We start from the raw sequence: 57671 nt of genomic DNA on the forward strand, positions 1-57671 counted from the left end.
TCATAGAATGAAACTTATTGACGAATATATATCAAGACATTATTGAGGATTATCCTGAATTTTGTCGACTAGGAAGTTTTTCAACTGGTTTCATCCTGAATTTTGTCGACTAGGCCGAATCATCGGGAAAAATACCGTTGAAAGGCTATGCGCTCGTCGCCATTGGCCAGGTAGATGATACCGCACCGGCTGAAGCCGTGCCGCACGAGCAACTCCTGCATCACCCTGTTGTCGCGATGGGTGTCGATGCGAATGTTATCGACATAGCCACGACACCAGGCCAGAGTAGCCGCAAAAATACCACCCACCTTGCCGGTCGAGGCAATGCGGTGTATCACGCCATAGGGTTTGTCGTTGAGCCATGCCCCGTCGTAGATGGTAGCGTAGGTAGGCTCTGGTGCCGAACCATAACGGAAACAAAAGATACCTACAATCATATCCTCATCGTCGAGACACACAAAGCTGCTGTTGTCGGCGATATCGGCCTCGAGAATTTCGCGCGAGGGATAACCGCCCGTCCACTGACGATAGTTCCCGTTCTGCCGCATGAAACGCTTGGCCTGCTCAAACACGGGCATCACCTGCTCGATATCGGCGGTTGTCGTTGCTCTTATCTTCATAAACCATTCTCTCCTGTTTATCGCGAAGCCAGGTCGTCATAGAGTTTCTGCAAATAGGCCTTTCCCCAGTTCAACTTCAACGCACTGCTGTCGTTCTGTTCAATGAGAACCGACTGGGCCGCACAGTCATAGACGGCTGCACCCTCCCGGTCGATATAACCAAAGCCGTCGGGGAAGGTATAGTAGGCAAAACGTTCCCGGGTGGGATCGGCCAAATTCTTGCTAAAGGCAAAGTCGTCGTAAGGGATATGCAACTGCGCCAGCAGCGTGGCCGCCAAGTCGATCTGCGACAAATAGTCGTCGATGACCCGCGGAGCCAACACGGCACCACCGGCCCACACGAGCGGAATGTGGTGATACTCGATATCGTGATTCTGCACGTTATAGGGGTAGCGGAAGGCATGATCGGCCACGAATACCAGCAATGTGTTTTCCCACGACGGAAGCTTCTTGAGCCGGGCCACAAAGTCACCCAGGCAACTGTCGGTATAGGCCACCGAGTTCAGGTATTTATCTTCGAGCCGGTGCATGGGCACATCGAACGGCTCGTGACTGCTGAGTGTGAGAAACATTTTCATGAAAGGCTTGTCGGCAGGCTGTTCAGCGATGAGCCGATAAACCTCGTCGAACGTCACATGGTCGGGTACGCCCCACTTGCTCAGCCGCTGACTCAACGGGAAATCACGGTCACACACGATATTGTCCATGCCCATCGAAATGAAGTAGGAACGCATATTGGTAAAATCGGCATCACCGCCATAGATAAACTGCGTGTCGTAACCTTTGTTGCGCAACGATTTGGAGATGGCCGGGAGCGATTGCGACTTGGCGGGATATTTCATAATCGAGGCCGTAGGCTGGGCTGGATATCCACTCAAGATAGAAGTAAGGCCCCGGTCGGTTCTGAAACTGTTGGCATAACAGTGGGTAAAGAGGATACCCTCCGAGGCAATCTGCTCGAGATTGGGCATCACCCCCGACAGACCGCCCAGGCTCTCCATGGCTGCCCCCGAAAAGCTCTCGAGAACCACCAGCACCACATTGGCACCGGGCTTCACCCATTGAGCCGAATCGGCGGGAAAGACCGACGGTCCTCCACCCCGCAGAGGCTCGAAAAGGGCATCGGCCTCGGCCGGCTCAAAAAAGCGGTATTGCGAAGAGAAATCCTCCGATTTGAAGAGCGACGACATCAGGCTGAACACCGGGTTGATAGCTGCATGATTCAACTCCATGCGATCACTGAAGTAGGCCTTGCCCACATTCATGGTAGAGACCGTGAAGCCACCCCGAATGGGAATGAACAACGACGCCGTGAGCAGCAACAATACAGCCAACGAGAGCAGCGGTTTGCGGGGCTTTTCCCACTTCGCCACCCTACCCGACCAACGCCACAGCGGCCACACGAGCAACACGGCATAAGCCACGATAAGGAGCAGAATCACCACCGTCTGCCATGCCGGGATACTGGCTACGGCATCGGCCGGTGAAGCCAGATAGAAAAGCGGCGTAGCGTCGATGCGGAATCCCCAGAAACTGTACAACACCGCATCGCTCAACGTAATGATCGACACCACCAGGGCAATCAACACGAAATAGGTGCGGAAGACTGGTTTCCACCACGTCCCCCGCAAATAGACGGTCACGGCCGTGAGCAGAGCCGGCAGAGCCGTAATATAGGCAGCCATCGAGCAGTCGAGGCCCCGTCCGTGCCACATCACCGCCAACCATTGCGACAAGGGAGTATTCCCGTACAAATCCCAATGATACAGCATAAAGAGGGGCTTTTGCACGACAAACATGATAAAAAACCAGCAATATATGGCCACCAGGAAATAGATGCGTTGTTTCATATTCGGCTAATTTTAGGACGTGTAAAAGTAATACAAAAAAGCCCTCGGGAATGAAATTAAATCTATGAAACGATTTGTTTAATATTTATTAAGGGTCGAAGATTAGTTAGAATGATTATAAATCGTGACCTTTGTTAAAATTACCATTTGTATCACCTAACACAGTAGTAATGAAAAAAATTTTATTATTATCAGCCTTAACTGTTTTTGCAATCATGGCACAAGCTGCTAACCCATTTTTCGGGCCCTATAAGACGCCCCACCAAACAGTTCCGTTCGACAAGATAAAACTGTCGCACTACGAACCGGCTTTCAAGAAAGCCATTGAAGAGAATCAAAAAGAGATTGACGCTATCGTAAACCAACGTTCGACTCCCACATTCGAAAACACCATCGAAGCTCTCGACCGCAGCGGCCGGATGCTCAACCGTGTGGCCAACGTATTCTTTGCCGTACTCAGTGCCGAGGGTAACGACGAGATGATGGAAATCTCGCAACGCGTACAACCCATGCTGTCGGAACACAGCAACAACATCAGCCTGAACGAAAAGCTCTTCGAGCGCATCAAATTCGTATATGACCGCCGCGACCAGCTCGATCTTACCCCCGAACAGCAAATGCTGCTCAAAGAGACCTACGAGTCGTTTGCCCTGAGCGGTGCCGAACTGAAGGGTGCCGACCGTGAGAAGTATCGCAAACTGTCGTCGGAGTTGAGCCAGCTCACCCTCGACTTCGGTCAAAACGTATTGAAAGAGACCAACCTCTTCTCGATGATGCTTACCGAGGATGAACTGGAGGGCCTGCCCCAAAGCGCTCGCGACGCTGCCGCCGCCCTGGCCAAGAGCAAAGGCAAAGAGGGTTACATGGTCAACCTCTCCTATCCCAGCTACAGCGCCTTCATGAAATACTCGTCGCGTCGCGACCTGCGCGAGAAACTCTATCGGGCCTACAACTCGCGCAACATCTCGGGCGAATACAACAACATCCCCATCCTGAAACGCATCGCCGAGGTTCGCCTCGAAATGGCCAAACTCTTTGGCAAACCCAACTATGCCGAGTATAACCTGCAAACCACCATGGCCGGCAACAGCGCCAACGTATATAACCTGCTGAACCAACTGCTCGACGCCTACAAACCCACGGCTCTGCAAGAGGTAAAGGAGATTCAGGGCTTCGCCATCGGTAAAGAAGGCAAAGACATGACACTCATGCCTTGGGACTTCAGCTACTACTCCGAACAACTCAAGCACATCAAATACGACCTCAACGACGAGATGTTGCGCCCCTACTTCGAGGTAAACAACACCATCAAGGGGGTATTCGGTCTGGCTACCCGTCTCTACGGTCTGCATTTCACCAAGAACCCCAAAATTCCCGTATATCACCCCGAGGTCGAGGCTTTCGAAGTAACCGACAACGATGGCAATTATGTGGGTGTAATTTACACCGACTTCTTCCCTCGCGACGGCAAACGTGCTGGTGCCTGGATGACCGAGTTCAAAGGACAATGGAAAGAGGAGGACGGAACCGACAGCCGTCCGCAAGTAACCATCGTGATGAACTTCTCGCGTCCCACGGCCGACGCTCCCGCCCTGCTCACCTACGACGAGGTAGAGACCTTCCTGCATGAGTTTGGCCACGCCCTGCACGGCTTGCTCTCCGACGTAACCTACTCGACCCTCTCGGGTACCAACGTATATCGCGATTTCGTGGAGCTGCCTTCGCAGTTCAACGAGAACTTCCTCTCCGAAAAAGAGTTCCTCGACAGCTTTGCCGTTCACTACAAGACCGGCGAAAAGATGCCCGTCGAACTGGTTGAGAAGATCAAGGCATCGAGCCAATATCTGGCCGCCTACCTGTGCGTGCGCCAACTCACCTTCGGCTTCCTCGACATGGCCTACCACACCATCGAGGCCCCGGTCGATGATGCCTTAGCCTTTGAAAAACAGGCTATCGCCAAAACCCTGGTATTACCCGATGTAGAGGGTACGCTCATCGCTCCTCAATTCGGACACATCTTCTCGGGTGGTTATGCAGCCGGATACTATGGTTACAAATGGTCCGAGGTGCTCGATGCCGATGCCTTCGCCGTATTCAAGGCCCACGGTATTTTCGACCCGGCCACGGCTGCTTCGTTCCGTGACAATATCTTGAAACGCGGCGGTACCGAGAATCCCATGACGCTCTACAAACGTTTCAAAGGCAGCGAGCCTACAATCGAAGCCCTCATGCGTCGTGACGGCATTATCAAGTAAGCCTCACGTCTCGCACAAAATACAAAACAACGGAGACCCGCACCCTGCGAGCTCCGTTGTTTTTTTATCTACTTGCATCATGCGGTTTACCCCCGGCAAGCCGATAGAGCTGTTCTATCGTGCGGAGAAAGGTGCAACCTCTCTACCCTCGAGACTGCACAGGTTCACTAAAAGACCCTAAACAGACTGTCGTCCCATAGTTGCAAAATAGCCAGATGTCCCCCCTAAAGATAATCGGACGAAAACTATTAAGGGCTGCCCCGATTCACGGGACAGCCCTTGCTTTATATAAGTAAGTTCGTCACCAGGCTTACTGACTTCCCCGCTTAGAACGAGAAGTGCAACGAAATGCGCACACCGCTCTTGCTTGCATTGGGATTGTCGCGATAGGTCAACCGCCACACATAATCGACCCGCAAGATGGTGAAGATGTTGTCGATACCTACCCCACACTCCATATAGGGCATCTTGTCCATCTCGGTACTACCTTTGGGGAATACGAAGAGATCCTGATTGTAGAGCGGGTTGTTCTTCTTGCTGAGCGAACCATACAGTCCGCGGAACGAGAATACCTCGCGCAGCTTCATGTACTTGAGCAGCGGGATACGGTTGAACAAGGCACCGTTGGCATTGTAGGTAAAGTCCCACGAGACGTACTGGTCGTTGATAAACTCAAGTGCGTTCATCAAGGCATACGACTCGGGTTGTATCGTATAGGAGAGGTTGGCATTGGGGAGCAGCAGCATGGGGAAAGGTACCTTGTCCCACACCTTACCGGCCTTGACAATACCGTCGAAATAACCGAAGGCCGAGAACCAGAACCGTTTCTGGATACCAAACTCGGTGCGGTTGTAGGAGTAGCGGCTACCCAGCACATCTTTGAAGGCAAAGGTATGCGAAAGCGTGAGCACCGGAGCATCGAGGTTGATGGGATAACGGTTGCTGCGGGTCTGGTAGAACTTCTCGTTGGGGGCAAACCGCAACTTCACGTCGAAGTAGGTCTGCATGTAATCTTTCACCTCCTTGCCATAGCCATCGATAAAGGCAATACGGTCGGTCGCCATCTGCTGTATCTCGTTGCGCACACCCAAGCCGAAAGAGAAACCGCCTTTGCGCTCTTGCAGGTATGACAACTCGGTTTTGCGCAGATAGGTGGCTTTGTTGTCCGATTTGCGCTTGAGCGACAAGAATACATTATCCTTGTTGGTGTACATGTACTGCTGCCCCAACTGATCGATATCGTAGGTGTGATTCAACTTGATCGAGTGGATGGGGAACTCCTTGGCATGGAATTTCTTCTTGTTGAACGAATACTCTACCTCGCCCGAATATTTGATTTTCTCATCCTTCGTACCATAGGCTACATAGCCTCGTGCAAACCAATGGGGATTGAGTTGTGCCGTAGTGACACCACCCACCCTGAAACGGGCACCCTCCACTTCGTTGGCACTGATGGTGGTATTCATGGGACCGAAATCGAATTTGCTATCCTCACTGGTCTCTATATAGCCACCAATGAGAATACCCAAGAACTTCTCGGTATAGTAGAAAGCCGGCACCTCACGCAACCGGGCCAACAGTTTATCGACAGCGCCCTCTTTCTTCTTCACCGGCACATGGCGATTATCGACCCAAAACTCCTCGGGCTTGGCCTGCGCATCGACCTCTACCCGCTCGCGTCCCTCGAAATCATAGACCGACAAATCGTCGGGTGGCGTAAACGAGAACTTGTCGTAGGTAGTCATGCGCCGGGCATACAGGCCCTGTGTCGAAGGCATTATCTTGAACTCGATGATGGCATCATCCTTGGTCTTGATGCGGGTCCCGTCGTCCAACTGTTTGTAATCCTGCTCGAGGTACATATTCTCGACATAGTTGAGATTGATGTCGCGGGGCACGTTCAACTTTACTTTCTTGATGAAATAGGTCGAGTCGCCCTCGGGCACATAGATATGCCCCGTGAAACCAAACGATTCGGAGTTGAACGGAACAAACCCCAGGTCGATACATCTCACCCCGTCCACCGCGATGGTATCGAGCAGATAGTATTTATAGAACGATGTACCGATGTTCGACAACGGGCTCACAAACCGGTTGTTCAACAAGGTAATGTCGTTTCCGAAGATATCGATTTCGCGGAACAAGTCGTCGCACAACATCTGCACACTCTCTTCGTTGAATATCTCGTCGATGCCGGCCCGCTTGATACCCGTCACAATCGACTTCTCGGTCTCGGGACTGCGGCGGTAATAGTTCTCGGCAATCTTCTCCTTGATCGAAACAGTCAAAATGGGCTTACCCGAGACCTCCGACGTATCTACATAGTCAAATATAAACTGGAATTTCTTGAACAACCACTTCTTCTTTTGCTCCTCCGAAAACTCATTGAGGGCAAAAGTCATCTTCTCATACTTCTCGTAGTTGAAAAAATCGTGATGTTTGGGATTTCCCACATCGCGGCGCTCGATGAGCTTCTTGACAAACTCAACCGCAGGGTTGTTCTTCTTACTATATTTCTCTTTCTTGGGTTTTACGACTACCTCCTGCAAGGTATAGTCCGAGGGTACCAAATCGATCTCCAGGTTATTCTCTGTTCCTTTTTTTACAAAAACCGTCTTTTCGCGATAACCCAGCGTAGAGATGCGCACATTCAAAAAATTGTCGCGCACCGACACGGCAAACTTACCCTCATCGTCGGTCATGACCCCTTTGTCACTCCCTACAAAAAAAACCGAAGCATAGGATATAGGTTCATGGGTTATAGAGTCCCTCACAATCCCCTTTACCACCGTTGCCGCTTGAGCCATAACCGAAACAGGGAGCCCCATGCACAACACACAAAGGGCCAATGCCACATATATTTTTTTTGCCATAAAAGTCTCAAAAACTGAACTTAGTAACCGGTACCACCATTCGACTCTCTCGAATCTTTCTGGCGACAAAAGTACAAAAAAACTACCGGCCTCGGGGCTTTTATCGGCAACAGTTCACCGGTTTAACAATGTTTAATAAAGACTGCGTTTTTATTCCGGTTCTTAAACCAAATAAATGTATTATATTCGGTCTCCTATTTATTTTTGTTAAATCATGAATGTAGAGATTGAGCGTAAATACCGGGTAACCGATACCTCCTACCGACAAGGCTCCACCCGTTGCACCTACTACAAGCAGGGATATATCTCGGTTGCCCCCTCGGGAACGGTGCGCATCCGCATCGCCGGCGACCAGGCTTTCATCACCATCAAAGGTACCACAACCGGCTGCTCCCGACAAGAGTTTGAATACCCCGTTCCCGTAACCGACGCCACCCAAATGCTCGACTCGCTGTGCCTGCCCGGGATCATTGAGAAAAAACGCTACCTCTACCCCTATGCCGGACACACATGGGAGATCGACGAGTTCATGGGCGACAACGACGGCTTGATCGTGGCCGAAGTCGAACTGCAATCCGAATCGGAATCAGTGGAACTCCCCCCCTTCATCGGACGCGAAGTGACTGGCGACAGCCGCTACTACAACTCCTGCCTGGCTCGAAAGCCTTACAAAACCTGGGACGAGGAAAAATAATCCGCCGGTTTTAGATTTTTTTACAATTAAAATGGCCGCGTGTCGAATCTTTTCCATACCTTTGCCCCCGTCAAAAACGACAGACCATTGGAAAGATGCCGGAGTGGTCGATCGGGACGGTCTCGAAAACCGTTGTACCCTTACGGGTACCGAGGGTTCGAATCCCTCTCTTTCCGCAGAAAAGAGCAAATCAGCCAACGCGATTTGCTCTTTTTTTGTTCCTCTTTCCAAGCTCCTCCGGCAAAAGGACAAGACAGCTCCCTTTGCGAGTATTCCCAGACTTCGCGACGTAAAATAATTCGAATCAATATTCTTTTGAAATTTCCCTAATATCGACAGGACGAAAGTCCCATCATCGCCCGATCTGCTTTCTTACTTCGGCAGGCTTACCCGCAGACGAAGAGCCGACGAAAGGGCTCCACACAGGGAGAGAATACCAGCCAGAAGCATGGCATCGTGAGGGGCGGTATCGCCATAAATATGGAAAAGCAAGGCAACGAGAGCAGCCCCGATGGTCTGCCCCGTAAGGCGGGCGGTAGCAAGCATGCCACTGGCGCTACCGGTGCGTTGCGGAGGTGCCGAGGTGAGCAGCATGTGATTGTTGGGCGACTGGAAAAACCCGAAGCCCATACCGCAAAGCATCAACCGCCACACCAGCCCGAAGTGGTTGGTATCGGTGGGTACGAACGAGAGGCTGAAACAGCCGATACTCATGATAATCAACCCTACCCCGCCCAAAATTCCGGGGTGTATCTTTCCGATGAGTATGCCCGCCAACGGCGCTACAAAGACAATGACCAGCGGCCACGAAGTCATCAGCAACCCGGTGCCTACGGCATCGTAGTGAAAGGTGTTGACCAACAGGAAGGGCATGGCAATCAAACTCATCATCTGAGCCGTAAAGGATAGAATACTCGTCATGACCGACATCGAGAAGATGGGTATCTTGAGCAAGTCGAAGGGAAGCATAGGATAGCGTTCACCGAGTTGCATGCGCCCACCACGGCCAACAGTACCACGCCACACAACACCCAACGCACCGGCACGTCGTGCGAATAGGCTTCGACACACCCGATGAAGAGTCCAAAGGTGGCAGCATTGAGCAGCGCCTCTTTCCAATTGAAGCGATGCCCCAAACGTCGCACGGCGTTATCGGGCAAATATTTGCGTCCCAGAATAAAAGTAGCGATACCTACCGGTACATTGATGGCAAAAAGCCAGGGCCACGAAGCCATCGACAGGATAGCAGCCGCCAGTGTAGGGCCGGTAACCGAAGCGATAGCCACCACCGTGGCATTGAGCCCTACCCCCTCGCCCAACCGACGTTTGGGATAGATGAGTTTGATAAGCGAGGTATTCACACTCATAATCATCGAAGCGCCAAATCCCTGGAATACCCGCGAGGCTACCAACAACGGCAGATTGTGCGACAAGGCACAGAGCAGCGACCCGATAGTAAAGACCACCACTCCCCGCAAATAGACCTGCTTGTACCCCCAACGCTCGCCCATCGACGAGAAGGGCAGCAAGGTCATCATGATAATCAGCTGAAAAGAGTTGACAATCCAAATGGAATCGGACGAAGAAACGTGTAACTCCTGGGCTATACTGGGCAACGCCACGTTGCAAATGGAACCGTCGAGGACCGACAGAAACAGCCCGCAAAAGGTCGTTGTCATGGCATAGTATATACGCGGGCGATGCAGACCGTCCCAATTCAAATCTCCTACAATCTTGTCTTCCTCTTCCTGTTTCATCTTTTTACCTTTCTTGAAACCATGCTCACGCATATCGGCTGCAAAGATACAAAAAGATATAGAAAGGTATAAGTGCGGAAACCGATGAAAGTGCAGCTTTCAATCCGGTATGATTCTCCACCCCCGCTTCTACGCGACAGAAAATAAAGAGTAGAAATAATAAAATTCAATTTCGCCTTCGTCTTATCCAACACAACAGAATCTATCTTTCTCTATTACGCCATCGGGTATAAAATCGCTTGCACCCCTTCACCACCATAGGGGCAAAAATTCCTCCCAATAGTCCTGGAATGAGTATGAAGAGCAAAATAAATTCCAGCGTAGCCATAGTTACAAAAGTTTAGATACCGATTAAAGTTACCAATGCAAAGAAGGGAAAAATAATTTTACCGAACAAAAGAAATGGGCTACATTTGTCTTGAATGTCAAAACAAGATGCCCCACATGAAAACACCACACATATCGATTCCAAGCTTTTGTCTCCCATACGCCATCGGACTGTTGTTGCTGTGCCTGGTCGCCATCCCGGCACGGGCCCAATGGAGCTTAGGCGGCAAAGCGGGAGTCAACTGGGCTACGGTAAGGTACCCCGAAAACATACTGAACGACAAGGCCGGTTTTGTCGTGGGCGGACAAGTGGGTGCCGTAGCGACCTATCAGTGCAATACCTATTTCGACTTGCAACTCGAATTACTCTACGCCACACACGGCTACAAAGACAAAACCCTTGTTTATAACGACGAACAAGGCAACACGATGTACAATGGGTATTCGTGCCACATCCACTACATAGATATTCCACTGCTGGTCAAGTTCTTCCCTGTGGCCGGGCTCAACATTCAGGCAGGGCCGCAGCTGGGTATCGGGTGTGCCCTTACCGATTCGTGGAAAGGAGTGGAGAAATTTCAGCAACCGGCAGGGGCCGAACTGGGCGTGGTCGTGGGGCTGGGATATGAATTCGACTCAGGACTCTTTGTCGATGCCCGCTACACCTGGGGCCTCACCCACTCCCTGCGCGACGTCGAAAGCGCCTACGAAGGGCGTAACGTGGGAATCTCTATGGGGTATCGATTCTATTTGTAGCACAACATACTCTCAATCGAGCATCAGACTCATGTAGGGACGCATGGACGGGAAGTCGATGAGCGAAGCCTGATGTGAATCGCCAAATATCACGAGGGCCAACTCGGCCACATCGACATCGAGGTCGCACGAGTCGGTTTCGACGCAACGACACTCACCATCGCCCAGTCGGTAAGCTCCATCGTTCCCCGGCAACAGCGGGTCGGTTACCCGCACAACAACCTGTAATCCGGGGTGATTCTGTGCCACAGCCGACAGCATGGCCGGTACATCGACAATACGTATCATGCCCACACGCTGCAGGCTTCCCTCCTCACTCTCGGGCGGCGCCATTACCGTGAGGGGCACACCGGGGAAAAGCTGCATCGCCTCGTGCAAAGCCGCATCATGAGCCTCATCGCTCACAGCCAACAACTCTTTCACGACCGTGCGGTCGTCGTGCGGCACGACAAAAGCCAAAGCCGAGAGTTCGCCAACCTCGTTGGCCAAGGCAACCACCTCACCCCCATCGAGACGATTGTCGCCGCATATCACCTCAAAGTCGTCGGGCTCGTGCAACAGGCAACAGGAACGACGTCGCATTTGCGCATCGAAAAATCGATAGAGTTCGTCGTGCGACAGATTCACTCGACGATACCCAGCGCCCTCGAACCGATGTACCGACGTAAAGTCGCACTCTCGCCGAAAAAAGACCGGGGCATATCCCTTCGTGGCATAGTAGCCATACAGCCACGGCTCGGCCGGGATAAGCGCCGACAGCGGAATACCACGCGAGCGCATCACCTCGAACGACTGCTTCAGCAACCGGCTCATCAATCCCCGGTTGCGATACTCGGGTCGTGTAGCTGCCCCCGAGATATAGCTCACACCCAATACCGACGAACCGTAGGTGAGGCGATATGGCAGCATCTGCAAAGCCGTGGTCAACACACCATGCTCCTCGAAACAGAGAGCATTCTCATCCCGATACAAGTGGTCGAACAAGAGATCGACAAAACGCTCGTCGTCGTGAAAACAGAGTTGCCACAACGCTCTGATACCGGCTTTTTTCTCCAGAATATTCATGGTCATCCAATGGTTTTTCTGTTAAAAACAACATTCTACCGTAATGGTTTCCACCCTATCAGGGGTATCTACGCAACCAATTGCAACAATTTGATTTACAATATAATATACATGATATTTAATATTTTATTTTAATATCATACAAGTAATTCCGTTTATTATACTGATTATCAAATAGATACAAATCAATCTTATAGATAAAATATAACCGCATTTATTTGCGAATGGCGCTTGTCTATCAACAAACGCCATACATTCGCCCTTTGTTACATAGTTTTATAACGACTTGATATATTGTATATTATAAATCTATGATAAATTTATACTTTATAAATGCCACACATTATTGGCCGGCCTGGCTTGGAGCGCTGTTTCCGTTATTGCCCGAACGGGGTTTACGACGCCGGTGATTGCGACGCCGGGCTGTAGCTCCACGCTGGTTTTGCTGAGTCCCATTTTCGCCCTTTTCCTTAGCCTGATTTTCGGTTGCAGTCGGCACCTGAGTCTCCTTGGGAGCCCCACCCTTCGAAGCATTATCTTTGGGTACACCCTTGTCGCCCCGGCGACGATTGCGCGAACGACCTTTACCATTGCGACCTTCGCCTCCACCTTTTCCGCCTCGGCCACGACGACCGCCGCTCTCTTGTCCGGGAGCATAAACAGGCCCCTCGCCCAGCCCCTCGGGCATCGGACGTTTGGCAATTTCATACCCCAGGAACGACTCGATACGGTGGAATTTACCCTGCTCCTTCTCCGACACAAAAGTAATGGCCGTACCCTCGGCATTGGCACGAGCCGTACGCCCTATGCGGTGAATGTAGTCCTCGGGGTCGTGAGGTACGTCGTAGTTGATAACCAACCCTATCTGGTCGATATCGATACCTCGCGAAATCACATCGGTAGCCACCAGAATGTCGATTTTGTTGTTCTTGAAATCGAGCATGACCGCCTCGCGTTCGGGTTGCTCCAGATCGGAGTGCATGGCAGCCACCTTGTACTTTTTCCGTTTGAGTGCAAAGGCCAGTTCCTTCACCTTCTGCTTCGACGACGAGAAGATAATGGTCTTGGTGCCGGTAGGCTCCTTGAAAAGGAAGTCGATAATGCCCATCTTCTGAGTCTCGTAGCAGACGTAGGCCGACTGGTCGATGGCCTCGTTGGGCTTCGAGATGGCCACGTTCACCTCTACGGGATCGTGCATGATATTCTTGGCCAGCTGGCGAATCTTGGGCGGCATGGTGGCCGAGAACATGATGGTCTGCCGCTTCTCGGGCAGACATTTGCCAATCTTCATGATGTCGTCGTAGAAACCCATATCGAGCATGCGGTCGGCCTCGTCGAGGATGAAATACGCCACACCCGAGAAGTCGATATTCGAGATATTCAAGTGCGAGATGAGCCGGCCCGGTGTAGCGATGATGATATCGGCACCCATGGTGAGACCACGCTTCTGCTGTTCCCACGACGAACCGTCGCCACCACCCGAAACCACGGCGGTAGAGATGGGCAGGAAATAGGAGAAGCCCTCAAACTGCATATCGATCTGCTGGGCCAATTCGCGAGTGGGAGCTACGATAATGGCCCGCACCTTGTCACCACTGCCCGGATATTGCGTGAGCAGATTCAACAAGGGTAATATATAGGCAGCCGTTTTGCCCGTACCCGTCTGGGCACAAGCTATCAAATCTCTTCTTTGTAAAATCACGGGAATGGTCTGTTCCTGAACCGGGGTCGCCTCTTGAAAATTCATGGCGTCGAGCCCTTGCATGACCTCTTCCGACAATCCGAATTCTTCAAATGTCATATCTTTTTTCCTTAAATTTTTCTTTAGCAATTCATTCCGCGACGGGGAATCACAAGCCATCAAGACCTCATTTCCCCGGGTCGTTGTCGTTTATTCGGTGGCAAAGTTACAAAAAAAAGGCGATATGCCATGGCATATCGCCCTCTATTCCGCGACGATGCCGCCGCCTCTTTCTTACTGATGTTGAGGACGCAGCAAGTCGTTGACCGTCTTTACCGGATTGAAGGTCTCGGCGGGAACCTCGACAAATACCGTATTCCAGTCGCTCATGGCACCGTTCCACAGGCCCGGTAACTCGAGAGCTTTCAAGTCACGGCCATTCTTCGACTTGTGCGAGATAAAGCCGGTATTCTTATCGACATAGCGGGGCAAATCGTACTTGGCTCCCTGCCCGTCGCGCACGGCACATACCAAATCGACGGGGTTGAAGTGTGTGCCCGACTCGAACTGTTTCTTGGCCTCGGGATTGGCCATATCGATTTGCGAACTTTCGAGAATCTGCAACGAGGTTGTACCGTCGGGGTTATAGGCCACGAACGGACCGCCACCCGGTTCACCCGAGTTGCGCACCATACCGCACACCCGAATGGGGCGGTCGAACTTGCGCAACAAATACAAAGCCAACTCGGCATCCTCGAGATTCTTGGTCTCTTCGTTGCGCACAAAGAGTTTCTTGTGCAGAAACTGAACCATTTCACGCAAATCGTCGATGGTATATTTGCCGCTCTTCAGCATGGCCGTGTAACGGTTAATCTCGGCTTGCAGGGCAACCAACACACCGCCGATAATCTTTTTGTAGCGCACGGTAGGCTCTTTGAGGCGGTCGGGCACCACGTTGTCGATGTTTTTCACAAACACAACTTCGGCATCGATATCGTTGAGGTTCTCGATGAGCGCACCGTGACCTCCGGGACGGAACAAGAGTTTGCCATCCTCTCTGAAAGGCTCGTTGTTCATATCGACGGCAATGGTATCGGTCGAGGGTTTCTGCTCCGAGAAACTGATGTTGTAGCGCACACCGTAGCGTTTTTCATAATCGGCCTTCTTGGCAGCCACCAACTCTTTGAAATGGGGCAGATGCTCGTGCGAAACCGTGAAGTGAATATTCACCTCGCCATCGGAACTGGCGGCGTAGAGAGCGCCCTCGGTCAAATGCTCCTCCATGGCCGTGCGGTCGGTCGTGGCATAGTGATGGAACTTGAGCAAGCCCTTGGGCAGTGCCCCGTAATTGAGCCCCTTGGCTTCGAGCAAATTTGCCACGACAGCCTTGTAGTTACCGGCGGCCACGAGATCGGCAATACCTTTCCCCTCGTTCTTCACACAGGCAGCATCGAGATCGGCATAGAAGGCAAAATGATCGATCGAGTCGAAAAATTTCTTTTCAAAATCGGTTCTCGGCTCGCTATACTCAGCCGAGAGGAAACTGAACAAATCTTTGAACATACGGCTCGCAGCCCCCGATGCGGGAACAAACTTCACCACCTTGTGACCGTCCTTCAAATACCCCTCCCACAAATCGAGATAGTATTGAGCCTGTTTTTCATCGAGTGACAAAATGCCATTCCCTACCGACGCCGACGAAGCGATTTTCAAGAATGGGAATCCCCTTTTGAAAGATGCCAACTGGTCTTCGACTACCCGTATGTCGATACCCTTTTCGGCAAACAAGTTTAAATCCTCTGTTGTAAACATATCTATAATAAATAATGAATTTTAATTCTGTTCCCAAAACTACAAAAAGCTCTAAAAAAAAGCGCACTTTTAACTATAAAAATATATATTTGAGACATTATTTTTTGATAACAGTCACACCTTATGCCCGAAAAAAGCTATTTCACCCCCGAGGAAAAAGAAAATGTCCTTTCGGTTTACCGCCAATTGTTGCGTCACAGCCAACCGGTGATGACAATCGAGGACTTTACCCGCATGCGCAAACTCATCACCGAAGCGGTATCTACGGGGCACTACCAGCGAAACAAACAGGGCATCAATCCAGTCGTACGCAACCTCAACACGGCGCTCATCCTGTGCGACCGGGTAGGTGTAGAGCGCAGCATGCTCATCTCGATACTGCTATTCAATCTGGTGGTGAGCGAGTTTCTCACAATCGAAGCAGTGCAGAAAGAGTTCGGCGACGATATTGCGCAACTCGTCCGGGGACTTATCAAATCGAACAGTCTCTATGCCAAGCAAGCGGCGGTCGAGAGCGAAAACTTCCGCAAACTACTGCTCTCTTTTGCCGAAGACATACGGGTTATCATCATCATGATTGCCGACCGCCTGTGCGTGATGAAGATGATCAACCACCACCCCAACGAAAAATATCGCTACGACGTGGCTTGTGAGGCCTCATACCTCTATGCTCCGCTGGCTCACCGGCTGGGACTCTACTCCATCAAATCGGAACTTGAGGACCTCTCGCTCAAATATACCAACCGCGAGATTTACGACCAGATAGCCCACAAGCTCAACCAGACGAAACGCAGCCGTGACAAATACATCACCGAGTTTATCGAGCCGGTAAAACAAAAGCTCGAGGCCGAGGGGTTGAACTTCGAAATCAAAGGCCGCACGAAATCAATCTTCTCCATCTGGAACAAGATGAAAAAACAGAAGGCCGATCTTGAGGACATCTACGACTTGTTTGCCATTCGTGTCATTCTCGAGACGCCTCTCGATCAAGAGAAGGCCGACTGCTGGAAAGTCTATTCGATTGTCACCGACATGTATCAGCCCAATCCCAAGCGGATGAAAGACTGGCTGTCGATACCCAAATCGAACGGATACGAATCGCTGCACATCACCGTGCTGGGGCCCGGGCAACGCTGGGTCGAGGTACAGATACGCACCCGACGCATGGACGAAATCGCCGAACGCGGACTGGCGGCCCACTGGAAATACAAGGGCATCAAGAGCGAATCGGGGCTCGACGACTGGATGAACAACGTGCGCGAGGTACTCGAAGCTGCCGAACATGGCGGCGCGCTGGAACTCATGCGCGATTTCAAGATGGACCTCTACGACAAGGAGGTGTTTGTCTTTACCCCCAAGGGCGACCTCTACAAGCTGCCTCTGGGTGCCACCCTGCTCGACTTTGCCTTCCTCATCCACACCGGGCTGGGATGCAAATGCGTGGGCGGCAAGGTGAACGGGAAAATAGAAACCATCAAATACAAGCTCAAGAGCGGCGACACCATCGAGGTGCTCACCTCGCCCAATCAGACCCCCAAGCAAGACTGGCTCAACATTGCCGCTACCGCCAAGGGTCGGATGAAGATAAAACAGGCCCTCAACGAGCAACAGAACAAGGATGCCGAATATGGCAAGGAGCTGTTGCAACGTCGGTTCAAGAACCGCAAGATGGAGATGGAAGACGGCATCATGATGAAACTCATCAAAAAAATGGGCTACAAGACGGTCACCGACTTCTACAACGAGCTGGCAGCCGAGCGCATCGACGTGAACCGGGTCATCGACCTCTATCTCGAAATCGAGCATAAGGAGAACGGCGAACAGTACGAAGCCCGCACGGCCGAAGAGTTCACCCTGCAACCGAGCGAGCCCGACGATTCGAAAGAGGACGAGCTCATCATCGGCGGCGACGTGAAAGGTATCGACTACAAGTTGGCCAAATGCTGTAACCCCATCTTTGGCGACGATATCTTCGGGTTCGTCTCGACCGAAGGTACCATCAAGATACACCGCAAGGATTGTCCCAACGCCCGCCACATATACAGCCGTTACCGCTACCGGGTGGTCAACGCCCGCTGGTCGGGCAAGATGGGCTCGAAATATGCCTGCATCCTGCGGGTGGTAGGCAACGACGACATCGGCATCGTGACCAACATCACCTCGATTATCTCGAAAGAGAAGAACATCTACATGCGGGGTATCTCGATCGACTCCAACGACGGACTCTTTCAAGGGCACATCACCGTTATGGTCGATGACACCTCGAGCCTCAACAGCCTTATCAAAAAGCTCAAGACCGTGAAAGGCGTGAAAGACGTGCAACGAAGTTCGATTAACTGCTAAAGCGAATAGAATAAAAAATACAATTATATATGGCAAAACACCTTTACCTCTGGTTATGTAGTTGTGTAACTTTGTTATTGGCCTGCGGCGACAGCAGTCGCGATGCCAGCACGCAATATGAAAAGGCCTTGCAGCTTTTTAAGGCCGGCCAATACGAAAGCGCCAAAAACGCCATCGACAGCATCGAGCAACTATACCCCAAAGCCTTCAAACAGATCAAGGAGGGCATGTTGCTGATGTGCCGCATCAAGCAGAAAGAGAGCGAACGCAATCTGCTTTATATCGATAGTGTGCTCAAAGTGAGACAATCGGAACTCGAGACGGCCAAGAAAGATTTCCGCTTCGAAAAAGATGCCAAATATCAAACCGAAGGCAACTACGTCTATAACAAGCTGCCCAAGCAATCGGCCATTACCCGCAGCCAGCTGAAAGTGCTGGTAACCGAACACGGGCAGATGCAACTGGCCAGTGTCTATTATGGAAGCGCCCCCTTGAAACACAGCTCCATACGGGTTACCCTCCCCGACAAAAGCAAGGCCGAGACCTTGGCCATCGGATACGACGGAGCCAATAATTACCGATTTACCGACAACGGGAAATATACCGAGATTGTCACCTATAAAGACGGTCAATGCTCGGCGGTAGCTTCGCTCATTGCCGACAACACCGACAAGAACATTACCCTCACCTATCTGGGAGGGAGCCGATACACCCTCACGCTCGACCCCCTGACCCGCGAAGCCGTCAAGGCAACGCGCCACCTCTATAATCTCATACGTAGTGTCGATGACCTCAACCGCGAGTACCTGCTCAATGTGCGCACGCTCGAACTGGCCGACAAACAGGTGATGCAACTGGAGAAACAGCAAAAAGGGTCCAATTAATTCACTGCCTATTCCCCAACAAAATAATAGAACGGCCGGAGGTTTTCACCCCCGGCCGTTCTATTATCCCAACCGACCGATTCAACGGTCCAACCCGTTGTCGTGCATCCAGCGGAAAATCTCGGCATAGACCGAGGCGCGAGCCGCCGGCTTCGACAATACCAAATCGTGTAGCCCCTCCTGCACTTCAAACTCGGTGACACGAGGTCCCAACGTGCGACCGTAGCGGGCGATATCCTTCACATCGAGCACGGCATCGCCCGACTGATGCTGCGGCGTCCACTGGTCGCCCTGTACCGACTGGCTCGAATACATCAGCAAAATGGGACACGGGATATGCAACCCCTTGTGTACCTGCTTGTGTCCTTGGTGTATGGCCCGCACCCAAGCCGCAGTAACCGGCCGCGAAGCCATAAACTTCAGATTCGTATCATACTCCCATTCACCATGATACTCCTTCAGCAAACTCTCGGCATAGGCCGTGGAGTTGCCCTGGCTGATTTTCGTATTCTTGAAACAGCGTCCCCAGGCCGAAACAATAGGAACCAGCACCTTCTCGTAAAAACCACTCATGTTCATGTCGAGAAACGGGCTGTTGAGGATGAGCCCCTGCACCGGCAGGCTGTCGCGATGAGCCTCGCAGTAGAGCGAGGTAATGAGCCCTCCCGTCGAATGCCCCATCAGAACAATTTCGGTATTGCCCTCTTCCCTGATAATCGTCAACGCCGTATCGATATCGGCAAAATACTCCTTCAGGTCACGCACTTCGAAGGGAGTCTGTCCGGGCAGCAGCGAACGCCCGTATTTGCGCAAGTCCACCGCATAGAAATTGAAACACGAGTCGGTAAAGGTTTGCGCCATTGACTTCTGAAAGAAGTAGTCGTTATACCCGTGAACATAGAGTATGGCCCGATGCACCTCGCTGCATACCGACAGGCTGCGAACGAGCGTCGTCACCACCGGCCCGCTGTAATCGTCGGGCATAGCCAACTGCTTCGATTCAAACCCCTCGCCCAAGCGGTCGGGTTCATACTGGGCCCACGAGAGAAATGCCCCTGATGAAATCCACAGGAGCACCGTTACCAAAAGAAATTTTACATGCTTACACATCACTACCGTTTTAAAGAATCAATCGTCCAACGAGTTTTTCAAGTTGCCAAATACCTTGGCCAGCATCGTACCGGCCATCTCGACCTCGCTATCGGAGAAGCCCTCGAGTGCCGTGCGCATGATGGCCGAGACCAACGGTTTGGTCGAATCCTCAAGTTCCCGCCCCTTGTCGGTGAGGTGTATGAGATTGATGCGGCGATCCTTCACAGCCGGCGAACGAACGACAAGCTGCTGTTTCTCCAGATTGTCAATCAACCGAGTCATGCTCGGCTTGTCTTTGAAGGTGACGTTGCACAGCTCTTGCTGCGTTACCCCATCGCGCGACCACAGGTAGTACAACACGGTCCACTGCTCGGGGGTAATGTCGATCGAGCGTTTGCGAAAACTGCGGTGCAGTTTTCGATTGATTGCGGCCGACAGCTTCCCGCTCATCAGCGCAAAGAGCATCTCTATATTCAGTTCCGAAAAGTTCATATATTAATCATTGCTTAAACAACTACAAAGGTAACACAACTATACAACAAAAACAAATTTAGCCTCCTTTTTGCTCATCCTTGGCAAAAAAGAGGCTACTATTTTATAACGAAAGCCATCGCCCCTGCGGTGAGATCGTTCCCCCACTACATCTGCTCGTAATCTTTGGCCAGACCTCCTTCACCGGTCTCTTTGTAGAGCGACGGCAGGTCGTGCCCGGTCTGCTTCATCACGGCCACTACCTTGTCGAAAGAGACCCGATGGTTGCCATCGGTAAAAGCCGAATAGATGTTGGCATCGAGAGCGCGGGCCGCGGCATAGGCATTCCGCTCGATACAGGGTATCTGCACAAGCCCACACACCGGGTCGCAAGTCATGCCCAGGTGATGCTCGAGCCCCATCTCGGCAGCATACTCAATCTGTGCAGGGCTACCGCCAAAGAGCTGACTCGCAGCGGCCGATGCCATGGCACATGCCACACCTACCTCGCCCTGGCATCCCACCTCGGCACCCGAGATCGAGGCATTCTGTTTCACAATATTTCCCACCAGACCGGCAGTAGCCAGCGCCCGCAGGATGCGCATATCGCTGAAGTCGCGGCTCTTTTGCAAGTGATACAACACGGCAGGCACTACCCCGCACGAGCCACAGGTAGGAGCCGTCACAATGCGCCCACCCGAGGCGTTCTCCTCGCTCACGGCCAGGGCATAGGCAAAAACCAGTCCCCGGCTCTTCAAACTGTCTTTATACCCCTTGGCCTTGATATAATACGACGAGGCTTTCCGCCGCAGATTCAACGGGCCGGGCAACACACCCTCCTGGTCGAGTCCCCGGTCGATAGCTTGACGCATGACCGTCCACACCTCGCCGAGATAGTTCCAAATATCGCCGTCTTCGCACTCCTGCACATACTCCCAATAGCTGCGCCCCGTGCGTTCACACCAGTTAAGAATCTCGGTCATGTGGTTCATGGCATACAGTTCGGGCGACTCGTCGAGTTCCTTGCCCTCCTCGGCCAGGGCACCACCGCCAATACTGAACACCGTCCATTCGTCGGTCACCTCGCCCTGGCTGTTCTTCGAGCGGAAGGTCATGCCATTGGGATGGAATGGTAAGAAAACCGTAGGTTTCCACACAATCTCGACCGGAGCCTGTGGCCGCAGCGTGTCGAGTATAGCCACATCGGTCAAGTGACCACGACCCGTAGCCGCCAGACTACCATATAGCGTCACCTCAAATGCAGCGGCATCGCGGTGACGTTCCAAAAACATTTCCGAGGCCTTGCGCGGCCCCATCGTATGGCTGCTCGAAGGGCCATACCCTATGCGATATATCTCTCGTATGGTTTTCATCTCACCTATTTTATATATAATCACACAAAGATACGACAAACCCCAGGTCGAAACAACAGGAAAATCGAGTTTCCGAGTTAAACTATGCCAACCCAGCAGAGCCTTGTCAACACCAGACGGCATGCCTATACAGAGTGCGGCAAATGACAAATAGACCACTTCGGCGCAAGTTTGTCCACTTCGGCGCACTCCTGTCACGCTGCATGGGATAAAACAAGAGTCAAATGGCATTGGCACACCGTTTGCAAGTAGATAGGTGATTTCGGTAATCGAAAGAGAGCCGAAGCCAAAAACAGATAATAAACAACTTAAAGATAGGAGATTATAATTATGGTACCCATGAGAAAAAACCAAGGTTGGTTGCCCGACATTTTCAATGATTTCTTTGATAACGAATGGATGGAAAGAGCCAACGCTACAGCACCTGCTATCAACGTGATCGAACATGAAAACGACTACTGCGTAGAAGTGGCTGCTCCGGGTATGACGAAAGATGATTTCCAGGTTCACGTCGATGAGAACGACAACCTCGTAATCACGATGGAAAAGAAATCTGAGAACAAAGACGAGAAGAAAAAAGAGCACTATCTGCGTCGCGAATTCTCTTACTCGAAATTCCAACAGACCATGATATTGCCCGACGATGTCGATAAAAACAAAATTTCGGCTCATGTCGAACATGGCGTTTTGTCGGTCGAACTTCCCAAATTGCCTGTTGAAAATAACGTCGGTACAAGAAAATCGATCGAAGTTAAGTAAACGATTTCGGGAGCAATCCCAGCGAGGCCACTGCCCACAAAAAGGCAGCGGCCTTTTTTTATGCCCGATTATCCAAAAAAACAGGCCGCATGGCTTGTATAAACCATTCTATTTTGCGTCCTTTGCACCCGGTTTTCCAGGGAGGGCCTGCAATGGGGCACCTCCCTGTGTTCAATAGGTTATTAAGGTATCGTATGAAAAAGAGTCTTATTGCACTGGCATTCGGCACACTGGGACTTGGCATTGCCGAATTTGTCATGATGGCTATCCTCCCCTATATAGCCACCGATCTACACATCAGTATTCCTACAGCCGGACACATGATTTCGGCCTATGCTCTGGGCGTATGTGCCGGAGCGCCACTACTTACGCTGGCTCGCCACCGCCCCTTGAAGAATATCCTGTTGGGACTGGCTACCATCATGATGGTGGGTAACCTCTTTGCCGCGGTGGCGCCCAACTACTGGACCATGCTGGTAGCCCGCTTCATCTCGGGGCTTCCCCATGGGGCCTACTTCGGGGTATCGTCGATTGTGGCCGAGAAGTTGGCCGACAAGGGAAAGGGCTCTGAAGCCGTCTCGATTATGATTGCCGGCATGACCATCGCCAACCTCTTCGGGGTACCGCTGGGCACCTCGCTCAGTACCCTGCTTTCGTGGCGACTCACCTTCCTGCTGGTAGGCGCATGGAGCCTGATTGTACTCTATTTCATTTGGAAATGGGTACCCCAGGTCGAGGGAATTCCCGACAACGGGTTCAAAAGTCAGTTCCGATTCTTAAAAAGCAAAGCCCCCTGGCTGATACTGGGAGCTACGCTGCTGGGGAATGGAGGTGTATTTTGCTGGTACAGTTATATCAATCCCCTGCTCACCCAAGTATCGGGCTTCTCGGCCGAAAGCATCACCCTGTTGATGGTACTAGCGGGGTTCGGCATGGTAGTAGGCAATCTGCTGGGAGGCCGCCTCTCCGACCGCTACACCCCCGGACGTGTGGCTGCTACTACCCAATTGATACTCTTCGTGGCACTGCTCGCCATCTTTTTTGTCGCCCAAGTGGGCTGGCTCACCGTGGTGCTTATGTGCCTCTGCACGGCCGGACTTTTTGCCGTATCGAGCCCCCAACAAATCTCGATTATCCACTTTGCCAAGGGTGGTGAACTGCTGGGTGCCGCCTGCGTGCAGGTAGCCTTCAACCTGGGCAACGCCATAGGCGCCTACCTCGGAGGTCTGCCCCTCGAAGCCGGACTCGGCTACCGTTACCCCGCCCTCATTGGAGCACCGTTGGCACTCGTAGGCTTCATATTGCTTACCATCTTCTATAAAAAATATGAGCCTCAAAGAGCTTAACGAAGAGCTACCGGTCAAAAAGAGTACCCGCAAAAGCATAAAAAAGAGGCAAAAGGTTGTATAATTGCAAGATAATACCTACCTTTGCCCCGCAAATTAAAAAAACTATTAACCAATACGTTAAACTAAACGAGTATGAACCATTACGAAACCGTTTTCATTTTAACTCCCGTTTTGTCTGATGTACAGATGAAGGAAGCGGTAGAAAAATTCAAAACGATTCTCACCGAGCAAGGTGCCGTAATCGTGAATGAAGAGAACTGGGGATTGCGCAAACTGGCCTATCCTATTCAAAAGAAAACCACCGGTTTTTACAACCTGCTGGAATTTGACGCCGACCCTTCTGTCATCGCCAAATTGGAAGTTCAATTCCGTCGTGACGAACGTGTAATCCGTTTCTTGACGTTCAGAATGGACAAATTTGCTGCCGAATACGCTGCAAAGAGAAGAAGTGTTAAATCGTCTAACAAAGAACAAGTAGAAGTAAAGGAGAACTAAAAAATGGCACAAGCACAATCCGAAATCAGATATTTGACCCCCCCGTCGGTTGACATCAAAAAGAAAAAATACTGCCGTTTCAAGAAAAACGGTATCAAGTATATCGACTACAAAGACCCCGAATTCCTGAAAAAATTCTTGAACGAACAAGGCAAAATCCTGCCTCGTCGCATCACGGGAACTTCGTTGAAATTTCAACGTCGTATTGCACAAGCTGTGAAAAGAGCCCGTCACCTGGCGCTGCTCCCTTATGTAACTGATTTGATGAAATAATTAAACGAAGGAGGAATTTTAGCATGCAAGTAATATTGAAAGAAGACGTCGCCAACCTCGGTTACAAAGACGATGTCGTTACAGTAAAAAGCGGATACGGTCGTAACTACCTCATCCCGCAAGGGAAAGCAGTGATCGCTTCGCCCATGGCTCTGAAAATGCGTGAAGAGGATCTGAAACAACGTGCTCACAAACTCGAGAAAATCAAAGCCGACGCTCAGGCTCTGGCCGCTGCTCTCGAAGGTGTTTCGCTCACCATCGGTGCAAAAACCAGCTCGACCGGTACAATCTTCGGTTCGGTTAACAATATCCAAATTGCCGAAGCTCTCGAGAAACTGGGTCACACCGTAGATCGCAAACAAATCATTATCAAAGACCCTGTAAAAGAAGTGGGCCACTACAAAGCTACTATCAAACTCCACAAAGAGGTTAGCGTAGAAATCCCCTTCGAAGTCGTTGCTGAATAATCGACGAATCTATGATACGAAAAAGCGCTCGATGTTATCGAGCGCTTTTTTATTTTTATGTCAATACTTCATTTCTGATTATCCATTTGCCCCGCAGGCAAAAAAACAAAACCACAATTACATCAGACTGTCGGGCTTGACCTCCACCCGGTTGACCGTATCCCTGCGCATGCGGTAAGGCAACAACTCTTTCAGCCGGCTCTCCAATTGTTCCACCGTCAAGTTGCGGGCATGCATGGTCCCATCGGGGTTGATAAGTATAAAACCGGGGACTGCCGCCAAGGCATAACGCGACTCCACCTCATCAGGATCGGCAGCGATACACTGGTGTGCCGGCAACTTCAACGCCTGTACCTGCTCGCGCCACAAATTGGCATCGCTATCGAGCGATATCGACAGGAAAGTCGCTCCCCGGTATCCATACTCGCGATACAGCTCGCCCATCTTGACCATCGCCCTACACGAGGGAGCGCTACTCGATTGCCAGAACCCCACAACCACATAGCGGGCATAGCCCACATACCCCGACAATGCGGTATTCCGCCCCCACATATCGACAAGCTGCACATCGGCATAAGGGCTGCCCGGTTCAATCTTGTCGGCACTGCGCAGCCGCTGGGCGATATCGGTCAGCACCTGAGCATTCTTATTCCGTCCACCCAACTCCGACATCAACTGTTCCAGTTGCACTTCGCTGAACCGGCTCTGCATCGACTCGAGCAACCAAAGTGCGGCCGGCGAGTTACGATTCTTGCGAATGAACCGATAGGCCCGATCCACCTCCTCGGCGTCGTACCGTCCATATTGTCTATACATCGAAGACTCGAGATCGGCGTTCATCTGGCTATCGGCCACCAGCTTGAGATACCGGTCGTGCAACGAGCGACGCAACGAGTCGAGACGATGCGTCTCCACCTTATAGGTTTCGAAAGCCATATTCTGTTCGGTACCTGTAACAGTCGAAAACAGCGTGTCGAGCGTAGCCTCGATCAAACCATTTTCCAAAACAAAAAGTACCGGCACAGCCAACGAGTCGAGCGAACGGTTAAAACGCAGATAAGCCATGATAGGCACCTCCTGCTCTCCCCGAAAGGAGAAATGCCCCCCATCGACAATGGCACTGTCGAGGTTGACCAATTCATCGCCATTGCTATGGGAAAGATAGACAATATTCCCATCGGCATTGACATTATTCACATGACCATCGATCACATACGAAGTGTCAGCACTGCGCTGACAACCGGCCAACAGCATCAATGGCAATATCCAGTAACAGACTTTGTTCATACACATTTGGTTTCTGAAGAACAAAGATACAGAAGTTTCTATTCATTTTCCCCACAATGCCCCCGATTATCTATTTTTCTGTGCTCAATAGTATATCATCATATTCCAAGACAAAGAGAGAGCTCCCGATTTTACGGAAGCTCTCTCATCCCCTTTAATCCAAATTCTCTATTCTATTTCTATCTCGAAAGGGGTTGCCGGTAACCCGGCCGAATTGTACAGATTGGCATCATCGGGATTATCACCCCAAGCATAGCGCACCGATACGGGAGTCGAGATATCGGGGCATGAGAGAACAACCCTGTTTTTACCGACAACCTTGGCCTGTACCCATTTGTACACGCCATCGCTCCCGGCCACGGCAAAACTCATCAAATAGCCATACTTGTTTTTTACCATCAGTCCCTCGGCAACATGTGCAAACTGTACGATTACTTTATCTCCTACTCGGTGAGCAGTATCTGCGAAAGGGCTTTCACAAACCACATCACTGAAGCCATAGTCCTTATGCAAGGCATGTCGGGCAAGACGGAGGCCCACATCCTGCTTGTTTTTGGGATGGATATCGTTGGCTTCGCCTATATCGATAATTACAGCCTGACCGGTATGAGGCAACGAAAGCGCCTGAGTCTGAGCAGCACGCACCTGAGCCCACAGACTTTCACCCGGCTCGGCTACCGGCTCCATGTAATTGGCCAACTGAACCCAATAAAATGGGAATTCCTTTCCCCACTTTTCCCGCCAATCGTTAATCAACGCCGGGAAAAGATCGAAATATTCGGATGCTCGATTGGTATTATTTTCACCCTGATACCAAATAACACCTCGCATACTCAAGCCTGTCAATGCATTTACCATGGCGTTGTAAAGCAACGAAGGATAGGCATTTGGGCCATACTCGACAAAGTCGAAATCGCTACTGGACGCCGATACTTTATACCGCCAAGTTCCAGACAAAGGCCAGGTTTTATCACCTATCTTCAAGTAAATCTCATGGGCCGGGCCATAGAGACCTCCCCCGCCTCGATAATCAGATATTTTAAGCGTTATCTCATTATGCTCTTTCAACACCCCGGCAGGCACGTGGTATAACCGACGCACATCATAACCGGCAGTCTCTCCCACTCTCTGACCATTAATCCAGGTAATATCATCGTCGTCAATAACATGCAGGCTCAAGATTGCCTCTTTGCCCACATACTCCTCGGGCAACTCCAGAGTACAGGTTTGCCACACTACACCATCGATAGCAACAAGGTCGTCGTTGCTCCAGAGGCCCGGCACAACCAGTTCTTTCCAATCATCCTTGGGGTATGAAGTGCTGTACCATTGCTCTGCCATGCCCGGTTCCTCTTTCATCGACTCGACAAATTTTGCCCGGTTCTCATCGCTACGCTGCACATACTCCTCGAACCGGGGCGAACGCATGCGCTCTTGTAACCGTTTGTATTTGGGAAATTGCTCGATAGCTTCCATACTCATCCAACTCTCAATATCGGTTCCTCCCCAAGAGGTATTGATGAAACCTATGGGAACTCCAAGCCGTCGATACAACTCTCGAGCGAAGAAATAACCTACGGCCGAGAAGTCACCGGCAGTCGCCGATGTACAACATTGCCATTCTCCCTCTACATCGTTGAGTGGAACATGCGACATGACTTGCCCGACATGAAACGAACGCAACCCGGGATAATTGTCGGCATCGGCAATCTCCTTGGCCGAATTCATGGCCGACGACAACCGAAACTCCATATTGGATTGTCCGCTGCATATCCATACCTCGCCCAACAAGACATCGACAAACGAGAGTGTATCGCTCTTTCCACTTACCGTCAACGTGTATGGTCCTCCGGCCTCCATTGGCGGCAAAACAACTTTCCATTGTCCCGAAGCATTGGCCAACCCTCTTTTCTTCACGCCATTCAGTTCAACCGTAATCTGCTCTTTGGGAGCCGACTTACCCCACAAAGCGATTTCGGCATCGCGCTGCAAAACCATGTGATCGGCAAATATATGAGGCATGGAGATTGCACCAAGATTCATCGGCAACAATCCACACCCCAGCATTGCGACTAAGATTACAAGATATTTCTTCATCTGATTTATTGAGCCTTTGATTTTAACATAAGCCGATGAGAACCGGACGAAAAGGTAGTTTCAGTCCCCTCATACACCATATTATCACCCAACGGCAAAAAGGTTGCCGTGGTTCCTTGGGGTAACTCGAATTTATAATCAATGTTCCCCTGCTTGTCGCGATGCCAAGAGACTGCAATACGCCCATAGGGCGATTCATGCTCCACCTCGAGGCTGTCCAAATCGTCGGGGAAATAGGGACGCAACAATACATGACCGAAAGCGGGACGAGACTCGTCGATATGCAAACCGCCCAAGGTCTTGTATAGCCAAGCGCCTATTTCACCAAACATAATATGGTTCAAAGAGTTATCCACAACGACATCGATACGCCAGTTTTCGTGCAGGGTAGTTGCTCCGTTTTTAATCCAATATCCCCACGACGGATAAGTCTGCTGGGTAGCCACCCGATAAGCCGTCTCGGGATAGCCGTTGTCCGACAAGGCCCCAAGTAATGCCTTGCTTCCAAGCAAACCGACATCAAGGTGGCACGAATCGGCTATTACCCGACGGTTAAGTTGCTCGGCTACCCGGGCCCGATGCTCCTCTGGAACAATGCCCCAGTACAATGGCATAGCCAATTCGGTTTGAGTTCCCGAAGCATAAATGCCCCGTTCCTTATCGAGATAACGATTATTGATTGCCTCTTTTATCTGGCTGGCCAAATCGCCATAAAGAGCCGCATCGCAAGTGTAGCCCAACAGCGCGGCCGTTTTGGCCAGAATATCGACATCAACATAATAATAGATTGAGGTGGTCAATGTCACATCGCTTTTGCTATGCACCGGAATCCAGTCGCCAAGCCCCCAATCGGTTAGATTGTCGGGGGCTATGGAGCGGATATAATCGACATACTTCACAACCGATGGATACATGCGACGTAGAAGAGTCGTATCGCCATAGAAACGATAAATCTCCCACGGTATAATGATGGCGGCACTGGTCCAGTCCACACCATTGGCCCAGTCGAATCCCCAGACCGAGGTGGGCACAATGCAGGGATATACCCCGTCGCTACGTTGACTGTCGATAAAATCGGCCAGCCATTTTTCATAAACGGTAATAGCATCGAAATTGTAGAGTGCCGTCTCTATGGCAATGTGGGCATCGCCCGTCCATCCGTTTTTCTCGCGCTGGGGACAATCGGTAGGATAACCAAAAAGATTGGCCAGATATGAGTTATTGGTCGCCTGCCATATCTTGTTCAGCAGATCGGAAGAGGAAACGAAACGCCCCACCTCGGGCACATCGCTGTGCATCTTCAGAGCCACTACACTGTTGGCATCGAGAGCCACGGGCTCAGACGAAGTGACCTCGACATATTGAAAGCCCTTGTAATTGAACTTGGGGGTAAAGCAGGTACGCCCCTCCTTCAAAATCACGACATCGGTTTGAAACGGATCGCTATTGTCGGTTGGCCGATAGTGATAATCGATATTGGCCTGGTTCACTGTGCCATCGGCATTGAGCATCTCGCCATGTTTCAGTCTCACGACAGTACCGGCTTTGCCAACAACCGAAAGCTCCACGGTACCTGCCATGTTCTCGGGGAAATGATATACATAACAAGTATCGTTTATGGCCTCAAACCGCGAAGCTTTATAACGGGCTACAATACGCACCGGCACCGTCATCTGTGCCTCTATGCGCGAAGTAGGTGCCGGCACGACCACAACATTCGCCCATGACGACACGTCGCAACCCGGTCGATTCCAATCGGCAATCTCGCGCCGCGCATCATAATGCTCGGCCGTATAAATGCTATTGAATATTACCGGGCTGTCGGTCGTCAACCAAGATTTGTCGGTAACCAAGGTATCGACCCTACCGTCGGTATATTCAATACGTACTTGAGCCGTAAACGATGGTCTATTGCGCCAAGCGGCCTGATCGAAAAACCAAACGGCCGTTGATTGATGGTTATACCATCCGTTCCCCAATTGCACCCCAATTACATTCTCGCCTTGTGTCAAGGCCGGGGTTATATCATACATCACCGACAATATCCGCTTGTCGAAATGAGTAAACATGGGATCCAGAAAATGATCTCCCTGGCGTTCACCATTGATTGACAGTTCGTACAAACCGGCTGCGGCAACAATGGCATAAGCCTGCTTCACATCGCCATTTACCTCAAAACTCTTCCGATAATAAGGCGACGGACGATAGTCCTTATCTCGGCCATCGCTAATCCAGCAGGAGCGCTTCCAGTCATCGGGCGAGACGATTCCCATGGTAAACGATGTGATGGGAGAATAAACGTACTTATCACGGCCCGCAATTCGATAACCCACTTTCCAGTAATACTTCGTCCACGGTTGCAGGTTATTGCCGGCATAAGTGATACGGCGAGTATCGCCCGGCAAGTCATTGCTTTTCCAACACGATGCTGCACCGTTGGCCAATGCAACGCTGTCGGCAGCTACCCACACCCTACAAGCCGCAATCGAATCATCGCCGACAAAAGGAATCTTCCACGACAACCGAGGCGCAAGAGTCTCTACACCCAACGGCTCGGTCAGATATTCGCAATGCAACGCATAGGGCAACTGTTGTTGCGACTGGCAGGCCAGCAAAATACCCCCCGACAAGAGGGCCAATCCGTAACTGTATATTCTGGTTAGCATGGTTCAATTGGTATTATGCATTTTGTTCTGCGACTACTTTACGACGATTTTCCAATTCGGTCGAAATTTGTGTCAGTCGCTTTTCATTCAAGGGATAGCGCGAGATGAAGAGTGCCGATATGGCCGTAGCGATAGCCGGGAAAATGCTCATCATCAAGCAAATGCCGGTCAATGCCGCCTCAGACTGCATGAGGTTGGCCTTGAATCCGAAGTAAGACAATAGCCACCCGGTCAAAGAGCCGCCCAAAGTCCAGCCCAATTTCTGCGACATCGACGACGACGAGAAGATAAGGCCCGTAGCCCGGCGCCCGGTCTTCCACTCCGAGTAGTCCGATATATCGGCATACATCGACCACAACAGCGGAGAAACAATGCCGGCACAAATGCTGATGACAACTTGCAAAGCCAACATACCATAGACCCCGTCCTCAGGCAAGAAATAGAAAATGATACTAAAGAGTGTGGCCCCCACTGTCGCCAACAAGAAGGTGTATTTCTTGCCCAACAGCCGGGTGAGTGCAGGTACCAACATGATGCCCAATATATTGGCAGCCTGACCCAAAACCAGGTAAATGGTAATCAATGTAATCGAAGCATTCATGAATGTGAACGTAAAGGCATCGGGTGCCTCGACATAATACTTGAAATAATAGATTGCCGATCCATCGCGCAACGAATTGAACCCGATGACCATGATGCCGGCTACCAACAATATCCACCAGGGCTTGTTGACAGCCAAATCCTTTACATCGTTCTTGAGCGAGCTTTTCTCTTCTTTAATAGGTTTTACCCGTTCCCGTGTCCACGAAAAGGTAAGGAAAAACATGATAACTGCCAATATCGCAAAGACAACGGCAGCCATCTGCCAACCGAAAGCCTGCGACGGGACTCCATCGACCAGCTTCATCTTGCTGAATATATCGACCAGCGGCTCTATCAAAAAGAGCGACAAAATGCTACCGCCAAAAGCAAAGGTCATTCGATAGGACGACAATGAAGTGCGCGTTTGAGGATCGGACGACATGACTCCCAGCAACGATGCATATGGCACATTGACAAACGAATAGACCATCATCATGAGCGTGTAGGTGATATAGGCATAGACAATCTTCGAAATCTCAGACTCTCCACCCCATGCCGAAAACGTGAGTACTCCACACAATCCAAACGGTATCGCTCCCCAAAGCAAATAGGGACGGAATTTACCAAACCGGGAATAGGTGCGGTCGCCCAAGATGCCGATAAAGGGATCGAGAAAGGTATCCCATATCCGGGTAATCAGAATCATCGTCCCCACTACCGCAGCCGAGATTCCTACCACATCGGTATAAAAGAACAACAGATACATGGTGAACAACTTCCAAAACATCGACGAAGCGGCATCACCCAAACCATATCCTATCTTTTCTCTTAATTTTACCTGTTCCATGGTATTATACTACTTCATAATTTTTTTATTGTGATCTACCATTGCGATAATGGTTCGAACCGATTCTATCGAGCGCAAACCGTCGGCCGGTGTATGCAGGCAGTAATCGACCAACCTATCTACGGTCGATTCGGCTACATGCATGCGGGTATCGGACGAAGCATAATAAATATATACCTTGCCATCCTCATCGGCAATCCAGCCATTGGAGAAAAGCACATTCGACACATCGCCCACTCGCTCCTCATCAACAGGCGCCATGAAGTAACCGGCAGGCTCGGCAATAACCCGGGTGGGATCTTCCAGCGCAGTCATATACAAGTAGAGCACATAGCGCAACCCGGCGGCACAACAGCGCACCCCGTGAGCCAAATGCAGCCAACCTTGCTCGGTTTTGATGGGATGCGGGCCTTCGCCATTTTTCACCTCCTTGATAGTATGATACTCCCGTTTATTGATGATAACCTCATCTCGCACCTCGGCATGACAGATATCATCGACCAGGGCCCACCCTATACCGCCACCGTTACCGGCATCGATGAATCCGTCTTGCGGCCGGGTGTAAAGAGCATATTTTCCATTGACAAACTCGGGATGCAAAACCACATTCCGCTGCTGGCTACGGGTTTTCAAATCGGGCAGCCGCTCCCAGGTTTTCAAATCCTTCGTACGAGCTATCCCAGCCGAGGCTACAGCTGCCGACAGATCGCCGGGCCGAGCATTAGGATCTTTGCGCTCGGCACAAAAGATACCATAAATCCAACCATCCTCGTGTGCCGTAAGTCGCATATCATACATGTTTGTGTCTGGGATCTCGGTCTCGGGCATCAGAACAGGATAATCCCAAAAGCGAAAGCCATCCACGGGACTGTCACTTTCGGCCACGGCAAAAAACGACTTGCGGTCATCACCCTCAACCCGCACAACCAGGTAATATTTTCCATTCAACTTAATCGCACCCGAGTTCATCGTTGCATTAATGCCGATACGCTCCTCCATATACGGATTGGTACTCTTGTCGAAATCATACCTCCAAATCAACGGTGTATGCTCGGCCGTCAACACAGGATATTTGTAACGAACATAAACCCCGTTGTTTTTATCGCTCTTTTCGTTTTTTCTTGCAAGAAGAGCCTCGTGCTCTTTCTTCAAGTTTTCCAACACTTGTAACATATTATAATATCTTTAAGAATTAATCTTGTTGAATCTCTCTTATTGGGGACGGGCTATCAGCACCCAATCGTCTCCTCTCCCTTGTGTCGGTGGAGTCACCTCGGCAGACTCATCCCCCCGAATATTCTTATAAAAATCTGTCTTGCCTGTGCGTGGGTCGAACCACTCCAGTCGCACTGTCTTTCCCCGTGCCCAGGCCGGCCAGGCTACCGTCAGGCTATGGCCAAAAGGCATATACACCAAAGCATAATCGGCACCACTGTAAGCCACGGCATAGTCGGCATCGATCTGCTCGGGGGCTATAATCAGCTCCTGACAAGGTGCTCCGTGAAAAAAATCGAACCTCTCGATCAATCTTCTGAAGTGAATCACCTCACAGGCTCCCGGCAAATCGAGACATTCGGTCCACGACCGTTGGGCTTCAATCATAGGCTCATACTCGGCCGTGTACATTTGCCACACTTCGTTGCAACCATAGGTATAACCACAGGCTCCGCTAAACATACTCTGATAAAGACTTGCCCGTACATCGGCATCGTCGAACCGTCCGTTCTGCGACTTGAAATCGACCGGTATATTCTCGTAACGGGGCTCCCCGTCGAGTACCGGTTTCACCGGAAGAAGTTGCCGGTCGGGTAATAACAGGCGCCGATAAATGGCATAGTCGCTTTGCGCATGCCCACTTTGAAACATATTGAAATCGAGCCAGGGTTCCCGGTGAAACCAGAACGACGAAGAGTGTTCGCCCTGCGGATGATAGGTCATCAGATGTCTGTGATCACACTCCTTGATACCTTGTGCCATGGCGTTCCAGATAGAGAAGTTACGGCCACCGCCACTGCGATCGCCTCCGATAATCCAGATCAGATTAGGTACATCGGCATACCGGCGTCCCAACCAGCGGCCATACTCCCGAGCGTTTGTCTCGTCGAAAATCTCGGGCCCCGTACCCCATTGCTTGTCCACCTTGTCGCCCCATGTAGGCAATAACCCCACATAGAGGCCGTTCTCTTCGGCCAAAGCCAATACTCGATCGACCCAGGCAAAATAGTCGGGCGAAGGAGTCAACGGCGAACCGTTTATCAAAGGAGAGGCCAACCCCTTCCTCCCGGTGAGTTCGGCCAAAACAACGGTCTGTATCACCGTAAAGCCTTTGTCGCGACGATTCTCCATGTACCGGGCAACCTCCTGTTCGTTCAACCGGCTAAGCAATTGCCAAGCTGTGTCGCCCAAATAAAGGAAAGGGGTCCCATCGGCATGCTGCAAATAACGACCGTTGGGAGCTACCTGCAAATCGCCGTGCGAAAAATCGACCGACCGACCTGTCCACCCTTCTTCAGCCTGAACCAAGAAGGAGGAGACTCCAATCATTAACCCTATAAACGAGACTCGAAACGTCATACTATCTATCTCTTTGTTGTCTTATACTTACCTACCACCTCCATCTGCGGCCGATCTTTGCCATCGACCGGAGTAATTGCCATAAACTCATCGCGGGGCCACCACGGGCCGGCAGCCCAATAGCAACCGTTTATGCCATTCTTTTGCAGATAAGCGAGAAACTTATCCAGCACTCGATTCCAGCGAGAATCGTTATCGGGAACTCCATACTCGCCTACAATACCCTCAAAGCCGTTTGTCTTGAGCCACTCGACATAGGGACGCACCCGATTTACCCCTCGGTCTATACTGCACGAGTCGGCATCATATCCCCGCTTATAGGCTCCCGAAGCATCGGAGTCGAAATAGACATGGGCCTCGAATGCCAGTTTCCCGACAGGGTCTTTCAAATACTTAAGCGTATCGCTACATTCGAGCCATCGCTCGGCCGAACTCCAATGGTTTCCGCCCACCATAATGCGAGTATCGCGATCTACCTCGCGAATGGAATCAATGCAGAGTTGAGCCATCTCGAACCAGGTTGTACCGGGATCCAAGTCGTGAGGCTCATTCATCAACCCATAGGCATAGATATTGTCAAACGACTTGAACTCCTTTGCCAGGGCTTTCCAGAACGAGGCCAAATGCTGGGGTGTCAGCCCACCGGTACCGATTATCGTCTGCTCGCCATTCATGTAGCGGCGACAATAGTTATGCAAATCGAGCAATACTACCATATCGCGCTCGGCAGCAGCGGCGACAAAAGCCTTCATCTTCTCGAGGTCGTGCTGGTTAAACTCGCCACCCAATTCATACTGCAACCGTTCCCACTTAAAGGGAAAACGTATCAGTTTCAATCCTTTTTCATTCCAATAATCCAAATCAGAGGCCTCGGGATAAGTATAATCGGTATTATACACTCCCGGGAAATTGGAACCAAAATCGGCACAAGCCATATTCACTCCATAGGGCTTGCCTCCAGACTGGGCCAACTTACCGGTGCAGCCACCCAATACCACACCCAACAAACAGGCTAAAACTACTTTTCTCATATACTATCTTGTTTCTTAATCTATATTCCAACCTTTCACAACTACGGGGAAATCGACATTTACCGTTATCCGATGAGACTCTCCGGGGTCGAGCCACAAATAATTCTCCGAAGCCACAAACTCATGGGCATGCCCCGGCGATTCGACATAGACTCCCATGGCCGGTTTATCACCCGTATTGGTGAGGGTCACATACTGCCCCTCCCGCACAAAATCGACCTGGGTGCGAGGCATGGTCATAATTACACCCCGACGTACCTCGTAATTGGTGAAATAGTAATTACGAGCCAGACGTTTCTCTCCCGAAAAGAGATCGACAACGAAGAAAAGCATGGACGACTTGGTTTGCGAACGACTCAAATCGATACTCCCCAGGGGGACTACCGTGCGAGTATCGCCCTGCCCTTTGAATTCCCGCTGTACGACATGTTCCAGACGATCGTTATAAACCGTCACGACCACAGTATATTCGTTGCCGTTCAATCGATTACAATCGTCGAGCAGATATAGGGGTAACGAAACCTCCTGACTCGATAAATTCGTGCGGTCGAACAGCAATACACCGGTCAACGGAGCAAATGACTTCTGCACAAAGTAGTGTATCGGTTTGATAGCGCCATAATAATCGACACTCGACCAGGAGACTCCCGGATAGTTATCGTTGAGCTTATAGTAGAGTGCTCCGGTAGTCGCGGGCCACATGGTGCGAGCTCGCTCCAAGGTATGTCGCACCCCCACTACTTGAGCCAGTTGCGATCCGATGATAAAGTCGGACATGGTCGTATCGGGCATAAAATAGCCCGAATACTGGGCCAGTTTTCCCATTTCGCCCATTGTCCCAAAGATAGGAGTGTGATGGGCGAAATAGCCGTTCGACCGAGGTGGCCAAATGGCTTTCTCCTCGGCCAAATAGCGCTCCACACTCTCGATGTGAGGCAATGAGGCGAGACCAAATTCGCCCCAAAACGATGAGGTCATGTTCAAGTTGTGATTCAAGTGAGCATCGTCCCACCAGCAGTTGTAGTTGTGGTCGCTACCCCCCCAGGCCTCTCCCCGATGAAAGGGACGGGTACCGTCAAGTTCGATGCTTAAACGCCCCATCATGTCTATGGCCGGGCCAAAGGGTTTGTCCGACTCGTTGCCGGCGCCCCACATCACCAGCGAAGGGTGATTGCGGATTCGCTTCATATTTCGTACAACCGTCTCCTGTAACATATCGAAAGGCTGTGTGTTGTGACTGTTCCAGGCTGTGGGCCACTCTTGTATCACCAAGATACCATACTGGTCGCACAAATCGTAAAAGTCGTCGGTCTCGGGCATTCCCCCACCCCATGCCCGCAGCATCTGTATGTGCTGGCTTTTGGCAATACTCAACAGGCGGTCATATTTTTCACGGCTGAAATCCATCAGTGCATCCATCGTACACCAGCCTGTTCCTTTTACAAACATGGGCTGTCCATTGATTACAAAGGTCCAGTCGTAACGATCCTCCCGTTTTCCGCCCGGTAGCGGAGCCATCTCGACGGTACGTATGCCAAACGAGGTCTGTACTGCATCGGACGAGACTCCCCGATTGGGAACAAACGAAATTGCCATATCATACAGGCATTGCTCTCCCCGGTCGTTGGGCCACCAAAGATGGGGATTGTCTATCTTGAAATCGAGTGAAAGCTGCTCGGCCTTCCTCGACGAATTGACTTCATACTCAAAATACTGGGAGGTGCCTTCGAAGTTCCTGGGCGATACCTCGACCTGCAATTTACCCTTCACGGGTGAGGTTACTCTCCTGAGTGTCACCACCAGCCGCATATCACCCGCCAAAGAGCGCGTCGCTACAAACGGAGACTCTATCTCTACGGGTGATTCTTCTATCAATTTCACCGTACGCCAGATTCCCAGCGCCGGAATTTGAGCGTAGTGCCAACCATAAACACAGTTGAACACCACCGTATATTTCCAACTCTCGTTGGCATTAGGAGGCCAATTCCCTAAAAACATCTGGGGAATTGGGTCGAGTTTTACCACAAGGGTATTCTCTTTTTTCAAATATCTTTTTACCGGGAAATCGGGACCTCCAAACATTCCTTCGTGAGAACCCAACTTATGTCCGTTGAGCCATACCGTACAACGATTGGCAACCCCGCCAAACGAAAGAACCGGATTTGCAGGTACCTCATCCAGGGAAAACGTCCGACAGAACCACCAGGTCTTATAACTTTGTTGCTCGGCTATCGAATCGTTCCTCCCGATATAGGGATCGGGAATTATATGATTTGCCGCCAATGCCGTGTGCACACTGCCCGGCACAGTTGCCGCTATGGCATCGGGCCAAGTTGTTCCAAGACGAGACTGCTCGGTCCCCCCTTCGGCCATGAGCCAAACCCCGTCGAGACTCCACTCGTGAGGTTTCAGCACCGAGGCTATGGAATCGACTCGGACCAAAGCTTTACCCGGCAACTCACTCAGCACATAGCTGGCCGAGAAACTCTCCCGATCTATCTCGTCCAGGGATTTCCCGGCATGAGCGGGAAATCCCGACGAAATAGCAATCATCGAGAAAAAGCAACTTGCGACAAATTCTTTTCTTATCATAGTGATTAGGTTAATAGATCTGTACCGTTGTTTTATACTTCAACAAGGTCTCCAACTGGGGACGATCGACCGTATAGTTATCGGTGGGTTGAACCGCCAGTTTATAATCGCCCCACCGAGGACCGGCCGACCAATAAGTACCGTTTACTCCGTTCTCTTGCAAATATTTCAAAGCGGCATCGAGCACATCGAGCCAGCGACCGTCGTCGTCGGGCACACCATACTCACCTACGAATCCTCGCTTGTTGTTCTCCTTGAGCCACTCTACAAACGGTTTCAACCGCATCACACCGGTTTGCACGGTAGCACCATCCTCGTCATACGACTTGACATAGTTGCCCGAGGCATCGGAATCGAAATAGACGTGAGCCTGGAAAATCATGTTGTTGCAGGGATCGACCAAGGTTTTAAGATTGTCGCTCACCTCTTTCCAACGGCTGGCCGAGCTGAATTCGTCGCCACTGATTACCAGCATGGTTTCGGTATCGACCTCACGAATGGCATTGATACAGGCTTGAGCGATATCGACCCAAGGCGTCGTCTTCAGCATGGCATTGGGCTCGTTCATGATATCGTATCCCCAAATACATTTATAGTCCTTAAACTCGGCCGCCAGTTTCTTCCACACGTCGCAGAAGTTATCGACCGTACAACGCGCATTACCGATAATCGCAAACTGATTGTCTTCGGAGTTCACTCCATTGGAATAGATACAATAACGACCGAAGTTGTGCATGTCGAGCAGCACTTTCATGTTCAGATCTTCTGCCGCCTGCACAAATTTTTTCATCTTGGCCAACTCGGTAGCATCGAGTTCACCATTCATGGTGCGCTGTATGCGCTCCCAGCGGAACGGGAAACGAACCATGCGCAAGCCTTTGTTCTTGAAATACTGCAAGTCACTCTCGGTAGGATAGCCATAGTGTGTGCCATCGACTCCGGGATATACGTTACCAAACTCGGCCCCCGACATGTTTACACCGAAATATTCGGTGTGCTCGGTTCCACCGTTTCCTCCGGTTCCACCGGGCTCGTCGCCATTGCTACAAGAGGCCATCAATACAGAGGCAAAAACGAATGTCAGAATCTTTTTAGTCATCATAGATAAATAGTGTGTAGGGTGATTTATCAGGGCTATAAGCCAAGAAGAGAAACCCCTTCCCGGCTTATAACCTAATTAATTATTTCAGTCTATCTTTTTTGCAAAACGGAAGTTGCACATGCTCAAGTCAAAGTCGGTCGCAGCCGTGGGTGAAAAGATGATTTTCCACTCGGTATTGTTGGGCGCGGCATTGCAGGGCGAAGGCAATATCGTACCTTCATTGAACGAGTCGAGATCGAGCCGCATGGTCTGCCAGGCTCCGTAGGTATTCACGGCCAAACCGCTCTCGGCCGGCAACCAAATGTAGTTGCCAAAGAGGATGCGTACGGTCGAACTTAACGGATACTTGGCATTATTGCAAAGTTCGAAACACAAGTTGTATGACGAAGGATCGGCGGCTACCTCGGCTGGAACTTGAATATATCCGGCCCACAAAACCATCCATCCCCAAGCCCCCACATTCCCGTGGAATCGGATGTATTTCATACCTTCGTTGAGGGGTTCGGGATATCCCTCACCTTCGGTCCCGTCGCACAGGAAGTTGGTGGTGCAATCGGGGAACTGGCTCGCATGTGTAAAGGCGCCTGTCCCCGGCCAGTTGTTGAAATCGAATATTTGCGCTCCGCTGTTCATGTAAGGGATTTTCACCGGCTCGGTCATGTTGGCACCCAAAATCGACAACTCGGAGTTGGGCTGCGCATTATTGGGAATTTGCAACATCAGATTGGTGCGGGTTGCATCCAGTACATTGCAGAATGCGTCGCCAATGCGCACATCGGCCTGCTCTACGGTGATGCCATAGAGGTCGAAATTATCGCCCGAAATCATAGTCGTATCGCCAGGATTGGCAAATTCGTTCTGCAGTCCATCGATTTTCAATTGAGGAATAGACACTGTGAAGGGCCTCGATACCGACCCGTTTTTGGTAGTAACGTAAAGCATGTCGGTCACCTCGCCCGGCAACTCCCGGGGAACGGGAGCGATAATCATATCGTAGCGCGAATAGATCTCTTTAGGATCAACCTCAATATCGTTGAACTTTACCGAAACCACATTCCCGAGGTTTTTACCCTCGATACGCACCATGTCTTCAAAATCGGCGCCATCGATTTCAAACTCTTTATCGGTAGCCTTTACAATTCTGATAATTTCGGGAGCTCCCGTAGAGGGAATCTCTTCTTTTTCTTTGAGCTCGTCCACCTCCACGATATCCTGACAGGCCGAGAAGGCAAACAGCGATGCGGCCAAAACCGCTATGTATTTCATATTTTTCATCTTTATCTCTTTTTTCGGTTAAACTCCTATTAACTCCAACCGGGATTATTGCTCGAAATAGCCTGGTTTGTCAAGATCTCGAGCGTAGGCAACGGGAACAGCAAGTGCTTGTTAGAACGAGTCTTCACGTTACCACACACGTCGGTACCCTCCAGTGCATTCATGGCCTGCAAATAGATACCCCAGCGTATTAAGTCCCAACGACGGTCGCCTTCCATGGCAAACTCCATAGCCCGCTCCTCGATAATGGCCGAGCGCAAAGCCTGCTTGGTCGAATAGTCTTTGAGTTCACGAGGCACGGCATTGCTTCGCTTGCGCACATCGTTGAGCAAGCCAATAGCCTCTTCGTTGGCCCCTTTCAACTCGTTCGAAGCTTCGGCCATGATAAGGATTACATCGGCATAGCGCAAGAACGGATAGTTGGCATCGGTACGTTGCAAGGTCTGGTCGGTAACCTGTTGACTGTATTTGGTCGTGAAGGCAAAGAACTGTTCCGAACCGCCCTCGTCGCATCGCCAGCCGGCGGTAACCTCGGGATTGTTGAACGGAGCCTCACGATTCTCTACCATACGCTGCCATTTCCCGAAATTGGGGAAGTAGGAACCACCACCCCAACTCGTGTCGGAGCCTTCGCGTATCCAGCAGTGGAGCACGCCTTTGTCCACCCGGTAGTCGTCCTCGTCGAACAGCAGATACCAGTGCTTGCTGTTACCCACCGTCAGGCTGTTATCGATATGCCCCTCGGCATTATACTTACCACAATAGTGATACGAGAAAAGTGTACCGTAGAGTTCGTCGCCCGATTTGGATTGCAGGCTGAACAGATGCTCGCTGCATCCTTTTCCTTCGTTTGACCAAACGAGATCATAGGGTTCCAGATTGTGAGTTCCGTAAAGCCCCTTCTTCACATCCGAGGCTACATCATAGGCCAACTGATAATATTCATGCGAATCGAACGATTCATATCCTGCTACTTGATCTTTTGCAAAATCTTTGGGCACAGGCTCGGTATAAACTTTGGTATCCGTACCGTTGATATTCTGCATGACAAACTGTTTACCGGTTCTTACCGTCACAATCTCACCGGCAGGCAGAGCGGCCGAAGCAATTGTCGCATAGACCTTGGCCAACAGCCCGGCTGCCGAAGCGGCACATACCCGCCCGGGCTCAAACCCGGTATCGGTATTTGTGTACAGCATATCTTTGGCGTCGAGAAGCAACGGAATGATCGTCTGCGTATAAACATCCTTAATAGGGATACGCGGACTGCTTGTATATTGCTGCGACTCATTCACACTTACCGAATAAACCGGTATATCGCCATAGGCACGCACCAGCATGAAATAGGCCCAGGCTTTCAAGAAGTAGCACTCGCCCAACACGTTGTTGCGATGTGCAGGAGTGAGATTCTCCATTTTGTTTATCTCGGCAATAGCCTCGTTGGCCCGGTTGATGAGCGAATACATACCGGTCCACATCACATCGCAGTGATTGTTTGAGCCTTGGAAGTTTCCGTTCCCAAATTGATCGAACTGCCAGGTAGCTCCCGACACATAGTCGCAATCGTAGTCCAGCGGTCGCGGCATGTTGCCATAACGGAACATGGCCGAGTGTAACGTTTCGTAAACACCTGTCGCCCACATATCGGCCCCTTCGTCCGAGTCGGGGACATCGTCTGGACTGATAAAATCATAGGGTTTCTCTTCGAGCATATCCTCGCACGAAGTAAAGACCGGCGCTGCTGCCATCGCCAACCCCAACATGGTCACATATATCGATATTTTTATCTTTTTCATTGTCTTTCCCGATTATAATGTTAATTTAACTCCTAACGTAAATGTGCGGCTTGCCGGATAAGAATAGATATCTACTCCTCGACGGGATGCATCTTCGCCAAAGGCATTCACATCGGGATCATACCAACTGTAATTGGTGATGGTAAACACGTTATTTACCGTACCAAACACGGTGAGATTTTCTATTCCTTTTACCGGTGACCCGAAGTTATAGGCCAGATTGATGGTTTTCAACTTCAAATACGAACCATCCTCGACATGGCGGTCGGAGATTTTCCACTCACGAGTTTGAGCCATGGTGGCACGAGGCCATTTTGCATTCTCGGTATTGTCGGGAGTCCAACGGCTTTCATAGGCAAACTTGGGTATGTTGCTCACACTTTGCATGGTAATATTCGTGAGGTTACCATTGAAGATATCGTTGCCATAAGTTCCCTGGAAGAAGAGACTCAAGGTGAGGTTTTTCCAGCGGAAATTACCGGTAAGACCATAGACAAAATCGGGATTGGTATCACCAATGATGGCCCTGTCCTCGGTCGTGATGGCACCATCGCCATTGACATCGAGATATTTGATTTCGCCCACCATACGCTGAGCTTCCACATCCGATACATTGGCATACAGAGGATCGGCCCGCACCTCGGCTACATTGTCATAGTAACCGTCTTCTACATAACCCAGAATGGCTCCAATGGGCAATCCGTTGCGTTGGATAAATACCTCTTTGGCACTGTACCACAGGTTGTTGGCATACTGATCGGCGGTGAGGCCACCAATGCGGTTGCGGTTGAATGTGATATTGGCATCGAAATTCAAGCCCCAATCTTTAGTATCGATGGCATAGAACTGCCCGGTGATCTCGAGACCCTCGTTGGTTACATGCCCAAAGTTGGTCCACATGTTGGTATAGCCCGTCGAATAGGGTATCGATACATATTGCAACAAGTCTTTGGTGCGTTTGTAGTAATAGTTCAGTGAGAGTGCGATACGGTTTTTCAAGAAACCCAGGTCAAGACCTACATTGTATTGATCGGTCGTCTCCCACTTCAAGTCTTTGTTCAACGGCCCTTTGTAAGTTTGCCCGGCAAAACCGCTCGTGGTAATACCCAACAGAGGATAGTTGGCGGTTCCCAACGAGGCCATCGTTTGATAGCTGCTTATACCTTGGTTACCGGTTTGACCGTAGCTGAGACGCAACTTCAGGTTGCTGAACACATCCAGTTTCTTAATGAACTCCTCTTCGGAAAGAACCCAGGCAAAAGCACCCGAAGCAAAGTTGGCAAACTTGTTGCCCGGAGCAAAACGGCTCGAACCGTCACGACGGAACGATGCGGTAAAGATATACCGGTCTTTCAACATATAGTTGGCACGTCCCAACAGAGAGATCAAAGTGGCTTCACCTCTGTTACTGGTGGGCGTGTCGATGGTAAGAGCCTGCGATATGTCGTAGTCTTCGGTAATATCGGTCGGGAAATTCGAAGCATTGATAGCCTTGCCTCCCCAGTTGGAGTTCTCATAAGTAAAACCAGCCACCACATTCAAGTGATGAATATCGGCAAAGGTCTTGTCGAAAGTCAAAATCGACTCGGCCGTCACATTCTGCCAAAAGTTATCACTCTTACCGGCACGACCGTTATAGCCTTTTCCCTCACCCGTTTCCCGTGGATAATAGGTAGAGCGCTCGTTGTCGGTATAGCTCATACCAAAATTCTGACGGAAACGCAGCCAGTCGGTAAACGTAATCTCGGCAAAGGCCGATGTAAACACGTTGATCGATTTCAATTCGTCCTTGGCCGTATTGACATAAGTACGGGGATTGGCCGACAGCCAGAAGTATTCATCGTCTTTGGTATTGTCGCCTACATAAATCGTAGGGGGATACAGCATGGCCGACCGTATGATACTGTAATCGTAAGCATTCGATTTGGCAAATCGCGTATTGGATTTGGTAAAATTGATATTCAACCCGGTGTTGAGCCACGACTTCACCTGGCTGCCAACATTGGCGCGCACGGCAAAACGATCGTATCCCGAATTGCGGATAATACCGGTTTGGTCGGTATAGTTTGCCGAGAAAGCATAGGTGCTCTTTTCGCTACCACCCGACACGCTGATGTTGTATTCCTGCGTGAAGGCATCCTGCAAGATTTCGTCCAACCAATTGGTACCCTCGACCCACTGGCGGTTACCATATTCATCTTCGTGCCAGCCGGGATTCAGGAAATCCTCGGGAGTAGGCTCATACTCACCCGATGCCGGTATAATATTGTTGTTCTCGTCGCGACGATAGTTCCAGTCGCCACGATAAGGCAGATAGGCATAGGGGGTATTGTCGTACAAAGCATTGTTAATGGTTGCTTCATTCACAAAATTGGCATACTCATAAGCGTTGAGGCTCTCTACGATTTTCGAGATTTTCGAGAGACCGAAGTTGGCCGAGAACTCTACCCGAGCGGCTCCAGCCTTACCCTTTTTGGTCGTAATGAGCACCACGCCGTTGGCACCTCGCGAACCATAAATGGCTGTAGCCGAGGCATCTTTCAAGATATCGATCGACTCGATATCGTTGGGGTTGATCAACGCCAAGGGATTGGATGTCGTGTTGTTGTTTTCATTGGCACCACTGGTAGGAGTATCGCCCGTCTCGAACGGGATTCCATCGACAATATACAAAGGTTGCGAACTGGTAGAGAAAGAGTTGGCACCTCGAATGGTAATACTCATGCCCGAACCCGGAGCACCATCGTTCGAGTTGACTTGCACACCGGCCAGCTTGCCCTGCAATGCCTGGCTAAAGCTGGTAGGGTTACCAATCATAAGATCTTCACTCTTGATCGAAGCAACAGCACCCGACAAGTCTTTCTTCTTCATCGTACCATAACCGATTACCACAACCTCGTCGAGCGATTTAGAATCTTCCTCCAGTCTCACATTAATCTGTTTCTTCTCGCCCACGGTCACATCTTTGCGGGTATAACCCATAAACGAAAAGCGTAATACCGATTTTGCACCTTTTACCACAATCGAATACTGGCCATCGATATTGGTAATCGTTCCATTGCCACTCGATTTCAACTCGGTAACATTGGCTCCGGGAATAGGAATCCCGGCATCATCGGTGACCACACCTTTCACCACGACATCTGCCACAGCAGTCGTTGCCCAAAACAGTGCCACAACCAGCGACATGGTCCTGAGCCCTTTACCCACCATTTGAGAGCGTGGGAAAGAAAACAAGTTTCTTTTCATCTGTAATAAATTTAAAATTAACAATCTTATTTTTGAATATTATTTCTTTATCTTTTTTGCTTTATACACCGGCTCGTTGTAGTGTCTTATAAACTTCCGGCTTTGGCGCCCGGCCGGTTTGATGAGCGACTCGTCCCAACCTCCGTTCTTGTCGGCCCGCGGCAACAACATCGAGCAGGTTTCGTTCTTGTCCGAGATAGACCAGTTTACCCAACTGATTCGGTGATTCTCCATCCACTCGACCCAACGAGTCCACTCCTCAATATCGAGCGGGCCATCGCCCGTGCACTCCATACCGGCACACTCCGATACGAAGATAGGTATCCCAGCTTCCCAGGCAGCCGTAGCTCGATCGCGCAACTCTTGTTTATGGGTAGCAGCATAGAAATGAAGCGTGTACATAATGTTGTGGAATCCCTCCAGAGGATCGGCTGCTACCAAATGCAAATCCTGATCCCAATGCGGACTACCCACCAAAATGATATTGTCAGGGTCATACTTACGTATCTCGGTAATGATTTCTGTAGCATACTCTTTTACGCTCTCCCATGTGTCTTCCATAGGTTCGTTGTAGATTTCATAAATTACATGGGGATACTTTCCATACTTCTGGGCCATCATCGAAAAAAACTTCTTGGCCTCTTCTTTCTGCGGATAATAGGTATGCCAGTCGATTATGACATATACATTATTTTTAATAGCAGCCTTTACGACCGTATTGATACAATCGAGTGCAAAATCGGGATTCTCCAGATAATTATCTTCTATACATGTACCCATGGCTGCTCGCAATACGGTGCACCGCCAATCTTCCTTCAGCCACTTTACTGATTTCTTATTATAAAAACGGGGCCACAAATTGTGCCAACCATAACTAACACCTCGCAACACGACAGGCTCTCCACTTTGACTGCACAACTGATTTCCTTTTACCTGAAGCTGACCATACAGTTTCACCGGATCGACAGCCAAAGCCGAGACAGAAAACCCCAATAATACAAAGAGTGTGAATAGATATCTTTTAAGCATAATCACGGTATTAAATTTACAATACAAAATAACAGCAAAAAAGCAGAGCAAAAAAGTACTTTTTTATCCGATAATGATACTTTCTTACCCTATGCCTATTTTAGGAGAAAAAGGGGGAGGAGAAAAAGACAGGATGCACCTATCAACCCATTGATTATAAACTAATAATAAGCATAACTACAAATTAGTCACCGACTAAATTTTTCTCAAAAATAGCCCAAAGCGAGCATTGAATAAAATATCGAAACAAAGATTCAGATATTTTTTATCCAAAACCGCCTCTTACCTTTTACAAAGGTAAACAAAAAAGGAGACAGTAGCACACAAAATAGCATTTCGTCGCTTGGCTATGCCAAGCCGTATTTATTATACTATTATTATATATAAACCTGAAAAAGGTATATCGACCTCATGGAGGTTACTCGTCGTGATCCTCGAGACTGTCCCACACCGAGTCTTGCTGCTCGATATATTCTTCGTAATAAGTAGCAAAACCTTTTCGTCCCGAGACCCCTACTGTGTCACACCATTCTTGATAATCGGCTTCCAACTGCTTATCAGCCTCCAGCATTGATCGAAACATCTCTTCCGATAAATCAAGAGTGCGATACTGCTTAATAATATCATCAAATGTAGCTGTAATATCATTATTCATGGCATTCCTATTTATCAAATAAAACACATTATATATATCTTGGTTCAAATATAACGAATCTTTTATAAAAAGTGATTGAAACAAGATAAAAAAGAAAAAACAAATTTGACCTTCTTGGTTCTCTCCCTTATAGATTGAGACAGAATAGAATAGAGCCAGATTCGATTGAGAGCACCTGCTTGCTACATTTGAATGATTATTTTTCCGTCGAGACCGCCCTGCGCCATCCGTTGCAGCGCCTCGTTGACTTGCGACAAGGTATATACATGGGAATCGACAGCCGGAGTAATGTGTTTTTTCTCTACAATTTCTGTTATTTTTTGGAGCTGTTCACCATCGGAGCGTACAAACATAAAGCGATATTCCTTGCTCTGCTTCTTGGCGGCGGAATCATATTTGCTCCCGGCCAACGTGAACAACAACCTTTTCAACCAGGAGTAGTGATTACGAACGGCGAATGTCTTGTTGGGAACATTCCTCAGGCTCAACAGTCGTCCGCCCTCTTTCAATACCGACAATTCATGGTCAAACTCTTTTGCTCCCAAAGTATCTATTACATAATCGATCTGCGACAACACCTCCCAATAGTTCTCTTTTCGGTAATTGATATACCTATCGACACCCATGGCCAGGAACTGGTCACGGGCTCGTTCATTACCTGTTACAACAACTCTCAGGCCCAAAGAGAGGGCTATCGGTACTGCCATTTGCCCGAAACTACCCGATCCGCCCGGTATCAACAGGGTTTCTCCCGGTCGAGCTTCCAACTCCTCTACAATCCCTTGATAGGCTGTCAAACCGGTCAAGGGTATCGCTGCGGCTGTAGCAAACTCATACCCGGCAGGCATTTTCGCCACGGCCCGATAATCTACGGCCACATACTCGGCAAAAGCCCCTATCCTTTTCAATGGCAGTCGGGTATAAACCCGGTCGCCTATAGCGAAATGAGTGACATGGGCTCCTACCTTTTCGATGATTCCCGAACATTCATTTCCCAAAGTAAGCGGCATGGCATAATCTTGAATCAACCGCACACTCCCTGTCATAATCAATATCTCCAGCGGATTGACAGCGGCGGCTTTTACCCGAATCAAAACCTCGTCGTCGGCACATCCGGGTATCTCGATGTCGTTCACAGTGGCTTCTATATGCTTTGAATAACGATTAATTTGTGCAACTTTCATTGTTTCCATATGGATGGCATTTATAGATAGATTTATATTTCGTTCTCTCGCACCGACTTTTTACGGTCGGCCATAATCTCGGCCCCATTTTCCATGGCCCATTCCAGCAGGTGAGTAAGGATGGGGGTCAACGACCGAGCTCTTGCGGTAAGTGCGTATTCTACACGCGGAGGTATCTCTGGGAAAACAGTCCGGCTCACATATCCGTCGTCTTCCAAAGTTCGCAAAGTCATTGTCAACATACGTTGAGAAATATCGGGCATCTGTTGCTTCAACTCCATAAAACGCATGCTCTCCTTGCCCGACATACTTAATATGTATATAACCAACAGAGCCCATTTGTCACAGATTCTTGACAGTATATTCCTCACCGGGCAAGTGGGAAACATCGCATCTTGTATAATCGACCGTTTCATAATTATTCCATTTGACAACAAATTGTACCTCAACTATTTGTATTATGTATTTCACGTCATACAATCAAAATAGTACACAAAAATAACTAATCATATTTTAATTACTAAATATATTTTATATCCTTTAGCAATATTATTGGAATTATACACTATGCAACCTATCTTTGTAGAAGATAGAACTGGGTTCGGCATAATCAATCTCGAAAAATGCATTTTCATTTGCCTCTGCCCTCGCCTTTCGCTATCTTTGCTTCCACTAAAACAACCTTATGACTCTATGATATATAACGAACGTGATACTCGTAAAGAGATGGTGTGCGAAGCTGCCAAACAGATTATGATGGCGGCTCGTACCGCCCCCAAAGGAAAAGGGGTGGATATTATCGAAATTGCTACCGTCACGGGTGACGACCTGCTGACCCTGGCCAACCAGATGCGACTGACCGGCGAAAAACGCGGCATGAAGTTTTTCCTGCGCGATGCCGGCAACATCGAGCAGTCCGATGCGGTTATCCTCATCGGGACCCGTCGCCAGGTTCAAGGGCTCAACTGTGCCTATTGCGGCTATCCCACCTGTGCCGAGAATCCCCAAGCCAACCCCTGCGCCATCAACTCGATCGACGTGGGTATCGCCATCGGGTCGGCCTGCTCAAAGGCAGCCGATATGCGCATCGACACCCGAGTGATGTTCTCGGCCGGTGCCACGGCTCAAGAGATGGAGTTACTGCCCGGCTGTCGGCAGGTGATTGCCATAGCCATGAGCGTATCGTCCAAGAGTCCGTTTTTCGACCGTAAACCCCAAACGCCGAAACCATGAGCCGTTCGATCCTCTTCCCGGCCGAATGGTATCCACAATCGGGTATCCAGCTCACCTGGCCTCACCAGGGGACCGACTGGGCCTATATGCTCGACGAGGTTACGGCCTGTTATATCAATCTTGCCCGAGAGATTACCAAACGCGAGAGATTGCTCATCGTCACACCCGAACCCGAACGAGTGAGACAGCTGCTGCAAGGAGTAGTCGATACCGACTCTGTCGTCTTTGCCTCCTGCCCCACCAACGACACTTGGGCCCGCGACCACGGCGGCATCACCCTTTTTCGCGACGGGGCACCCTGTATCTGCGATTTCAAGTTCAACGGCTGGGGACTCAAGTTTGCAGCCAACCACGACAACCTCATCACCTCGCGCCTCTACCGGCAGAAGCTGTTTAATGCCCGGTATGAAAACCGGCTCAATTTTGTCGTCGAGGGCGGTGCTCTCGAAAGCGACGGCGCAGGTACCCTGCTCACCACCAGCGAGTGCATGCTGTCGCCCAACCGCAACGGCGAGTGGTCGCAAACCCGCATCGAAGAGTATCTGAAAGAGACTCTCGGTCTGCAACGGGTCTTATGGCTCGACCACGGCTATCTGGCCGGCGACGATACCGACAGCCACATCGATACTCTGGCCCGTTTTGCCCCCGACGATACCATCGTGTATGTGCAATGCACCAACCCGACCGACGAGCACTACGAGGCACTGCACCTCATGGAGGAGCAACTGCGCACCTTCACGACCATCCAAGGTACACCCTACCGGCTGTTGCCTCTGCCCATGGCCGATGCAGTCTATGACGAGAACGGAGAGCGACTGCCCGCTACCTATGCCAACTTCTTAATCGTGAACAAAGCCGTGCTCTACCCCACCTACCGACAGCCAGCCAACGACCGGGCCGCCGCTGAGGTGCTGCAAACCGCTTTCCCCGGCCGGGAAATCGTGGGAATAGATTGCTCACCGCTCATCCGTCAACACGGTTCGCTACACTGCGTAACCATGCAATATCCCGAGAATGTATTACAATAAACCATAAACTCCATGCGTGAAAAGAAAATAAAAGTCGGACTCGTGCAACAGCACAATAGCGATAACATCGCCGATAACATGAACCGCCTGAAACACAGCATCGAGCAATGTGCAGCACAAGGTGCCCGGCTCGTCGTGTTACAGGAGTTGCACAACAGTCTCTACTTCTGTCAAACCGAATCGACCGACTGCTTCGATCTGGCCGAGACCATACCGGGGCCATCGACCGACTTCTACGGTCAACTGGCTGCCGACCTCCATATCGTGCTGGTCACCTCGCTATTTGAGCGCAGGGCACCCGGTCTCTACCACAATACCGCCGTCGTGTTCGACACCGACGGCTCCATTGCCGGCAAATACCGCAAGATGCACATTCCCGACGACCCTGCCTATTACGAGAAATTCTACTTTACGCCCGGCGACCTGGGCTTCAAACCCATAAAGACCTCGATAGGCACCTTGGGAGTTCTGGTATGCTGGGACCAATGGTACCCCGAGGCTGCCCGACTCATGGCCCTGCAGGGAGCCGACCTGCTCATCTACCCCACGGCCATCGGCTGGGAGAGTTCCGATACACCCGAGGAGCAAAAACGCCAGCAGGATGCCTGGATTATTTCACAGCGGGGACATGCCGTAGCCAACGGGCTGCCGGTGATTGCCGTCAACCGTGTGGGTCACGAGCCCGACCCCTCGCAACAGACCCGCGGCATCCAGTTCTGGGGGCACAGTTTTGTGTGCGGTCCTCAAGGCGAGATACTGGCCGCAGCACCCAGCGACAGCGAGTGGTGCCAGGTGGTAGAAGTTGACCTCGCCCGCAGCGAAAACGTGCGGCGCTGGTGGCCCTTCCTGCGCGACCGCCGCATCGATGCCTACGACGGTATTTTACAGAGATTTATCGACTGACAAGAACGGGGTGTCGCAGCAATTCGACACCCCGTTTTCGTATTCGACAGAAAGCCCTCTCGATTTTTCTTACAAGCTCTGCGTTATTATTTGATAAAAAAGAGAATAAATACCCGCAAAACAGCTATTTTTGTGAATCATTATCGCCGATATATGGATACGAAACCAAATAATGCCGACAAACAACTGACGCTGGACAAACGCTACATACGCATGGCGCAAATCTGGGCCGAAAACTCCTACTGCCAACGGCGCAAGGTGGGAGCCTTGATTGTCAAAGACAAAATGATTATCTCCGACGGATACAACGGTACACCGGCCGGCTTTGAAAACTGCTGTGAAGATGAAACCGGGCACACCTTTCCCTTTGTTCTGCACGCCGAAGCCAATGCCATCACCAAGGTAGCCCGCAGCAACAACAGCAGCGACGGTGCCACCCTGTATGTCACCTCATCGCCCTGCATCGAATGTGCCAAACTGATTATCCAGTCGGGTATCAAACGAGTGGTTTTCTCGGAGTATTATCGTCTGCAAGACGGCATAGAGCTCTTGCGCAAAGCCGGGATAACGGTCGATTTCATCAACCCGCAGGCCGACGAAGAGTCATCTCAAAACAAGGGTCAATAATACGGAGGATATTAATCACAGGTTGCGATCAAGTGGTCAAAGTCGCCTCCTGCCCTCTCCGAAAAAAGAAACGACAAAGACGAAAGCTCCCGGAATAGACAGAGGAAACACCTCCCCCACGCCGTGAGCAATCTCTTTTACCATATGTTTTTCTATAACAAAAAGAACGTGTTTAAATATCAGCACCGATTATGAACAACAACAAAGCTCGCTTCGTCTGGATTCCCCTGCTCCTGGCCGTCGCCATCGTGGGAGGTATTTTAATCGGACGATTCTTCTCTACTCAAAATCCGTTCGGCCGCAGTGCACGGTACGACAAAATCGAGAGCCTGCTGCAATGCATCGAACAGGAGTATGTCGATACCGTCAATCAGGAAGAACTCATCGAAAACGTCATGCCCAAGATTTTGGGCGAACTCGATCCACACTCGGCCTACATCCCGGCCAAAGATCTGGAGAGTGTCAACGAAGAGTTGGAAGGCTCGTTCAGCGGCATCGGTATTCAATTCAATATCCTCAACGACACCATCAACGTAGTGAGTGTCATACCGGGCGGACCCTCTGAGAAGGTGGGTATCCTGGCCGGCGACCGCATCATCTCGGTCAACGACTCGGCTTTTGTAGGCAAAGGCATCAGCAACGAGAGCGTGATGAAAAACCTGAAAGGCCCCAAAGGCACGGTTGTCAAACTCGAGATTCTGCGCAAGACCGCCAAGAAACCCCTCACCTACGAAGTAACCCGGGGCGATATCCCCGTGAACAGCATCGATGCCGCCTTCATGCTCGACGACGGTGCCGGCTATATCAAAGTAAGCAAATTCGGACGCACTACCTACGACGAGTTTATCAATGCCCTCTCCAAACTGAATAACCAGGGGGCCAAAAGCTTCATTATTGACCTGCGCGGCAACAGCGGTGGTCTGATGGATATTCCCATCAACATGGCCAACGAGCTGCTCCCCGCCAACCGGCTCATTGTCTATGCCGAGGGCAAGGCTTTCGAGCGCGAGGACGCCATCTCGAACGGCACAGGCACCTTCCAGGATGCCCCGCTCATCGTTCTCACCGACGAATGGTCGGCCTCGTCGAGCGAAATTTTTGCCGGAGCCATTCAAGATAATGACCGGGGACTCATCGTTGGTCGCCGCACTTTCGGCAAAGGATTGGTACAGCAGCAAATTCCGTTCCGCGACGGTTCGGCCGTGCGCCTCACGGTGGCTCGCTACTACACCCCCTCGGGGCGCTGCATCCAGAAAGAGTATGAATTGGGCAAAGCCGACGATTACAGCATGGACATTGTCAACCGCTACAAGCATGGCGAATTCTTCAATGCCGACAGCATCAAGCAAAACAAAGATTTGGTATATCATACCGTCAACGGTCGCGAAGTCTATGGCGGCGGCGGTATCATGCCCGATATCTTCGTGCCTCGCGACACGACCGGCTATACCTCCTATTTCAACAACGTGGTCAACGAGGGCGTCATCTACCAGTATGCCTTTGCCTATACCGACAAGAACCGCGACAAACTGGCACAAGCCAAGACGCTCGACAAACTGCTGCCCATGCTCGATGCCAACACCCTGCTGACCGACTTCGTGCAATATGCCGCCCAGAAAGGGATACGCCCGCGGCCCGTCTATATCAACATCTCGCGCAAACTCATCGTCAATACCTTGCAAGCCTATATCGCCCGCAACATGTTGGGCGAAGAGGCTTTCTACAAACTGCTGTTGCGCGACGACGAAACCCTGCGGAAAGCCAAAGAGGTACTGGCCGATGAGAATACCTACAACCGCTTGCTGAGCGGCAGTAGCAACGAAAACTAAACCCGGCGCCCCCTTATGCACGACAAACGGCAATTGAGACAGGAGATCAAGCAGTTGAAACGAGCTCTCACACCCGCCGAGCGGGAGTCGCTTTCGCAACGCATCTGCGCGGCCGTGGAGTCGTTGCCCGGCTTCGACCGGGTATCACACCTCATGCTCTACCATGCTCTGCCCGACGAGGTCGATACCCAATGGCTCCTCTCGAGATGGAGCGAGACCAAGCAGCTCTATCTGCCCGTGGTAAACGGCGATGATATCGTGGTGGCCCGCTACGGTCGTGGGCCGGTGCGCCAGGGAGCCTATGGCATTTGGGAACCGGCCGATGCAACCGCCATCGATCCGTCGCAACTCGAGTGGATTGTGGTGCCGGGGGTAGCCTTCGACCGGGCAATGAACCGGCTGGGACGGGGCAAGGGATACTACGACCGACTTTTGCAACAGATCTCGGCCCGAAAGATAGGCATCTGCTACGGGCTGCAACTGCTCGACGAAATTCCCGCCGAACCCCACGACATAAAAATGGATCTTATCGTAACCGAGAATAACATTATTTATAAAGACAACGAACTATGGCACTGATAAACGCCGAGTGTAAACTTTGCGACGTGATATTGAACGAACCGTCACTCATCCCGGTCATTAACCGATTTGGCATTATCCTGGGTGTAGGCGACAAGAGCATACGCACCGTATGCGAGGAGAAGAAACTCGACAGCGAGTTTTTCGTCACGATTCTCAATACCTTTATCAACGAAGACTATTTCCCCGAGAATCGTCTCAAATCGTTCTGCGCCACCCAGATTGTCGATTACCTCACCCAAACCAACGCCTACTACCAGCAGTTCCAGATTCCCAACATCGAGCGGCACTTCAACTCGCTCATCAACCAGAGCGACAGCGACAACAACAACCTCGAGCTGATGAAACAGTTTTTCGAAGAGTTGAAAAAAGAGCTACTCTCACGCATCGAACATGACCGCACCAGTTGGTTTCCCTCCATCAGAGCCGCGGCCGAAAAACTGCGCGGAGAATACTATGGCGAGCACATACGCTACGACCACGACGAGCCCGACTCGCTCGAAGAGAAGCTCGACGACCTCAAGAGCCTTTTCATCATTCATCTGCGTGGAGAGTATGACCTCAACTTGTGCCACGGTGTCATCTTTGCCCTGTACAGTCTCGAGAAAGATATCAAGCAGCACAACCGCATACGCAACCGCATCCTGCGGCCTATTGCCGATGCCATGCTCAAGGCCTGCCACGAAAAAGAATAAGATCCTGCCCCATGCGTATCGCCGTCATCACTCCACACACGCTGTTGAACCTCGGGTTGAAGCATCTGTTTCAACGGTACTTCGACATATCGCCTGCGCTCTACAACCGGGTGGACGATTTTTTCGACGACACCCCCGAACAGTTCGACGCCTATCTGCTCTTCGCCGATACCCTGATGGCATACAGCGACTTCTTCCTTCCCCGCAAGAGCCGCATCATGCTGCTCACCGCAAGTCACGAAAACCCTACCGCCCCGTTTGCCCCGGTGCTACCGGTCCATGAAGACGAAGAGGCTCTCATCGAACGGCTCGAAAGTTTCGTCGAACAGCTCGACCGGCAAGCCGAGAACCTGTCGCACGACCTGTCGCCCCGCGAAACCGAGGTGTTGAAACTGGTAGCCAAGGGTTTCATGAATAAAGAGATTGCCGACCAACTGAATATCAGCATCAATACCGTACTCAGCCACCGCAAGAATCTCACATCCAAACTGGGTATCAAAACCGTCTCGGGCCTCAGCTTCTATGCCATGATGAACGGCTACATATCCGACATCGACAACAAGTAATTCGACCCACCGATTTTCTTCTCAGACCTATTATTTTATCGTTTTTCGATAAAAATATACTGTTTTTCTTGTTTTCCTCGAAAATTTTTCTTTCCTTTGTCTTACCAATACAACAAGGTCTATATGTTTTACGACAAGCAAACCCAGAGAAAAATACAATTACTCAACCTGTTAATTGCATTGCTCATACTCATCCCCATCGTGCTCGACTTCTCCAAAGGATTCACCATCGGGTTCAACTCCTCGTTCATCGGTTTTGAAAACGGGCTGGGAAAATCGTCATTGCAGATAAGTACCATCAAGCCCGACAACCTGCAACTGAGCGAGTTCGGTTCGATACCGGCTCTCACCCTATCGACCGACGGCATCCTCTACATACCCGACTCGATGGTACCCACCGGTCTGAAAATAAGTGCTGCGGTCTTCACCATCCTCTCACTGGCCTCGCTCATTGCCATGATTGTGATGCTGGTCAAGCTCATCCGGTCGGTAGCCGCCGAAGGATTGATGAACAGCAAGAACATCAAGCGGCTGCGTCGCCTCTCCTACTACATGATTATCTTCTACTTCATCAGCTATATCGACCTCTTTATCGCAACCGGATACTACCGCTCGCACCTCGACCTGGGCAACAATACCCTGTGCTATCCCGAGTTGAGCCCATCGGTCACCATTGCATTCATCCTGCTGTTGCTGGCCGAGATTCTGAATATAGCCCACAAACAACGCGAAGAGCTGGACCTCACCATATAAATCATTGCCTATGCCGATTATTGTGAACCTTGATATCATGATGGCGAAACGAAAAATTTCGCTCAACGAACTTTCGGGCAAGATCGATATCACCCCTGCCAACCTCTCGATTCTCAAGACCGGGAAGGCCAAAGCCATACGCTTCTCGACCCTCGAGGCCATCTGCAAAGAGTTGAACTGCCAGCCCGGCGACATACTCGAATACCAGGGAGATAACGAAGAGACAACAAAATAACACAAACACCAATATTTATCATTAAATCAAAACACAATGAATTTACGAATGGTAAAATCGG

At 50.6% G+C, this 57671-nt stretch carries 48 protein-coding genes and 1 tRNA gene (1 of these 49 running past the window's edge); 22 read left to right on the plus strand and 27 right to left on the minus strand.

Annotated elements, in window-relative coordinates; translation table 11 throughout:
• Positions 1 to 119: 119 nt before the first annotated feature.
• Entirely contained in the window at positions 120 to 620 is a 501-nt protein-coding gene (locus tag B5G10_RS10140) for a GNAT family N-acetyltransferase (RefSeq protein WP_087424617.1), read from the minus strand.
• Positions 621 to 637: 17 nt separating this feature from the next.
• Entirely contained in the window at positions 638 to 2470 is a 1833-nt protein-coding gene (locus B5G10_RS10145) for an LTA synthase family protein (protein WP_087424618.1), read from the minus strand.
• Between the two features lie 170 nt (positions 2471 to 2640).
• Here B5G10_RS10145 and B5G10_RS10150 point away from each other — a divergent pair, with 170 nt between their 5' ends.
• Positions 2641 to 4725 (plus strand): M3 family metallopeptidase, encoded by a 2085-nt coding sequence (locus B5G10_RS10150; protein ID WP_087424619.1) that lies wholly within the window; start codon positions 2641 to 2643, stop codon positions 4723 to 4725.
• A gap of 326 nt (positions 4726 to 5051) precedes the next feature.
• Here the strand turns inward: B5G10_RS10150 and B5G10_RS10155 are convergent, their stop codons facing one another.
• The gene (locus B5G10_RS10155; RefSeq protein ID WP_087424620.1) at positions 5052 to 7598 is read right to left on the minus strand and encodes a DUF5686 and carboxypeptidase-like regulatory domain-containing protein; all 2547 of its coding nucleotides are present in this window, start codon (positions 7596 to 7598) and stop codon (positions 5052 to 5054) included.
• A 214-nt stretch (positions 7599 to 7812) separates the two neighbouring features.
• Between B5G10_RS10155 and B5G10_RS10160 the strand changes: the two genes are divergently transcribed.
• Positions 7813 to 8292 carry a CYTH domain-containing protein gene (locus B5G10_RS10160; RefSeq protein ID WP_087424621.1) on the plus strand — a complete coding sequence of 160 codons (480 nt, stop codon included), beginning with the start codon at positions 7813 to 7815 and terminating at the stop codon, positions 8290 to 8292.
• Between the two features lie 89 nt (positions 8293 to 8381).
• Positions 8382 to 8468 (plus strand) — tRNA-Ser (locus B5G10_RS10165).
• Between the two features lie 196 nt (positions 8469 to 8664).
• Here B5G10_RS10165 and B5G10_RS12960 read toward each other — a convergent pair.
• Positions 8665 to 9261, minus strand: a complete 597-nt coding sequence (locus B5G10_RS12960) for an MFS transporter (RefSeq protein ID WP_343285894.1) — start codon at positions 9259 to 9261, stop codon at positions 8665 to 8667.
• Complete coding sequence (locus B5G10_RS12965; protein WP_343285895.1) at positions 9210 to 10049, minus strand: MFS transporter; 840 nt, start codon at positions 10047 to 10049, stop codon at positions 9210 to 9212. Before B5G10_RS12965 ends, B5G10_RS12960 begins: the two co-directional genes overlap by 52 nt.
• Before the next feature lie 444 nt (positions 10050 to 10493).
• On the opposite strand from B5G10_RS12965, the gene B5G10_RS10175 reads away from it, so the two are divergent.
• Positions 10494 to 11132, plus strand: a complete 639-nt coding sequence (locus tag B5G10_RS10175; protein ID WP_158098810.1) for a porin family protein — start codon at positions 10494 to 10496, stop codon at positions 11130 to 11132.
• Positions 11133 to 11144: 12 nt separating this feature from the next.
• Here B5G10_RS10175 and B5G10_RS10180 read toward each other — a convergent pair whose 3' ends face one another.
• From B5G10_RS10180 to B5G10_RS10190, 3 genes are all read right to left on the minus strand, one after another.
• Positions 11145 to 12203 carry a GNAT family N-acetyltransferase gene (locus tag B5G10_RS10180; protein ID WP_087424623.1) on the minus strand — a complete coding sequence of 353 codons (1059 nt, stop codon included), beginning with the start codon at positions 12201 to 12203 and terminating at the stop codon, positions 11145 to 11147.
• A 337-nt stretch (positions 12204 to 12540) separates the two neighbouring features.
• Positions 12541 to 13998, minus strand: coding sequence for a DEAD/DEAH box helicase (locus B5G10_RS10185; protein WP_087424624.1), 1458 nt, complete (start codon positions 13996 to 13998; stop codon positions 12541 to 12543).
• A 174-nt stretch (positions 13999 to 14172) separates the two neighbouring features.
• Positions 14173 to 15690, minus strand: coding sequence for a DUF4301 family protein (locus B5G10_RS10190; RefSeq protein WP_087424625.1), 1518 nt, complete (start codon positions 15688 to 15690; stop codon positions 14173 to 14175).
• A 123-nt stretch (positions 15691 to 15813) separates the two neighbouring features.
• Here B5G10_RS10190 and B5G10_RS10195 point away from each other — a divergent pair, with 123 nt between their 5' ends.
• Entirely contained in the window at positions 15814 to 18033 is a 2220-nt protein-coding gene (locus B5G10_RS10195; RefSeq protein WP_087424626.1) for a RelA/SpoT family protein, read from the plus strand.
• A 29-nt stretch (positions 18034 to 18062) separates the two neighbouring features.
• The gene (locus tag B5G10_RS10200; protein ID WP_143241123.1) at positions 18063 to 18917 is read left to right on the plus strand and encodes a hypothetical protein; all 855 of its coding nucleotides are present in this window, start codon (positions 18063 to 18065) and stop codon (positions 18915 to 18917) included.
• Between the two features lie 81 nt (positions 18918 to 18998).
• On the opposite strand, the gene B5G10_RS10205 is transcribed toward B5G10_RS10200, so the two are convergent.
• From B5G10_RS10205 to B5G10_RS10215, 3 genes are all read right to left on the minus strand, one after another.
• Positions 18999 to 20027, minus strand: coding sequence for an alpha/beta hydrolase (locus B5G10_RS10205; protein WP_087424628.1), 1029 nt, complete (start codon positions 20025 to 20027; stop codon positions 18999 to 19001).
• An 18-nt stretch (positions 20028 to 20045) separates the two neighbouring features.
• Entirely contained in the window at positions 20046 to 20501 is a 456-nt protein-coding gene (locus B5G10_RS10210) for a MarR family transcriptional regulator (protein WP_087424629.1), read from the minus strand.
• A gap of 146 nt (positions 20502 to 20647) precedes the next feature.
• Positions 20648 to 21853 (minus strand): L-serine ammonia-lyase, encoded by a 1206-nt coding sequence (locus B5G10_RS10215; protein ID WP_087424630.1) that lies wholly within the window; start codon positions 21851 to 21853, stop codon positions 20648 to 20650.
• A 330-nt stretch (positions 21854 to 22183) separates the two neighbouring features.
• Between B5G10_RS10215 and B5G10_RS10220 the strand changes: the two genes are divergently transcribed.
• The 5 genes from B5G10_RS10220 (at position 22184) to rplI (ending at position 25196) form a co-directional block, all read left to right on the plus strand.
• Positions 22184 to 22612 carry an Hsp20/alpha crystallin family protein gene (locus tag B5G10_RS10220; protein WP_087424631.1) on the plus strand — a complete coding sequence of 143 codons (429 nt, stop codon included), beginning with the start codon at positions 22184 to 22186 and terminating at the stop codon, positions 22610 to 22612.
• Between the two features lie 194 nt (positions 22613 to 22806).
• Positions 22807 to 23958 carry an MFS transporter AraJ gene (gene araJ / locus B5G10_RS10225; RefSeq protein WP_087424632.1) on the plus strand — a complete coding sequence of 384 codons (1152 nt, stop codon included), beginning with the start codon at positions 22807 to 22809 and terminating at the stop codon, positions 23956 to 23958.
• A gap of 135 nt (positions 23959 to 24093) precedes the next feature.
• Entirely contained in the window at positions 24094 to 24456 is a 363-nt protein-coding gene (gene rpsF, locus B5G10_RS10230) for a 30S ribosomal protein S6 (RefSeq protein WP_087424633.1), read from the plus strand.
• Positions 24457 to 24459: 3 nt separating this feature from the next.
• Positions 24460 to 24729 carry a 30S ribosomal protein S18 gene (gene rpsR / locus B5G10_RS10235; protein WP_087407284.1) on the plus strand — a complete coding sequence of 90 codons (270 nt, stop codon included), beginning with the start codon at positions 24460 to 24462 and terminating at the stop codon, positions 24727 to 24729.
• A gap of 23 nt (positions 24730 to 24752) precedes the next feature.
• Complete coding sequence (gene rplI / locus B5G10_RS10240) at positions 24753 to 25196, plus strand: 50S ribosomal protein L9 (RefSeq protein ID WP_087424634.1); 444 nt, start codon at positions 24753 to 24755, stop codon at positions 25194 to 25196.
• A gap of 117 nt (positions 25197 to 25313) precedes the next feature.
• On the opposite strand, the gene B5G10_RS10245 is transcribed toward rplI, so the two are convergent.
• The 16 genes from B5G10_RS10245 to B5G10_RS10320 all read right to left on the minus strand — a co-directional run bounded on the left by B5G10_RS10245 (position 25314) and on the right by B5G10_RS10320 (position 49578).
• A complete protein-coding gene (locus B5G10_RS10245) occupies positions 25314 to 26483 on the minus strand; it encodes a TlpA disulfide reductase family protein (protein WP_158098811.1) in 1170 nt (389 codons plus the stop codon).
• Positions 26484 to 26651: 168 nt separating this feature from the next.
• Positions 26652 to 28505: a sialate O-acetylesterase gene (locus B5G10_RS10250; RefSeq protein ID WP_241147750.1), complete on the minus strand. Its 1854-nt coding sequence runs from the start codon at positions 28503 to 28505 to the stop codon at positions 26652 to 26654.
• 80 nt (positions 28506 to 28585) lie between these two features.
• A complete protein-coding gene (locus B5G10_RS10255) occupies positions 28586 to 31246 on the minus strand; it encodes an alpha-L-rhamnosidase (protein ID WP_087424637.1) in 2661 nt (886 codons plus the stop codon).
• Between the two features lie 13 nt (positions 31247 to 31259).
• Positions 31260 to 32675 (minus strand): MFS transporter, encoded by a 1416-nt coding sequence (locus B5G10_RS10260; RefSeq protein WP_087424638.1) that lies wholly within the window; start codon positions 32673 to 32675, stop codon positions 31260 to 31262.
• Between the two features lie 9 nt (positions 32676 to 32684).
• Positions 32685 to 33848, minus strand: coding sequence for a glycosidase (locus B5G10_RS10265; protein ID WP_087424639.1), 1164 nt, complete (start codon positions 33846 to 33848; stop codon positions 32685 to 32687).
• Between the two features lie 39 nt (positions 33849 to 33887).
• Complete coding sequence (locus B5G10_RS10270) at positions 33888 to 35249, minus strand: glycoside hydrolase family 140 protein (protein ID WP_087424640.1); 1362 nt, start codon at positions 35247 to 35249, stop codon at positions 33888 to 33890.
• Positions 35250 to 35254: 5 nt separating this feature from the next.
• On the minus strand, positions 35255 to 36280 hold the full coding sequence (locus B5G10_RS10275; protein WP_087424641.1) for a glycoside hydrolase family 5 protein: 1026 nt from the start codon (positions 36278 to 36280) through the stop codon (positions 35255 to 35257).
• Between the two features lie 15 nt (positions 36281 to 36295).
• A complete protein-coding gene (locus tag B5G10_RS10280) occupies positions 36296 to 38833 on the minus strand; it encodes a glycoside hydrolase family 2 TIM barrel-domain containing protein (protein WP_087424642.1) in 2538 nt (845 codons plus the stop codon).
• Positions 38834 to 38882: 49 nt separating this feature from the next.
• Positions 38883 to 39974 carry a glycoside hydrolase family 5 protein gene (locus B5G10_RS10285; protein ID WP_241147752.1) on the minus strand — a complete coding sequence of 364 codons (1092 nt, stop codon included), beginning with the start codon at positions 39972 to 39974 and terminating at the stop codon, positions 38883 to 38885.
• Positions 39975 to 40058: 84 nt separating this feature from the next.
• On the minus strand, positions 40059 to 41249 hold the full coding sequence (locus B5G10_RS10290) for a glycan-binding surface protein (protein WP_087424643.1): 1191 nt from the start codon (positions 41247 to 41249) through the stop codon (positions 40059 to 40061).
• Between the two features lie 29 nt (positions 41250 to 41278).
• Positions 41279 to 43045, minus strand: a complete 1767-nt coding sequence (locus B5G10_RS10295; RefSeq protein WP_087424644.1) for a RagB/SusD family nutrient uptake outer membrane protein — start codon at positions 43043 to 43045, stop codon at positions 41279 to 41281.
• Positions 43046 to 43057: 12 nt separating this feature from the next.
• Complete coding sequence (locus tag B5G10_RS10300) at positions 43058 to 46294, minus strand: TonB-dependent receptor (protein WP_087424645.1); 3237 nt, start codon at positions 46292 to 46294, stop codon at positions 43058 to 43060.
• 39 nt (positions 46295 to 46333) lie between these two features.
• Entirely contained in the window at positions 46334 to 47323 is a 990-nt protein-coding gene (locus B5G10_RS10305; RefSeq protein WP_087424680.1) for a glycoside hydrolase family 5 protein, read from the minus strand.
• A gap of 418 nt (positions 47324 to 47741) precedes the next feature.
• A complete protein-coding gene (locus B5G10_RS10310; RefSeq protein ID WP_143241124.1) occupies positions 47742 to 47978 on the minus strand; it encodes a hypothetical protein in 237 nt (78 codons plus the stop codon).
• 182 nt (positions 47979 to 48160) lie between these two features.
• Positions 48161 to 49171 carry an NADP-dependent oxidoreductase gene (locus B5G10_RS10315; protein ID WP_206396570.1) on the minus strand — a complete coding sequence of 337 codons (1011 nt, stop codon included), beginning with the start codon at positions 49169 to 49171 and terminating at the stop codon, positions 48161 to 48163.
• A gap of 23 nt (positions 49172 to 49194) precedes the next feature.
• Complete coding sequence (locus B5G10_RS10320; RefSeq protein WP_087424648.1) at positions 49195 to 49578, minus strand: helix-turn-helix domain-containing protein; 384 nt, start codon at positions 49576 to 49578, stop codon at positions 49195 to 49197.
• 277 nt (positions 49579 to 49855) lie between these two features.
• On the opposite strand from B5G10_RS10320, the gene B5G10_RS10325 reads away from it, so the two are divergent.
• The 11 genes from B5G10_RS10325 to B5G10_RS10375 form a co-directional block, all read left to right on the plus strand.
• Positions 49856 to 50395 (plus strand): DUF2148 domain-containing protein, encoded by a 540-nt coding sequence (locus B5G10_RS10325; RefSeq protein ID WP_087424649.1) that lies wholly within the window; start codon positions 49856 to 49858, stop codon positions 50393 to 50395.
• Positions 50392 to 51423, plus strand: coding sequence for an agmatine deiminase family protein (locus B5G10_RS10330; RefSeq protein ID WP_087424650.1), 1032 nt, complete (start codon positions 50392 to 50394; stop codon positions 51421 to 51423). The genes B5G10_RS10325 and B5G10_RS10330 overlap by 4 nt, the downstream gene beginning before the upstream one ends.
• 12 nt (positions 51424 to 51435) lie before the next feature.
• Positions 51436 to 52326, plus strand: a complete 891-nt coding sequence (locus tag B5G10_RS10335; RefSeq protein WP_087424651.1) for a carbon-nitrogen hydrolase — start codon at positions 51436 to 51438, stop codon at positions 52324 to 52326.
• A gap of 153 nt (positions 52327 to 52479) precedes the next feature.
• Entirely contained in the window at positions 52480 to 52953 is a 474-nt protein-coding gene (locus B5G10_RS10340) for a dCMP deaminase family protein (RefSeq protein WP_087424652.1), read from the plus strand.
• A 191-nt stretch (positions 52954 to 53144) separates the two neighbouring features.
• Positions 53145 to 54782: a S41 family peptidase gene (locus tag B5G10_RS10345; protein WP_087424653.1), complete on the plus strand. Its 1638-nt coding sequence runs from the start codon at positions 53145 to 53147 to the stop codon at positions 54780 to 54782.
• A 15-nt stretch (positions 54783 to 54797) separates the two neighbouring features.
• Positions 54798 to 55361: a 5-formyltetrahydrofolate cyclo-ligase gene (locus B5G10_RS10350; protein WP_087424654.1), complete on the plus strand. Its 564-nt coding sequence runs from the start codon at positions 54798 to 54800 to the stop codon at positions 55359 to 55361.
• Positions 55352 to 56056, plus strand: a complete 705-nt coding sequence (locus B5G10_RS10355) for a helix-turn-helix transcriptional regulator (protein WP_087424655.1) — start codon at positions 55352 to 55354, stop codon at positions 56054 to 56056. Before B5G10_RS10350 ends, B5G10_RS10355 begins: the two co-directional genes overlap by 10 nt.
• A gap of 11 nt (positions 56057 to 56067) precedes the next feature.
• On the plus strand, positions 56068 to 56622 hold the full coding sequence (locus tag B5G10_RS10360; RefSeq protein ID WP_087424656.1) for a response regulator transcription factor: 555 nt from the start codon (positions 56068 to 56070) through the stop codon (positions 56620 to 56622).
• Between the two features lie 123 nt (positions 56623 to 56745).
• Positions 56746 to 57375 (plus strand): DUF2975 domain-containing protein, encoded by a 630-nt coding sequence (locus tag B5G10_RS10365; protein ID WP_143241125.1) that lies wholly within the window; start codon positions 56746 to 56748, stop codon positions 57373 to 57375.
• A 10-nt stretch (positions 57376 to 57385) separates the two neighbouring features.
• A complete protein-coding gene (locus B5G10_RS10370) occupies positions 57386 to 57610 on the plus strand; it encodes a helix-turn-helix transcriptional regulator (RefSeq protein WP_087424658.1) in 225 nt (74 codons plus the stop codon).
• A 36-nt stretch (positions 57611 to 57646) separates the two neighbouring features.
• Positions 57647 to 57671, plus strand: partial view of a M16 family metallopeptidase gene (locus B5G10_RS10375; protein WP_087424659.1) — the 5' end (the start) only. 2813 nt of this gene lie beyond the right edge of the window; only the first 25 of its 2838 coding nucleotides appear in the window; the start codon lies at positions 57647 to 57649; the stop codon falls past the right edge of the window.

This window comes from Barnesiella sp. An55 (assembly GCF_002161555.1).
Classification (GTDB): domain Bacteria; phylum Bacteroidota; class Bacteroidia; order Bacteroidales; family Barnesiellaceae; genus Barnesiella; species Barnesiella merdipullorum.

Excerpts from the sequence above, each read along its gene's own strand:
- B5G10_RS10140 (WP_087424617.1), bottom strand. The coding sequence starts at position 620 with ATGAAGATAAGAGCAACGACAACCGCCGATATCGAGCAGGTGATGCCC.
- B5G10_RS10145 (WP_087424618.1), bottom strand. The coding sequence starts at position 2,470 with ATGAAACAACGCATCTATTTCCTGGTGGCCATATATTGCTGGTTTTTT.
- B5G10_RS10150 (WP_087424619.1), top strand. The coding sequence starts at position 2,641 with ATGAAAAAAATTTTATTATTATCAGCCTTAACTGTTTTTGCAATCATG.
- B5G10_RS10155 (WP_087424620.1), bottom strand. The coding sequence starts at position 7,598 with ATGGCAAAAAAAATATATGTGGCATTGGCCCTTTGTGTGTTGTGCATG.
- B5G10_RS10160 (WP_087424621.1), top strand. The coding sequence starts at position 7,813 with ATGAATGTAGAGATTGAGCGTAAATACCGGGTAACCGATACCTCCTAC.
- B5G10_RS12960 (WP_343285894.1), bottom strand. The coding sequence starts at position 9,261 with ATGCTTCCCTTCGACTTGCTCAAGATACCCATCTTCTCGATGTCGGTC.
- B5G10_RS12965 (WP_343285895.1), bottom strand. The coding sequence starts at position 10,049 with ATGAAACAGGAAGAGGAAGACAAGATTGTAGGAGATTTGAATTGGGAC.
- B5G10_RS10175 (WP_158098810.1), top strand. The coding sequence starts at position 10,494 with ATGAAAACACCACACATATCGATTCCAAGCTTTTGTCTCCCATACGCC.
- B5G10_RS10180 (WP_087424623.1), bottom strand. The coding sequence starts at position 12,203 with ATGACCATGAATATTCTGGAGAAAAAAGCCGGTATCAGAGCGTTGTGG.
- B5G10_RS10185 (WP_087424624.1), bottom strand. The coding sequence starts at position 13,998 with ATGACATTTGAAGAATTCGGATTGTCGGAAGAGGTCATGCAAGGGCTC.
- B5G10_RS10190 (WP_087424625.1), bottom strand. The coding sequence starts at position 15,690 with ATGTTTACAACAGAGGATTTAAACTTGTTTGCCGAAAAGGGTATCGAC.
- B5G10_RS10195 (WP_087424626.1), top strand. The coding sequence starts at position 15,814 with ATGCCCGAAAAAAGCTATTTCACCCCCGAGGAAAAAGAAAATGTCCTT.
- B5G10_RS10200 (WP_143241123.1), top strand. The coding sequence starts at position 18,063 with ATGGCAAAACACCTTTACCTCTGGTTATGTAGTTGTGTAACTTTGTTA.
- B5G10_RS10205 (WP_087424628.1), bottom strand. The coding sequence starts at position 20,027 with ATGTGTAAGCATGTAAAATTTCTTTTGGTAACGGTGCTCCTGTGGATT.
- B5G10_RS10210 (WP_087424629.1), bottom strand. The coding sequence starts at position 20,501 with ATGAACTTTTCGGAACTGAATATAGAGATGCTCTTTGCGCTGATGAGC.
- B5G10_RS10215 (WP_087424630.1), bottom strand. The coding sequence starts at position 21,853 with ATGAAAACCATACGAGAGATATATCGCATAGGGTATGGCCCTTCGAGC.
- B5G10_RS10220 (WP_087424631.1), top strand. The coding sequence starts at position 22,184 with ATGGTACCCATGAGAAAAAACCAAGGTTGGTTGCCCGACATTTTCAAT.
- araJ (WP_087424632.1), top strand. The coding sequence starts at position 22,807 with ATGAAAAAGAGTCTTATTGCACTGGCATTCGGCACACTGGGACTTGGC.
- rpsF (WP_087424633.1), top strand. The coding sequence starts at position 24,094 with ATGAACCATTACGAAACCGTTTTCATTTTAACTCCCGTTTTGTCTGAT.
- rpsR (WP_087407284.1), top strand. The coding sequence starts at position 24,460 with ATGGCACAAGCACAATCCGAAATCAGATATTTGACCCCCCCGTCGGTT.
- rplI (WP_087424634.1), top strand. The coding sequence starts at position 24,753 with ATGCAAGTAATATTGAAAGAAGACGTCGCCAACCTCGGTTACAAAGAC.
- B5G10_RS10245 (WP_158098811.1), bottom strand. The coding sequence starts at position 26,483 with ATGAACAAAGTCTGTTACTGGATATTGCCATTGATGCTGTTGGCCGGT.
- B5G10_RS10250 (WP_241147750.1), bottom strand. The coding sequence starts at position 28,505 with ATGCCTCATATATTTGCCGATCACATGGTTTTGCAGCGCGATGCCGAA.
- B5G10_RS10255 (WP_087424637.1), bottom strand. The coding sequence starts at position 31,246 with ATGCTAACCAGAATATACAGTTACGGATTGGCCCTCTTGTCGGGGGGT.
- B5G10_RS10260 (WP_087424638.1), bottom strand. The coding sequence starts at position 32,675 with ATGGAACAGGTAAAATTAAGAGAAAAGATAGGATATGGTTTGGGTGAT.
- B5G10_RS10265 (WP_087424639.1), bottom strand. The coding sequence starts at position 33,848 with ATGTTACAAGTGTTGGAAAACTTGAAGAAAGAGCACGAGGCTCTTCTT.
- B5G10_RS10270 (WP_087424640.1), bottom strand. The coding sequence starts at position 35,249 with ATGACGTTTCGAGTCTCGTTTATAGGGTTAATGATTGGAGTCTCCTCC.
- B5G10_RS10275 (WP_087424641.1), bottom strand. The coding sequence starts at position 36,280 with ATGAGAAAAGTAGTTTTAGCCTGTTTGTTGGGTGTGGTATTGGGTGGC.
- B5G10_RS10280 (WP_087424642.1), bottom strand. The coding sequence starts at position 38,833 with ATGATTGCTATTTCGTCGGGATTTCCCGCTCATGCCGGGAAATCCCTG.
- B5G10_RS10285 (WP_241147752.1), bottom strand. The coding sequence starts at position 39,974 with ATGATGACTAAAAAGATTCTGACATTCGTTTTTGCCTCTGTATTGATG.
- B5G10_RS10290 (WP_087424643.1), bottom strand. The coding sequence starts at position 41,249 with ATGAAAAATATGAAATACATAGCGGTTTTGGCCGCATCGCTGTTTGCC.
- B5G10_RS10295 (WP_087424644.1), bottom strand. The coding sequence starts at position 43,045 with ATGAAAAAGATAAAAATATCGATATATGTGACCATGTTGGGGTTGGCG.
- B5G10_RS10300 (WP_087424645.1), bottom strand. The coding sequence starts at position 46,294 with ATGAAAAGAAACTTGTTTTCTTTCCCACGCTCTCAAATGGTGGGTAAA.
- B5G10_RS10305 (WP_087424680.1), bottom strand. The coding sequence starts at position 47,323 with ATGCTTAAAAGATATCTATTCACACTCTTTGTATTATTGGGGTTTTCT.
- B5G10_RS10310 (WP_143241124.1), bottom strand. The coding sequence starts at position 47,978 with ATGAATAATGATATTACAGCTACATTTGATGATATTATTAAGCAGTAT.
- B5G10_RS10315 (WP_206396570.1), bottom strand. The coding sequence starts at position 49,171 with ATGGAAACAATGAAAGTTGCACAAATTAATCGTTATTCAAAGCATATA.
- B5G10_RS10320 (WP_087424648.1), bottom strand. The coding sequence starts at position 49,578 with ATGAAACGGTCGATTATACAAGATGCGATGTTTCCCACTTGCCCGGTG.
- B5G10_RS10325 (WP_087424649.1), top strand. The coding sequence starts at position 49,856 with ATGATATATAACGAACGTGATACTCGTAAAGAGATGGTGTGCGAAGCT.
- B5G10_RS10330 (WP_087424650.1), top strand. The coding sequence starts at position 50,392 with ATGAGCCGTTCGATCCTCTTCCCGGCCGAATGGTATCCACAATCGGGT.
- B5G10_RS10335 (WP_087424651.1), top strand. The coding sequence starts at position 51,436 with ATGCGTGAAAAGAAAATAAAAGTCGGACTCGTGCAACAGCACAATAGC.
- B5G10_RS10340 (WP_087424652.1), top strand. The coding sequence starts at position 52,480 with ATGGATACGAAACCAAATAATGCCGACAAACAACTGACGCTGGACAAA.
- B5G10_RS10345 (WP_087424653.1), top strand. The coding sequence starts at position 53,145 with ATGAACAACAACAAAGCTCGCTTCGTCTGGATTCCCCTGCTCCTGGCC.
- B5G10_RS10350 (WP_087424654.1), top strand. The coding sequence starts at position 54,798 with ATGCACGACAAACGGCAATTGAGACAGGAGATCAAGCAGTTGAAACGA.
- B5G10_RS10355 (WP_087424655.1), top strand. The coding sequence starts at position 55,352 with ATGGCACTGATAAACGCCGAGTGTAAACTTTGCGACGTGATATTGAAC.
- B5G10_RS10360 (WP_087424656.1), top strand. The coding sequence starts at position 56,068 with ATGCGTATCGCCGTCATCACTCCACACACGCTGTTGAACCTCGGGTTG.
- B5G10_RS10365 (WP_143241125.1), top strand. The coding sequence starts at position 56,746 with ATGTTTTACGACAAGCAAACCCAGAGAAAAATACAATTACTCAACCTG.
- B5G10_RS10370 (WP_087424658.1), top strand. The coding sequence starts at position 57,386 with ATGCCGATTATTGTGAACCTTGATATCATGATGGCGAAACGAAAAATT.